Source organism: Romboutsia sp. LXY-2, assembly GCF_056171995.1.
Genome location: NZ_JBKFGI010000007.1, coordinates 1 through 50,021 on the forward strand (window position 1 = coordinate 1; position 50,021 = coordinate 50,021).

Annotated in this window: 45 protein-coding genes, 1 rRNA gene and 1 other RNA gene; 12 read left to right on the forward strand and 35 right to left on the reverse strand. The window is 28.3% G+C overall.

All coding sequences use genetic code 11. From position 1 onward, the window contains the following. A partial coding sequence (locus ACI48P_RS13535; protein ID WP_475216544.1) for a LysR substrate-binding domain-containing protein occupies positions 1-694 on the forward strand: 694 nt, incomplete at its 5' end. 40 nt (positions 695-734) lie between these two features. On the opposite strand, the gene ACI48P_RS13540 is transcribed toward ACI48P_RS13535, so the two are convergent. The 3 genes from ACI48P_RS13540 to pdxR are packed head-to-tail and all read right to left on the reverse strand — an operon-like array spanning position 735 to position 3,829. Beyond that, the gene (locus tag ACI48P_RS13540; protein WP_475216546.1) at positions 735-2,129 is read right to left on the reverse strand and encodes an aminopeptidase; all 1,395 of its coding nucleotides are present in this window, start codon (positions 2,127-2,129) and stop codon (positions 735-737) included. Between the two features lie 42 nt (positions 2,130-2,171). Next, on the reverse strand, positions 2,172-2,381 hold the full coding sequence (locus ACI48P_RS13545; RefSeq protein WP_475216548.1) for a DUF896 domain-containing protein: 210 nt from the start codon (positions 2,379-2,381) through the stop codon (positions 2,172-2,174). 32 nt (positions 2,382-2,413) lie between these two features. Then, positions 2,414-3,829 (reverse strand): MocR-like pyridoxine biosynthesis transcription factor PdxR, encoded by a 1,416-nt coding sequence (gene pdxR, locus ACI48P_RS13550; RefSeq protein ID WP_475216550.1) that lies wholly within the window; start codon positions 3,827-3,829, stop codon positions 2,414-2,416. 107 nt (positions 3,830-3,936) lie between these two features. Here pdxR and ACI48P_RS13555 point away from each other — a divergent pair, with 107 nt between their 5' ends. Genes ACI48P_RS13555 through ACI48P_RS13565 form a run of 3 tightly spaced genes read left to right on the forward strand, consistent with a single transcriptional unit; the run spans position 3,937 to position 6,764 of the window. Then, positions 3,937-4,728, forward strand: a complete 792-nt coding sequence (locus tag ACI48P_RS13555; protein ID WP_475216552.1) for a histidinol-phosphatase HisJ family protein — start codon at positions 3,937-3,939, stop codon at positions 4,726-4,728. A gap of 50 nt (positions 4,729-4,778) precedes the next feature. Continuing rightward, the gene (locus ACI48P_RS13560) at positions 4,779-6,104 is read left to right on the forward strand and encodes a polysaccharide biosynthesis protein (RefSeq protein ID WP_475216554.1); all 1,326 of its coding nucleotides are present in this window, start codon (positions 4,779-4,781) and stop codon (positions 6,102-6,104) included. A 9-nt stretch (positions 6,105-6,113) separates the two neighbouring features. Next, positions 6,114-6,764 carry a hypothetical protein gene (locus ACI48P_RS13565; RefSeq protein WP_475216556.1) on the forward strand — a complete coding sequence of 217 codons (651 nt, stop codon included), beginning with the start codon at positions 6,114-6,116 and terminating at the stop codon, positions 6,762-6,764. A gap of 51 nt (positions 6,765-6,815) precedes the next feature. Here ACI48P_RS13565 and ACI48P_RS13570 read toward each other — a convergent pair whose 3' ends face one another. Then, the gene (locus ACI48P_RS13570; protein ID WP_475216558.1) at positions 6,816-8,060 is read right to left on the reverse strand and encodes an exosporium morphogenetic protein CdeC; all 1,245 of its coding nucleotides are present in this window, start codon (positions 8,058-8,060) and stop codon (positions 6,816-6,818) included. A gap of 181 nt (positions 8,061-8,241) precedes the next feature. On the opposite strand from ACI48P_RS13570, the gene ACI48P_RS13575 reads away from it, so the two are divergent. Next, the gene (locus ACI48P_RS13575; RefSeq protein ID WP_475216560.1) at positions 8,242-9,255 is read left to right on the forward strand and encodes a hypothetical protein; all 1,014 of its coding nucleotides are present in this window, start codon (positions 8,242-8,244) and stop codon (positions 9,253-9,255) included. Positions 9,256-9,298: 43 nt separating this feature from the next. Here ACI48P_RS13575 and ssrS read toward each other — a convergent pair. Together ssrS and ACI48P_RS13585 are read right to left on the reverse strand one after the other, a co-directional pair. Continuing rightward, positions 9,299-9,482, reverse strand: a non-coding RNA gene (gene ssrS / locus ACI48P_RS13580) — 6S RNA. 106 nt (positions 9,483-9,588) lie between these two features. Next, positions 9,589-10,431, reverse strand: coding sequence for a hypothetical protein (locus ACI48P_RS13585; RefSeq protein WP_475216563.1), 843 nt, complete (start codon positions 10,429-10,431; stop codon positions 9,589-9,591). A 208-nt stretch (positions 10,432-10,639) separates the two neighbouring features. On the opposite strand from ACI48P_RS13585, the gene ACI48P_RS13590 reads away from it, so the two are divergent. Then, a complete protein-coding gene (locus ACI48P_RS13590; protein WP_475216565.1) occupies positions 10,640-11,020 on the forward strand; it encodes a hypothetical protein in 381 nt (126 codons plus the stop codon). A gap of 72 nt (positions 11,021-11,092) precedes the next feature. Here the strand turns inward: ACI48P_RS13590 and ACI48P_RS13595 are convergent, their stop codons facing one another. The 12 genes from ACI48P_RS13595 to ACI48P_RS13650 form a co-directional block, all read right to left on the reverse strand. Then, complete coding sequence (locus ACI48P_RS13595; protein ID WP_475216567.1) at positions 11,093-11,737, reverse strand: cyclodeaminase/cyclohydrolase family protein; 645 nt, start codon at positions 11,735-11,737, stop codon at positions 11,093-11,095. A 19-nt stretch (positions 11,738-11,756) separates the two neighbouring features. Next, entirely contained in the window at positions 11,757-13,049 is a 1,293-nt protein-coding gene (gene hutI, locus ACI48P_RS13600; RefSeq protein ID WP_475216569.1) for an imidazolonepropionase, read from the reverse strand. Positions 13,050-13,053: 4 nt separating this feature from the next. After that, entirely contained in the window at positions 13,054-13,947 is an 894-nt protein-coding gene (ftcD, locus tag ACI48P_RS13605; protein WP_475216571.1) for a glutamate formimidoyltransferase, read from the reverse strand. Between the two features lie 35 nt (positions 13,948-13,982). Beyond that, a complete protein-coding gene (locus tag ACI48P_RS13610; protein WP_475216573.1) occupies positions 13,983-16,028 on the reverse strand; it encodes a urocanate hydratase in 2,046 nt (681 codons plus the stop codon). A gap of 19 nt (positions 16,029-16,047) precedes the next feature. After that, entirely contained in the window at positions 16,048-17,616 is a 1,569-nt protein-coding gene (gene hutH, locus ACI48P_RS13615) for a histidine ammonia-lyase (protein WP_475216575.1), read from the reverse strand. A 262-nt stretch (positions 17,617-17,878) separates the two neighbouring features. Continuing rightward, positions 17,879-18,889: a LacI family DNA-binding transcriptional regulator gene (locus ACI48P_RS13620; RefSeq protein WP_475216577.1), complete on the reverse strand. Its 1,011-nt coding sequence runs from the start codon at positions 18,887-18,889 to the stop codon at positions 17,879-17,881. Positions 18,890-19,138: 249 nt separating this feature from the next. Next, positions 19,139-19,339 (reverse strand): hypothetical protein, encoded by a 201-nt coding sequence (locus ACI48P_RS13625; RefSeq protein WP_475216578.1) that lies wholly within the window; start codon positions 19,337-19,339, stop codon positions 19,139-19,141. Positions 19,340-19,380: 41 nt separating this feature from the next. Next, on the reverse strand, positions 19,381-19,560 hold the full coding sequence (locus ACI48P_RS13630) for a hypothetical protein (RefSeq protein WP_475216580.1): 180 nt from the start codon (positions 19,558-19,560) through the stop codon (positions 19,381-19,383). Positions 19,561-19,708: 148 nt separating this feature from the next. Beyond that, positions 19,709-19,927 (reverse strand): hypothetical protein, encoded by a 219-nt coding sequence (locus tag ACI48P_RS13635; RefSeq protein WP_475216582.1) that lies wholly within the window; start codon positions 19,925-19,927, stop codon positions 19,709-19,711. 202 nt (positions 19,928-20,129) lie between these two features. Further along, positions 20,130-20,351 (reverse strand): hypothetical protein, encoded by a 222-nt coding sequence (locus tag ACI48P_RS13640; RefSeq protein WP_475216584.1) that lies wholly within the window; start codon positions 20,349-20,351, stop codon positions 20,130-20,132. Between the two features lie 160 nt (positions 20,352-20,511). Continuing rightward, the gene (locus tag ACI48P_RS13645; RefSeq protein WP_475216586.1) at positions 20,512-20,718 is read right to left on the reverse strand and encodes a hypothetical protein; all 207 of its coding nucleotides are present in this window, start codon (positions 20,716-20,718) and stop codon (positions 20,512-20,514) included. A gap of 63 nt (positions 20,719-20,781) precedes the next feature. Next, positions 20,782-21,195 carry a hypothetical protein gene (locus ACI48P_RS13650; RefSeq protein ID WP_475216588.1) on the reverse strand — a complete coding sequence of 138 codons (414 nt, stop codon included), beginning with the start codon at positions 21,193-21,195 and terminating at the stop codon, positions 20,782-20,784. Positions 21,196-21,347: 152 nt separating this feature from the next. Here ACI48P_RS13650 and acpP point away from each other — a divergent pair, with 152 nt between their 5' ends. Beyond that, complete coding sequence (gene acpP / locus ACI48P_RS13655) at positions 21,348-21,575, forward strand: acyl carrier protein (RefSeq protein WP_475216590.1); 228 nt, start codon at positions 21,348-21,350, stop codon at positions 21,573-21,575. A gap of 32 nt (positions 21,576-21,607) precedes the next feature. Here acpP and ACI48P_RS13660 read toward each other — a convergent pair whose 3' ends face one another. The 3 genes from ACI48P_RS13660 to ACI48P_RS13670 form a co-directional block, all read right to left on the reverse strand. After that, positions 21,608-21,835: a hypothetical protein gene (locus tag ACI48P_RS13660; protein WP_475216592.1), complete on the reverse strand. Its 228-nt coding sequence runs from the start codon at positions 21,833-21,835 to the stop codon at positions 21,608-21,610. Between the two features lie 90 nt (positions 21,836-21,925). After that, on the reverse strand, positions 21,926-22,930 hold the full coding sequence (locus ACI48P_RS13665) for a nucleoid-associated protein (RefSeq protein ID WP_475216593.1): 1,005 nt from the start codon (positions 22,928-22,930) through the stop codon (positions 21,926-21,928). A 29-nt stretch (positions 22,931-22,959) separates the two neighbouring features. After that, positions 22,960-23,862: an RluA family pseudouridine synthase gene (locus ACI48P_RS13670; protein WP_475216595.1), complete on the reverse strand. Its 903-nt coding sequence runs from the start codon at positions 23,860-23,862 to the stop codon at positions 22,960-22,962. 289 nt (positions 23,863-24,151) lie between these two features. Here ACI48P_RS13670 and ACI48P_RS13675 point away from each other — a divergent pair, with 289 nt between their 5' ends. After that, positions 24,152-24,952 (forward strand): NAD(+)/NADH kinase, encoded by an 801-nt coding sequence (locus ACI48P_RS13675; protein ID WP_475216597.1) that lies wholly within the window; start codon positions 24,152-24,154, stop codon positions 24,950-24,952. A gap of 22 nt (positions 24,953-24,974) precedes the next feature. Next, positions 24,975-25,535 carry a phosphodiesterase gene (gene yfcE, locus ACI48P_RS13680; protein ID WP_475216599.1) on the forward strand — a complete coding sequence of 187 codons (561 nt, stop codon included), beginning with the start codon at positions 24,975-24,977 and terminating at the stop codon, positions 25,533-25,535. Between the two features lie 291 nt (positions 25,536-25,826). On the opposite strand, the gene pepT is transcribed toward yfcE, so the two are convergent. The 3 genes from pepT to ACI48P_RS13695 form a co-directional block, all read right to left on the reverse strand. Beyond that, on the reverse strand, positions 25,827-27,053 hold the full coding sequence (gene pepT / locus ACI48P_RS13685) for a peptidase T (protein ID WP_475216601.1): 1,227 nt from the start codon (positions 27,051-27,053) through the stop codon (positions 25,827-25,829). Positions 27,054-27,083: 30 nt separating this feature from the next. Then, entirely contained in the window at positions 27,084-28,136 is a 1,053-nt protein-coding gene (gene ytvI, locus ACI48P_RS13690) for a sporulation integral membrane protein YtvI (protein WP_475216603.1), read from the reverse strand. A 77-nt stretch (positions 28,137-28,213) separates the two neighbouring features. After that, positions 28,214-29,464 carry an HlyC/CorC family transporter gene (locus ACI48P_RS13695; protein WP_475216604.1) on the reverse strand — a complete coding sequence of 417 codons (1,251 nt, stop codon included), beginning with the start codon at positions 29,462-29,464 and terminating at the stop codon, positions 28,214-28,216. A 292-nt stretch (positions 29,465-29,756) separates the two neighbouring features. Between ACI48P_RS13695 and ACI48P_RS13700 the strand changes: the two genes are divergently transcribed. Continuing rightward, on the forward strand, positions 29,757-30,431 hold the full coding sequence (locus ACI48P_RS13700; RefSeq protein WP_475216606.1) for a nitrite/sulfite reductase domain-containing protein: 675 nt from the start codon (positions 29,757-29,759) through the stop codon (positions 30,429-30,431). Between the two features lie 366 nt (positions 30,432-30,797). Here ACI48P_RS13700 and ACI48P_RS13705 read toward each other — a convergent pair whose 3' ends face one another. The 9 genes from ACI48P_RS13705 to ACI48P_RS13745 form a co-directional block, all read right to left on the reverse strand. Then, on the reverse strand, positions 30,798-34,325 hold the full coding sequence (locus tag ACI48P_RS13705; RefSeq protein ID WP_475216607.1) for an SbcC/MukB-like Walker B domain-containing protein: 3,528 nt from the start codon (positions 34,323-34,325) through the stop codon (positions 30,798-30,800). Further along, the gene (locus tag ACI48P_RS13710) at positions 34,312-35,526 is read right to left on the reverse strand and encodes an exonuclease SbcCD subunit D (RefSeq protein ID WP_475216609.1); all 1,215 of its coding nucleotides are present in this window, start codon (positions 35,524-35,526) and stop codon (positions 34,312-34,314) included. The genes ACI48P_RS13705 and ACI48P_RS13710 overlap by 14 nt, the downstream gene beginning before the upstream one ends. A 9-nt stretch (positions 35,527-35,535) precedes the next feature. Continuing rightward, positions 35,536-39,273 carry a helicase-exonuclease AddAB subunit AddA gene (gene addA, locus ACI48P_RS13715; protein WP_475216611.1) on the reverse strand — a complete coding sequence of 1,246 codons (3,738 nt, stop codon included), beginning with the start codon at positions 39,271-39,273 and terminating at the stop codon, positions 35,536-35,538. After that, complete coding sequence (gene addB / locus ACI48P_RS13720; RefSeq protein ID WP_475216613.1) at positions 39,273-42,728, reverse strand: helicase-exonuclease AddAB subunit AddB; 3,456 nt, start codon at positions 42,726-42,728, stop codon at positions 39,273-39,275. Before addB ends, addA begins: the two co-directional genes overlap by 1 nt. Continuing rightward, positions 42,718-43,464, reverse strand: coding sequence for a PD-(D/E)XK nuclease family protein (locus ACI48P_RS13725; RefSeq protein ID WP_475216615.1), 747 nt, complete (start codon positions 43,462-43,464; stop codon positions 42,718-42,720). Before ACI48P_RS13725 ends, addB begins: the two co-directional genes overlap by 11 nt. A gap of 6 nt (positions 43,465-43,470) precedes the next feature. Next, positions 43,471-45,678 carry an ATP-dependent helicase gene (locus tag ACI48P_RS13730; protein WP_475216617.1) on the reverse strand — a complete coding sequence of 736 codons (2,208 nt, stop codon included), beginning with the start codon at positions 45,676-45,678 and terminating at the stop codon, positions 43,471-43,473. Further along, a complete protein-coding gene (locus ACI48P_RS13735; RefSeq protein ID WP_475216619.1) occupies positions 45,671-47,587 on the reverse strand; it encodes a hypothetical protein in 1,917 nt (638 codons plus the stop codon). The genes ACI48P_RS13730 and ACI48P_RS13735 overlap by 8 nt, the downstream gene beginning before the upstream one ends. A 157-nt stretch (positions 47,588-47,744) precedes the next feature. Further along, positions 47,745-47,912: a hypothetical protein gene (locus ACI48P_RS13740; RefSeq protein ID WP_475216620.1), complete on the reverse strand. Its 168-nt coding sequence runs from the start codon at positions 47,910-47,912 to the stop codon at positions 47,745-47,747. A gap of 66 nt (positions 47,913-47,978) precedes the next feature. Further along, on the reverse strand, positions 47,979-48,422 hold the full coding sequence (locus tag ACI48P_RS13745) for a hypothetical protein (RefSeq protein ID WP_475216622.1): 444 nt from the start codon (positions 48,420-48,422) through the stop codon (positions 47,979-47,981). Between the two features lie 90 nt (positions 48,423-48,512). On the opposite strand from ACI48P_RS13745, the gene ACI48P_RS13750 reads away from it, so the two are divergent. Together ACI48P_RS13750 and ACI48P_RS13755 are read left to right on the forward strand one after the other, a co-directional pair. Then, complete coding sequence (locus tag ACI48P_RS13750) at positions 48,513-49,286, forward strand: PIG-L family deacetylase (RefSeq protein ID WP_475216624.1); 774 nt, start codon at positions 48,513-48,515, stop codon at positions 49,284-49,286. A gap of 77 nt (positions 49,287-49,363) precedes the next feature. Next, the gene (locus ACI48P_RS13755) at positions 49,364-49,546 is read left to right on the forward strand and encodes a hypothetical protein (protein WP_475216626.1); all 183 of its coding nucleotides are present in this window, start codon (positions 49,364-49,366) and stop codon (positions 49,544-49,546) included. A 41-nt stretch (positions 49,547-49,587) separates the two neighbouring features. Here the strand turns inward: ACI48P_RS13755 and ACI48P_RS13760 are convergent, their stop codons facing one another. Together ACI48P_RS13760 and rrf are read right to left on the reverse strand one after the other, a co-directional pair. After that, positions 49,588-49,875 (reverse strand): hypothetical protein, encoded by a 288-nt coding sequence (locus ACI48P_RS13760; protein WP_475216627.1) that lies wholly within the window; start codon positions 49,873-49,875, stop codon positions 49,588-49,590. 42 nt (positions 49,876-49,917) lie between these two features. Continuing rightward, positions 49,918-50,021, reverse strand: a 5S ribosomal RNA gene (gene rrf, locus ACI48P_RS13765); the annotation flags it as partial.

Here is a 50,021-nt window from a genome sequence, read left to right on the forward strand (position 1 = left end):
CAACTGTAAGAGAGCCATATATGATATAAAGGAGTACTCGGGCAAAATAGAAGGTATGATAGATATAGCGTGTAGTTCCATACCAGAAACTTATATACTACCAGATTTCATGAAAAACTTTTCTAATGAATATCCTGATGTAAAATTTAGTATTAGTCACTACGATTCACAGTACGCAATTTCAGAAATATTAAACGAAAGAATTAATTTTGGTCTAGTAGGATCTCAGCCTAACAATCCCCAAATTGAGTATATGGATTTAATAAATGATGAACTAGTACTTATAGCACCTATAGACTTACATATTGAAAATACTGATGGGTATATTGATATTAATGAACTTTATAAATTAAACTTTATTATGAGAAAAGAAGGATCTGGTACTAGAACTCTAATAATGAATACGTTAGGAGAAAAGGACTTTTGTACTAATAAATTAAATATTTTATCACATGTTGAATCTAATGAGGCAATAAAAGAAATGGTTCGTTTGGGCTTAGGGGTTTCATTCGTATCTTACGTTTCTATTATTGATTACTTAAATACAAATAAATTAAGATTTTATAGAGTAAAGGATTTAAATTTCGAGAGAAAATTCTATTTCATATATTCTAAGAAAAAAACTTTCAACCCGTTAGAAGATAAGTTTTTATATAGTATATGTGAATATTTTAATCTTGATTTTTGTAAATAAAAAAACATGTCTCTGCTATAGAGACATGTTTTTTTATTTATTATAAGTTTATATTATAAAATGCTTTATAACCTTTATACATTTCATAAATATCAACTTTAGATACTATTTCATGTGGAGCATGCATGTTAAGCACCCCAACACCACAGTCTATTACTTCTGCTCCGTAGTTAGCTAATATATAGGCGATAGTTCCACCTCCACCTTGGTCAACTTTACCAAGTTCTGCTGTTTGCCATACTACATCTGCTTTATTGAATATTCTTCTAACCTCTGCAGTAAACTCTGCATTAGCATCATTACATCCACTTTTACCTCTAGCACCAGTATACTTACTTATAACTACTCCTCTTCCTAGATAAGCAGAGTTTCTCTTTTCATAAGCATCTGGGAAGTTAGGGTCATAACCTGCTGCAACGTCTGCAGATAATACTTTTGAGTTCGCCATAGCTCTTTTAACTTTAAGTTCACAGTAGTTTTCTTGTAGCGCTATTAATTCTGAAACTGTATTTTCAAAGAACTTAGAATGCATACCAGTATTTCCTTGAGAACCTACTTCTTCTTTATCTACACATAGTGCTACACCAGTGTATTCTACAGACTCGCTGTCTAATATAGCTTTTACACCTGCATAAGAGCATACTCTATCATCATGCCCATATGCTAATACCATTGATCTATCAAAACCTAAATCTCTAGCTTTTCCAGCTGGAACTATTTCTATTTCTGCACTTAAAAAATCTTCTTCTATCATATTATATTTTTCATTTAATATTTTTAATATATTAGCTGCTATAGATTCTTTTTCTTCTCCTTCAAGAGGCATATTACCAATTAATAGATTTAAGCCTTCTCCAGTTATTCCATCAGCTAATTTCTTTTGCATTTGATCTCCTGATAAATGTATTAATAAATCTGTTATACAAAATACAGGATCACTTTCATCTTCACCTATACATATATCTACTTTAGTACCATCATTTAATATAACAACTCCATGTAGAGCAAGTGGTAGTGCTGTCCATTGGTATTTTTTTATTCCACCATAGTAGTGAGTCTTAAAAAATCCTAGGTTAGCTTCTTGATATAATGGATTTGCTTTTAAATCTATTCTAGGAACATCTAAATGTCCACCAACTATTCTCATACCTTTTTCTAAAGGTTGATTACCTATTAAAAATAATGCAACTGATTTATCTTTGTTATTTGCATATATTTTATCTCCAGGCTCTATGCTCCCCTTAGATATTGCTTCATCTACAGATATGTAACCTTTTTCTTTAGCAATTCTTATTACTTCTTTTGCAGAAGTTCTTTCTGTCTTACCACTATCTAAGAAGTTCATATACTCTTTAGAGTATTTCATTACTTCTTCAATATTATTGTTATCCCTTTCTACCTTCCATGCATCTCTAAATTCATGTTTTAAATTCATTTTACCCCTCCCAAGATATTACTTTGATTTTATATAAAAATTTTAATTTTTATTATTGTTCATATGTTGCTCATACTCTTCAGGTGAAACAACTTTAACATTATCAAGTCTTGATCTAAAATGCGCTCTAAAATTTTCTAAGTATTCTTTTCTTAATACGTCTCTTTCAGCGATTTCTTCCGCTGTTAATCCTTCATTTTTATTTTTCTTAGCTAATTCATTTATTCTGTCTAATTTCTTTTGGTCAAACATCTTATTCCTCCTAAATGGTATATTACTTTTAATTAATAAAATAATTTATTGCTTTTTATATTTAATACATTTTTGTTATTATTAAGAAATTCGTCTAAATTGTCACTTATTATAGCTATTCCCTTTTCTATATCTTGTATACTTGCCTTAGCTATATTTATTCTAAAAAATCTATCATCTAATATATTTTCAAAAAAATGTGTCCCTGGTAAAACGGATAGTCCTTTATCTAACATAAAGCTTGCAAATTCCTTAGAGCTATAACCTCTAGGAAGTTCTAAAAGGAAATTTATACCTCCATTACCATTTCTAATTTTTAGCTTATCACACAGTTTTTCATTAATCAATGTTTTTGCTAGATTGTACTTTTCAGTATAAATCTTTTCAATATTATCTAAATAATCATTCCAATTAAAATGCTCCATATAGCAATACATTGATTTCTGAATAAGTCCTGGTGTAGAAATATCTGAAGAGTATTTTGCCCAAAGTATTCTTTTTAATAGTTCTTTTGGCATTTCTACCATACCTATTCTAAGACCAGGCATTAATATTTTTGAAAAACTTTTTATGTATATAACTCTATTTTTATTATCATAGCTTCTTAATGCCTTATTATCACTAGAGCTAAATTTAAAATCACTGATAAAATCATCTTCTAGTATATAAAAATCATACTCTTCTGCTAGCTCTATAAGCTTTTTCTTTTTATAGGTTGAATATGATATTCCTGTTGGATTTTGAAAATTTGGCATTGTATATATTATCTTAGGTTTTATTTTTTCTAATTTTAACTTTAAGATACCTATATCTATTCCGTCATCTAACATAGGAATAGGTATTATTTTAGCCCCCCTACTTTTGAAAACCTCAATAGCACCATTATATGTTGGCTCTTCAACAAATACTACATCTGAGTAGTTGATTAGGCCTTTACATACAATATCTATTCCTTGCTGTGCCCCAGAAATAATTTGTATATTATCTTTTAATGTTTCTATGCCTTTTAACCTTAAATAGTCACTTAACTTTTCTCTTAGCTCCTCTAAACCAAGTCCTTCATCATATTCAAATAGAGAGCCTGCATCCTGAGATAATGCCATATTTACTGCACTTTTAAAGTCATCAATAGGGAATATATCAGCACTTGGATTACCACTATCAAAATGTATTAATCCATCTAGTTTATTTATAGGCTTTTCTTTAATTAAACTAGAAGCAAAAGTTCCGCTACCAATTATTTTATATACATATCCTTCATTCTCTAAAAGTTCATAAACTTTAACAATAGTAGTATTATTTACATCTACATACTGAGATAGCTTTCTAATTGGTGGCAATTTTTCATTTTCTTTTATTTTTTTACTTATAATTAGTTCTTTAATATGATTATATATTTGAAGATATTTACTGTAGTTAGGTTTAAATTCAATATAGTATTTTTCCATTTTTTCACCACTTATATTTGTTATTGTATTCTTGATGGTAATATTTTTCTTTGATATTATGTAGTATATATATAATACCAAAATTTTATAAAAAAGGGGACATATTTATGTATTATGACTATCACGTTCATTCCAATTTTTCTACTGACAGTAAATCTTCCATGGAAGATATGATAAAAAATGCAATAGATTTAGGTTTTAAAGAATTATGCTTTACCGATCATGTTGATTATGACGTTTTAGGTGAACCATTTGAACCAAATTATAAAAAATACTTTGATAATATTACTTTCCTTAAAGATAAGTATACAAATAAGATATCAATAAAAAGTGGTATAGAGTTTGGACTTCAAAAACAGATCATTGATAAATGTAGTTATGATGCAAAGTATAATCCATTCGATTTTATTATTTGTTCACTTCATTCAATTAATAAATTAGATTTATATTACAATAGCTTTTTTAAAAACATTACACAAAAAGAAGCTTACGAAGCTTATTATAATGAGCTTTATACCATTGTGAGAAATTATAAAGATTATTCTGTTTTAGGTCATCTTGATTTAATTAAAAGATATGGAGACTATGACAACATACTAGATGACACCTTATTCTCAGGTGTTATAGAACAAATACTTAAACAAGTAATACAAGATGGTAAAGGTATAGAAATTAATACATCTTCCTTTAGATATAACCTCCCTGATTTAACACCATCTAGGTATATACTTAATGTTTATAAAGATTTAGGTGGCGAAATTATAACTACAGGTTCTGATGCCCACATGACTTCGCAGCTTGGGTATAAGTTTAACTACATATATTCAATTCTAAAAGATATAGGATTTAACTATATTACTACTTTCAATAATATGAATCCACAATTTATAAAGATATAATTATTTTTTTACCTCCTCATGAATATATTTAAACATGAGGGGGTGATTTATTGAGGGTTCCTAATCTTGTACTATCAACTATTGTTTTATTTATCTCTAATTTTGTAGTAAGAGTTTTGGGATTTTTATACAAAATCTTTTTATCACGTTCTATAGGTGAGGCTGGCCTAGGAATGTATCATATGGTATTTAATTTTTTAATGATTTGTTTAGCTTTTACTACCACCGGAATTCCAACAGCACTTAGTTGTTTAGTTGCTAAGAGAAAAGCCTTGGATGATAAACATAATACTAATGCGCTTTTTATTTCCACCTTATATGTAGCATTTTTTATAGCTCTAACAATATCTATATTTATATCACTTAATAGTTCATATTTTTCTATATCATTACTTCAAGATCCTAAACTAAGAATATTTATTTTAGCAATTTGCCCTGCAATAGTAATTATTACGATTTCTAATGTTATAAGAGGATATTATTATGGAATAAAAAAAGTGGCAGTTCCGGCTATAGGTCAGATTATAGAGCAATTAAGCAAGATTTTATTTGTCTTCATGCTCGTATTGTATTTTGATAATAAGATGATGAATTGTTATGCCGCTTTACTTGGAATTTCCATTGGAGAAGGAACTAACATACTTTTCATGACTGTTTTTTTATACAAGGATTATACATTGTCAAATAAATACACAATTAACATTAAAGATTTTTATACTTCTAGTGTTGAAACATTAAAAATGTCTGTCCCTATTACTTGTAACCGTATGTCTAGCGTTTTATTGCAATCAATTAGTTCTATGATGGTACCATCTAGATTAATATTGTCTGGATTCTCATATCATCAGGCTTTAAGTGTATACGGAGTCATAAGTGGTATGGTAATGCCATTTATATTACTTCCTTTTACCGTTGGCTCTGCTTTGGTAGTTAATTTGATCCCCAGTATATCTCAAGAAGTTACATTAGGTGAAAATAAAAAAGTATTGATAAAAATCAAATATGCTCTTGCTCTAACTATATTTGTAGGCTTAGCTTCTTCAGTAATTTTTTATTTTTTAGGAAACGATATATGCTCTTTTGTGTTTAATAATGATATAGCTGGTACTTATTTAAAAGCAATGTTCTTGGTTCCTCTATTTATGTCTCTTAATCAAACTTTATCAGCCATACTTCATTCAATTAGAAAAGAATTTATTGCTAGCATTAATACTATATTTTGTATGGTAATTCAATTAATACTTTTATATATTTTATTACCAATACCTAGTCTTAATATTTATGCATACATATATGTATTAACTATAGTGTCTATGATAAATTGTATATTACATACTTTTGTATTAATTAAAACTATTAAGAAGTTTAAGTGTTAGGAGGTAAAGATGAACACTAATAATAAAAACAGAAGTCCATTTTATATTTATACAGATAAAAACTGCTTATACATCAAAAATATTAACTCAAGTACTGAGAAGCTTTATAATAATGTCTTTAAATACAGTGCTAATGTAGATAGTAATAATAGAATTCATATTTGTTGCATAGATACATCTGGTAAATTAATTCATATTACAAGTAATAATAATCATTGGAAGAAGAAAGTCGTACATAAGATATTTAATAACATTAAAAATATTAAAAACATGAGATTGTATATAGTTAACAATTATTTAAATATATTTGTAGTAGAAGAAAATCCTCTAGCTGAGGGTCTTCATAGAGTATCTCATATAAACTTTAGTCCTAAAAATTATAAGGTTTCCAAGTATCAAATAAATAATATTCTTAAAGACAATTCTTCTATTTATAAGCTTACAACTGATAGTCTATCTAACTTTGTTTTTCAATATAAATCCTCTAGCACACTTTCTAGGGATTGTGAAGATAATACTATTATATATAACAATACATCACGAACTTGGTTAACTCCAGGTATTAATCCTAAAACTTGTAATACTCTCAATGACTATTCTAATTCTGATATTAGAGACGATATTTTTGATTACTGTTATAGTATTGTATACAAGATATAAAAATAAAGAGTATCTCATAAGAGATACTCCCTTTTTTATTATCTTGCTTTATTATCTGTGACACCCACAAGAGTTATTTGTAGGTTTTGTCGCATTTGCTCCACAATCGCTAAAGTCGCATACTTTAGAGAAAGTGTCTACTACTCTTGGTTCTATTGCTTGTGGTGCACCAAGAACTACTATTTGTTCTCCAATTAATATACTTACTATTTCTTCTAAACAGCATATTACATCTATTCCATTAGGAATATCTAAATCATAGTGTCTTTCGCCTTCATGACAGCAGCAGCTTAAGAATGATTTTCCTATACAATCTACTGTTAATCCAGTTTGATAGCTTTGTCTTAAATTAAATGGTCTTCCATTTGATGGAACACATATAGGAGCTGATAATGTGTTGAATACAAATCTTACTCTTTCTTCTTTACATTTTTTAGAATCTCTTCTGCTAACTGGGTATGCTAAAGCTACAAACTCTGTACATCCACAGCTACCTCTTAGTTCTAGTACTAGACCTTCAACTTCTACTACTAAACCTCTTTGTTTGTAAGATACAGATGTTCCTTTTCCTTGATTACAGCACTCATTATTCTTTACTCCACAAACTGCATATTCAAAATTAGATTGGCATTCTTTTCCATGTTTATGTTGTAGTGGTACTACTTCATAATCTTCTAAAGTTGTATATCCTGGGTCAATAAAAATGTCATCATAGTTTATACATATTTTTTCTATTGTTACTCCTACTTGTGCTCCTGTTGGAACTGGACCTATTACTTCTACTACTTCTATTTCAAAGTGTACTGGTCCTCCATGTTCATCTGTTCCATCTGTGAATGTTTGGAATCTCATAGTATCAAATACTCTACTTGCTTCTATTGCATATGGTATTGCACAAGCTACGTTAAAGTTTTGAGGAACTATAGGATTACAGCAAGTTGGTCCACATGGATTATCAAAGCAAGTTTTAGCTTCTATATCACATGGTTCACATTCTTTTTTGTGTGAATGGCAATCGCATACACAGTGGCATTCACATTCATTTTTATGTGGTTTGTTACATCCACAATCACAATCATGTTTATGTGGCTTATTACATCCACAATCACAATCATGTTTATGTGGTTTGCTGCATCCACAGTCATCTTCATTTCCACCGATAGGTTTTTTACATGCTCTTGATATTTCACAAGGTATGTTTTCTTCTACATAGTTTTCATAAACTTCTACATCGTTTGTCATTGGGGCTTGTTTTTTATTCATTATTTTTCTTTTATTTTTTTTAAGATCTTGCATTGCTTGTTGTCCTCCCCTTACAAAAATATTATAGGTGTGCTGGCTTTATTAGCCTAATTCATATTATGCATATTTATTAATAATTGTTACTTAACCTAATATATACTTACTAAAAAGTAGAATAAAAATTTTTTTTGTAAATATATATATAGTATGAATATTTTTGTATAGGAGGAAATAAATGAGTTTTATTAATAATTGTTCTACAATAATTAGACGTTCTAATAAAGAGATGTTTTATATACATTATGATAATGGAATTCTATTCGATTACTATAATAATAATGGCGAATTTGTACAATCAAAAAAAATAAAAAATAATAGATTTGTAGATTTTACTAATGCATATTTTACTTTAGACAAATACGATAATGTATATGGTATTTATAATGATAATGGTCTTAAAATGGTTGATATTCCTAAATACTCTAATAATATTAATGAAAGACCTATATTAAACTATGATGTAACTAAATTTAATATATTATTCCCATACATACATACCATAGATGACTCAATTCACATTATTTATCATGTATTTAATAACAATTCTCCTAATAGCTCTGCTCTTTTACATCACTATAGACATAATGGTGTTTGGACTGAGAGTAAAATTGATTTTGTAAATCAGATTATTGCTGATAATTTTTCTGTGATATGGGTTTCAGATTCCCCTATAATTTTTTATTTTAACTTAGTTAATGGATATGAAGAACTATTTTTTTCTAGGTTTAATTCAAGTACTGTTACTTGGTCTAGTCCAGTTCAAATTACAAACTCTAAAAAGAATAAGTTATATTTATCAGTCTTAAAAGACAATATGAATTTTTATCATATTACATTTTGTGAAAATGGTGGAAATGGATATGCTGTTAGATATATTAATGGTTATTTAAGTGAAAATTCTATGGATATAGATACATCAACTTATGTAACAGGTCCTTCTACTTGCATGTATCCTTCATTTATTAAAGAAAAATCTAAGCTTTATATAATGTGGGTTAATTACGGAAAGCTACACACATCATTTTCAAATAATCTCGGAAAGGAATGGAGTGAGCATAATATAGACGATTCTAGTATTGAAGATGATTTTGTAAGATCAAACTTCTATTCAAATTATGACTCTGATAGTGTCTATAATGTTAGTTCTGTTTTTACAACTCGAGATGACATAGGAATTCTTGGTTTTTGATAAATTTATATACGAAAAAAAAGTGTTGCTAATGCAACACTTTTTTTATCCCAAAACACCGGCGGCCCAATAAATTCAGACCCGAGATACTCCCAGGTGGGTGACCTACTAGTAGTCTTTAAAGTCCCATTAATATAACAGGCATGATATTAACTACTAAACATGATCTCCCGTTTAACATTTGTCGGTTGAATTTAAATAGGCACAATCGAATGCTTCAGGATTTATAATACTATTATATAATAAAACTCCAGATTTTAAAAGTGGTTTTATATAGTAATTGTTAAAATATTATGATTTTTTTACTTTTTTTGGTTTCCCATAACTATGTATCTAATTTTCATAGTCATCTTCATCATAATCTTCGTATTCCTCATACTCTTCGTACTCTTCATATTCTTCATATTCATCTTCAAAGTCATCATAGATTGCTTCACTAGATGAATATTTCTTTTTACTTTTACTTCCTACGTAGCTATCGTCCTCTCCCCTTAATAAACTACCTAGTAATTTAAGATTATTTACACTTCCTAGATTATTAATGTTTGCTAATGAGCTTAAACTAAATCCACCTTCACCAAAATCGTCAGGTAAAAATAATTCTGCGAATAAATCTATTTTTTTCTTCATATCTATAGCTTTTTCAATAGATTCTTTTCTCTTTTCTGGAAATACTTCAAGTATTTCTTTTATCATCATATTTTTCTTATCATCATCATCCATGCTTCTAAAGAAATTAGTTTCCATCTCATCATCATTCTCATCTATTCCACTTAGCTTTTTTATTCCTCTTACTAAATCCAGCATACTTTCCAATTTAACTAATATTTTTCTTTCTTCTCTGGTCATATATTTCTTTGTTCTTGTTATTATTTCCATACCACGTTCTAAATCTTCATCGCTTAAATCCATTAATTTTAAGCCCTGATTAATATCATTCATATCAAAATTGAATAAATTATCACTGTCCCCCTTTTTACGTTTTACTTTTCTAATTTTTTTTCCATCACTAGATTTTTTAATTCTTTCTCTTGAGGATTTACGCTCTCGGTCTAGATTATTATGTGAAGAGTTATCAACTGACTTGTTTGTTTTAGTTTTTGTTTTATTATCAAATAAAGATATATTTCCATTACTTAATGCTATTATTCCGAGTATTAGCAATAAATTATTCAATCCAGTCACCCCTTAATCTATACTACTCCCTAATATATAAACTATGTTTTCTTAAATGTTAATGTTACTTTTTTTTGTAGTTTTTGCATATACATAATTTATAGGAGAATTTATTATAATCTCATGTATTATTCACCAATGTAATATTATTCCTATATATAAATAATATGTGAATAATCCAATATATATTATTGAAAGGGGCATATTTATGAAAAAAGTAGATACTGATGCATTAGAAAAGTTTGCAAAACAAAAAAACATTGATAAGGATAAAATAGAAAAAATTGCAGACAGCTACAAAGGCAAATCACAAAATGAACTTATGGAGGAGCTTGTTAAGATAGGAAAAACTTTAGAGGGTAAAGAAGAAGTTGTATCAAAGTTTAAAACATTCTTAGATGAAGATCAACGTAAAAAATTAGATACTATAATGAATAAAATATCAGAATCTGAAATACAAGATAAAATTGAATCTAAAAAATCAAAATCTAAAAGCTCTAAATTACAAGAAAAATCCACAGATACTTCTACTGGCAAAAAGAAAGTTAAAAAAGTAAAGAAAGTAAAAAAATCTAGTACTAACGAATAAGGATTTAAAAAGCTTCATATAAAAAAGTGTAATCTCTTAAGAGATTACACTTTTTATTATATAACGGTAATTTTAGTTTTCTAATTTATAATGTATATTATTTATTAAATTGTCTTTTATGCATTTTCCCTTTTCTAACATATCCTTGCACTTTGTGCTGTACATATCATGCAATTCTTTATTCTCTAAGCCATTTAAATTTACCTTTACGTTTAGTATAGCTCCTTCTAATCCTGCATACATCATCAGCGTACCAACACCTATATCAGTAATCGCATTTTGATTTCCATGTTGAATTAAATAATCAACTATTTCTAAAGCTTCAAGGGATAATCTTGCAGTTTTAAAAGGAACATCTATTGAGAATATTGTAGCATCCTCCATAGCTCTTTTTCTTGCTTCGATTTCTTCTTCTGTGTCTTTAGGCATCTTTATAGCTTTCATAAATTCTTTGAATGATTCTGTATCTTCATCTATCAGCTCAACTAATTCATGCCTTAAATCACCTAATTTATTAAACCTTTCTACAAACTCTAGTCTAATCTCTTCATCTAATGCTTCGTATTTTTTCTTTCCAAAGCTTAAATGAGCCATCATTCTAGCTAATCCTACCCCTACATCACTTGCAAGTGCAGCTACTGATCCTCCTCCAGGTGCTGGAGAATTAGAATCTACCTCACTTGAAAAATCTACTAGAGTCATTTCTACTAATTTCATGCTTTATCCCCCTAACTTATTAGCAATTTATTGTCTCTACATTATGTTCATATGAAACACGTTTATTATTAACTACTAATGTCCCATTTTTATAAACTCTATCAACATGATTTATTCCAAAATGATACATTAAGTACTCTACATTTGGCGCATCAAATATTACTAAATCTGCTTTTTTGCCTATTTCTATAGAACCTACTTCATTTTGTCTATCTACAGCATATGCAGCATTTATTGTAACTGCATTTAATACTTCATTAGGAGTCATTTTAAGACCTAAGCATCCAAGCTGCATTGCAAACTGAAGATTTTCACTTGGGCAACTGCCTGGATTATAATCGCTAGATATGGATACTGCTGCTCCCATATCTATCATTTTTCTTGCATTTGCATAGGATTTATTTAAGTTAAAAGATGTTCCTGGAAGAATATTTGCAACAACATTGTTATATGCCATTTCTTTAATACCCTCTTCACTAGCCGCCATTAAATGGTCGGCTGAAACACAACCTACTCTTGCTGCTAATTCAGCGCCTCCTAATGATACTATTTCATCTGCATGTATTTTTAGCTTATATCCTAATTTTTTAGCCTCAGTTAGTATATATTCACTTTCTTCAATATTAAACACTGCATCTTCACAAAATACATCACAAAACTCAGAAAGTCCTAATGCTTTTACTTTAGGAAGCATCTCTTTTACTATTAATTCTATATATTCTTTACTATTTTCTTTATATTCTTTTGGAACTGCATGTGCACCTAAAAATGTATGTACCAAGTCTATTGGATGGCTTTCATCTAATTTTTTAGCTACTTCTAACTGCTTAATTTCTGTTTCTAATTCTAATCCATAACCACTTTTAGCCTCAACAGTAGTAACTCCAAATTCAAGCATTCTATCTAGGCTTTTTTTAGCTTTATCATATAGTTCTATAAATGATGCTTCTTTTGTTGATTTTACAGTACTTAATATTCCTCCGCCCTGCTTTAATATATCTAGATATGGAACTCCAGATAACTTCATTGAAAACTCATTTTCTCTAGATCCACCGTGAACAAGATGTGTATGTCCATCAATAAGACCTGGTGTAACTAGAAGTCCATTCGCATCTTGAATTTCTGTATTTGCTTGTATAATCTCTTTATAATCTTCTCCAGTTCCTATTTGAACAAATTTACCATCACTAATAGCAACATAAGCATCTTCTATTATTTCTAATTCATTCATAGCTTCCTTTACTTTAGGTGAGTAGCTATTTTTACAAGTTACCAACTTTCCAATATTTTTAATTACTAAGTCTATATTCATGTTATTACTCCATTAAACTAGTTTCTAATACTTTATTTAAATCAAAGTTTTCTAAACCTAAATAGTAACTTGCTGCATCTATTAAAGCTTCCATAGGACAAAGACCTACTACCTCACTTCCCATTACATTAACACCATATCTTCTTGCTTCCATCTTTACTGCTTCATAGGCTCTATAAATGCTAGTTTTTGTGTAGTCAGTTAAATTCATAGTAACTTGAGTCATATTTCTTTCAGGTATTTCTACTGGCCCCGCTTTAATATATCTATATCCTCCATTAGAGTGTCTTATAGTTTTTGCAATATTAGATGCTATTTGAATATTTGTAGTATCAAGATTTATATTATAAGCTATAAGTGGTCTTCTAGCTCCTATCGCTATTGCCCCTGCTGTTGGATGCTTTTTAGCTTCTCCAAAATCAGGTGCCCAGTTTGGATCATCAAATTTAGCATCTAAACCTTCATACTCACCTTTTCTAACTGTCGCTAGGTTTTCTCTTTCCGGCTTTGTAGCTGCACTTTCATATAAGAATACAGGTATGTTATATTTTTCAGAAACTTCTTTGCCTAACTCTTTAGATAAATTTACCGCTTCTTCCATAGTCATATCTTTTATAGGAATAAAAGGACATACGTCTGTTGCACCAAATCTAGAATGCTGACCTTCATGAGCATTCATATCTATTAAAGATGCTGCTACACCTATACTTTCAAGCACTGCTTCTTTTACTTTCTGAGGTTCCCCTATTACTGTAACAACTAATCTGTTGTAGTTCTTATCAGGTTCATAGTTTAATAATTTTACACCTTCTTTTCCTCTTAATGGATTAACTATTTTTTCTATTTTCTCTAAATCTCTTCCTTCACTAAAGTTAGGAACACATTGTACTATAGCCATAATAAAATCCCCTTTTCTGCATTAGAATATTGTTATTATAAATTTTTATTAACTAAACTATCTATTAAATCTTCATCTACTATGTATGGAAGTGTTATGTGGTCTTTTCCTTCACACATCTTGTTATATTCCATTACTGTAGTTATAGAGTTATCATTTCTAGCCCATGCACGTCTCGCAACTCCATTCATAACATCCCAAGGCATAGAAGTTCTTAATATATCATCAACTCTTTGAGAACCATCAAGAACCATCCCAAATCCACCATTTATAGATTTTCCTATTCCTACTCCTCCACCATTATGAAGAGCCACTAAACTCATACCTCTTGCACAGTTTCCTGCAAAACAGTGAGTTGCCATATCAGCCATTATATTACTTCCGTCTTTAATATTTGATGTTTCTCTAAATGGTGAATCGGTACCTGATACGTCATGATGGTCTCTACCTAACATTACTGGTCCTATTTCACCTTTTCTTACCATATCATTAAATTTAAGAGCTATATTCGTCCTACCCATAGCATCTTGATACAATATTCTTGCCTGAGTTCCTACTACAAGCCCATTTTTCTTTGCATCTCTTATCCAAGCCCAGTTATCTCTGTCTTGGTATCTTCTTTCAGGATCTATACAATCCATAGCCGCTTTATCAGTTTTTATTAAATCTTCTTCTTTGCCACTTAAGCAAACCCATCTAAATGGACCATATCCATAATCAAATAATTGTGGTCCTAATATATCTTCTACATAAGATGGGAATATAAATCCATCCTTTTCATCTACACCATTTTTTGATATTTCTTGGCATCCTGCATCATAAACAGCTTTCATAAAACTGTTACCATAATCGAAGAAATAAACACCTTTAGCATGTAATTTTTGAATAACTTCAAAGTGCTTAACTAATGTTTTATCTACTAATCTAATAAATTCTTCTTTATCCTCAGCAAGTAATCTTGTTCTCTCTTCAAAAGTTATCCCTTGTGGGCAATATCCACCATCATACACTGCATGGCAAGAAGTTTGATCTGAAAGTAAATCAATATGTACACTATTCTCAAGTGCATATTCTAGTAAGTCAACTATATTACCATGATATGCTATAGCACAAGGTTCTTCTTTTTCCATATATTCATATGCCATATCAAAAGCTTCTTTACATGTGTTTGCTACCTTACTTACCCATCCTTGTGTGTATCTTGTTTCTATTCTTGAATAATCAACTTCAGCAATTATTCCTACTCCACCAGCTATTTCAACAGCTTTTCCTTGAGCACCACTCATTCCTCCTAAACCAGAAGTAACGAATAACTTTCCTCTTAAATCAGAATTACTATCTACTCCTAATACAAGTCTTCCTGCATTTAGTATAGTTGAATATGTTCCATGAACTATCCCTTGAGGTCCAATGTACATCCAACCACCAGCTGTCATTTGACCGTAATTTGATACTCCTATTGCCGCTGCTCTTTTCCACTCTTCTTGATTATCAAACATACCTATCATTAAACCATTAGTAAGTATTACTCTTGGAGCATCTGGCTTTGATTTAAATATTCCAACAGGATGTCCTGACTGTAATACTAAAGTTTGATCTTGAGTTAGCACTTTTAAATACTTCATAACTAATTGATATTGCATCCAGTTTTGGAATACTTGTCCTGTTTCACCGTAAGTTACAAGTTCATATGGATATAACGCTATGTCAAAGTCTAAGTTATTATCTATCATAACTTGGAAAGCTTTTCCCTCTATACAATTTCCATTATAAGTATCTATAGATTTTCCATTTAAATTTCCTTCTGGTCTAAATCTATATCCATATATTCTTCCCATAGTCATTAATTCATTGAAAAATTCTGGTGCTAATTCTTCATGATATTCTTCTGGTATATATCTTAAAGCATTTTTTAATGCTAGTTTTATATCTGATTGCGATAATTTTGCTTCTCTTTTTGGAGCCCTTCTTATTCCTTCTATGAATTTAGGAATTTCCTTTGGTATTACATCTAATTTTATACTCATAGAGTTTTGTATATCTTCATTTGAAAATTGCAGTACCTTCTCAATGCTACTCATATTATCTCCTCCACAATTATTAAGCTAAACTTTCAGATAATAAATCTTCATCTATTAAAATCTCACTGCCTATTGCTTTTTCAACAGCATTAACTAATAAATTTTTCTTTATTATATCTTCACAAATATTTATTTCTCTGTACATTACTCTGTCTTTATCTATAAATGGAGTGTGCTCTCTTACTATTTGGTATGCTGCTTCACTACCTACACCTAGCTTCTTTTTACCTCTTAAATCTATAGCTTGTGCTGCTCCTAAGATTTCCATAGCAACAACTTTTCTAGCATTTTCCATTATTTCTTTTGCTTTTCTAGCAGCTATTGTACCCATCGATACATGATCTTCTTGGTTTGCTGATGATGGTATTGAATCTACACTTGCTGGATGTGCTAATACTTTATTTTCTGAAACTAACGATGCTGCACTATACTGCACTATCATAAATCCTGAGTTTAATCCACCTTTATTTACTAAGAATGCTGGAAGTCCATGACTAAGGGCTGGATTTACTAATTTTTCTAATCTTCTTTCTGATATATTTGCTATTTCAGATAATGCAATTCCTAAAAAGTCAAAAGCTAAAGCCATTGGTTGACCGTGGAAATTACCACCTGATATTACGTCTTCTTGTTCTGGGAAAATAATTGGATTGTCTGTAACTGAGTTGATTTCTATATTGATTTTATTTTTTACATATTCTATTGCATCTTTACTTGCACCATGTATTTGAGGAGTGCATCTTAGCGAGTAAGCATCTTGCACTCTAAGATCACCTTGCTTTGTTGTCATTTCACTATCTTTAACTAACTCTAATAAGTTTTTAGCTGTATTTATTTGACCTTTATGAGGTCTAACATTATGGACTCTTTCATCCATTGCACATGTTATTCCATTTAAAGATTCCATTGTAAGAGCATATGCTATGTCTGCTGTTTTTAAAAGGTTTATAGAATCATATAAAGTATGTACACCTACTGAAGTCATAGCTTGTGTACCATTTATTAATGCTAATCCTTCTTTTGATGAAAGATACTCTAAAACTTCAATTCCTGCTCTATCCATTGCTTCTTTAGAGCTTAATAACTCTCCTTTGTATATAGCTTCTCCTTCTCCTATCATGGTTAATACCATATGTGATAATGGTGCTAAGTCCCCTGACGCACCTAATGATCCTTTTTCTGGTATTATAGGATGAACTCCTTTATTAAGCATATCCACCAAAGTTTGAAGAGTTTTTGTTCTTACACCAGAGAATCCCTTAGATAAATTATTTATTCTAAGTAACATTATTCCTCTAACAATATCTTCACTAAGAGGGTTCCCTACTCCACATGCATGACTTATGATTAGGTTCTTTTGTAATTTTCTAGAATCTTCTCTTGATATCGCTACATCTGAGAACTTTCCAAAACCTGTAGTTATACCATAAGAGATTCTCTCCTCATCTACTAGTTTATCTACTAGCGCTCTAGCTTTTGCTACTCTTTCTAAACTTTCCTTAGTTAATTCTACCTTAAAATTTTCTCTAGTAACCTTTACAATGTCATCAATTGTTAAACTGTTACCATCGATTAATATTTTTTCCATAGCCCATCCCCCTTATTTTCTTTAAATTTTCACAAATATAAGTCTAAATAAACTGACAGCACTTAAATAATAACAACATTTTAAATATTTCTACATATACTTCTGTAATCCTCCCCTTAATGATTTTTATTTGTTATATTAATATTTATTTTTTGGATACAGTATATAGATTATTTATATTTACATTTATAAATTTTAAATTTTTCATACAAAAAGCGTATTGTCAATTAAGACAATACGCCATCTATAAAAAGTGTTATTTTTATCTTTCTATAACACTTTCTCTTTCAATTATTCTGTATGGTAATTCCATCTTTTTCTCTTCTAAAGGCTCTTTATTAATAAGCTTTATTACCATTCTCATTGCAACTGCACCCATATCATATAATGGTTGATATACAGTAGTTAACTTAGGTCTATACATTTTTGCTATCTTGACATCATTAAATCCTGCAACAGATACGTCCTCAGGCACTTTGTATCCTGCATCACAAATAGCATTTATAGCTCCTATAGCAGCTTCATCACCTGTTACAAAAGCAGCTTCTGGTACTATACCTTCATCTAATAACTCTTTCATACTACTATATCCTGCTTCATATGTAGTACCGCCATGTTTAACTAACGATTTATCTAATTCTATGCTATTTTCTTTTAGTGCTTTTTCGTATCCAGAAAGTCTTTCCATTTCTAGTACTGTATCATCTTCACTAGTCATAACAAATGCTATTTTTTTATGACCCTTATCTATAAGATATTTTGTCATATCGTATGTAGCTTCTACATTACTTGTACTAACTGTATGTATATCATAGTTTCTAGCTGTTTTACTTATATATGTTGCTGGTATTCCACAGTTTTGTATATAGTTTATATGATCTTCTTCTACTATCCAAGATATCATAACTATACCTTCAACTTGTTTCGCTCTTAATAAGTTTATGCTTTTTAATTCTTGTTCTTTATCAGAGTAAGTATTTGCTAAAAGTATATCATAATCATACATTTTAGCTACTTCCTCTATTCCATTTAATATTTCATTTACGAAAGAATCTGATAGTTCTGGTACTATTACACCAATTAGTTGGCTTTTCTTTGTTACTAAGCTTCTCGCTAATGGATTCGGTACATATCCAGTCTCCTTAATAACATCTAAAACTTTTTGCTTTACCTCATCCGTTACTGGCTTTGAATCATTTATAACTCTTGAAACTGTCGATATTGAAACTCCTGCACGTTTTGCAACGTCTTTAATAGTTATATTACTTTTCATGTCAAAGTCCCTCCTTCAAGTTAATTTATCTATAGTCGTACTAATTCGTAATTAAATTTATATTTTACCATAAAATCAAAATAATATAAACATAATAATTGTTAATAATCAAATTTTTATTTTTTATTATTTTCCCAATATTCTAATTATGTATATTTTACATAATTATTATACCCATCTCTATATTTAATAAAATAAAAAGTGTTGGTATTAAATACCAACACTCTTTTTTACTATGCTATGGATTTTCTAGCAACCACAGCCGCAGTCTTCTCCGAAGAATCCTCCACATGAACATGTTATTAATAATAATATTAAGAACGGTATCCATGCCATTATATCTATATCTACCCAAGTTTCACCAAATGCTAGGAATAAGAAGAATAGTACTATTATCCACCATGCTCCTCCTCCAAAACAACCATCTTCTCCAAAGAATCTACTTAACATAATAATTTCCTCCCAATAATAAAAAATTTAGCAGTTTAAAATTAGTCTATGCATGCTCCACAACTGCAAAGTATTAATAATACTATTAAGAAAGGTATCCATGCCATTATGTCTATATCACACCAACTGTCACCAAATGCTAGGAATAAGAAGAATAGTACTATTATCCACCATGCTCCTCCTCCAAAGAATCCTTCTCCACCAAATAGTCTATCTAACATTGCTTGCAACCTCCTGTTGATATTTAATTTATTGAGCTTTCGCTCTTAACATATACTATGCAAGAAATATACTTTGTGATAATAAATTTTAAATTTTATTTTTAGATATACAATAGAAAAAGTGCCAATTAGCACTTTTTCTTTTTAACTAGCAATCAAAATCATTGTCTAAGCATCCACAGTCCGCTTCCCCGAAGCCTTGACCACATGAACAAACAATTAATAATAAAATTAAAAATGGTATCCAGTCAGTTATACAAATTTCACTCCAGCACTCTTGGAAAGCAAGGAACAAGAAGAATAATACAATTATCCACCATCCACTTCCACCAACATTATCAAATATTCTTGTAAGCTTACTACTCATATAAAATCCCCCTATGAAAAAATTATATTTTATGTATGAACTAAGAAGTCTCTTTATATCCACCCTTTCATTACCATAGTATGCAAAAATAAAAAAAGTGTTATTCTTTTTTTAATATCTATAAAAAATTCGCTTTGGTCGTGTCGCCAACAACTTCGTCCGTTGCGTAAAAAAAGAGGCTCTTTTTTGAGCCCCCCTTATATTAACAGCATCCACATCCATCAAAGTCAAAGCTAGTTAATAATAATACTAGTAATACTACCCATATTAAAATATTATCTTGGCAGAATATCCATTCTATAAGATCGTCTCCTAATAGTAATATTGCTCCTATTATTAAAATTATTATTAATCCGCCTCCTCCAAAGATGCCATTACAACCGCATCCACCAAAAAGACGAGAAAGTTTTTGTTCATTTGACATAATGTTGCCCCCTTATTATTATTTATAGGTTGTATTTAATACCTATCTAATAAATAATATGTAGAATTTGTCAAATTGTTACATCATGTCTAAGTTTTAGCTTGTACAATTTTATAAAACAAAAAAGAAATCTAATAGATTTCTTTTAAAATACAAATATTTAATTGCAACAGCCATCATCAAAGTTAAATAATAATAATATTATTAAAATTATCCATATCCACACACTTTCATCTTCTAAGAAATTATCCAAAATATCTGTACATAAAAGCAAAAAAACTATTACTATTATTATTAATAGTCCTCCACCAAAAAGGCCATCTTCGCCTCCAAACAATCGGGATAGAGTATCTTCTAATTTTGACATGACCTTCCCCCCTTAAAACATTAAAGTGATAAATTACACCTTTAACTAAATATATGTATTATTTTACGAATTCGTTACTTCCTTAATACTTTTATTAACCAATTTATCTAATTCCTTTTCTCCTAATGAGTTATACTTATTAACCTCTTCTAAATACTCTTCTTTATTCTTCCACTCTGTTATACTGTATATTAAACTTTCTATTGACTTTATTTTGTACTCTTTGTAGTCAGAAACTAGAATTGATGTTTTTGAATTTTCCATACCTCTCTTTAAAGTCATTAATCTAGATATGTACTCGTCTTTCTTTTCCTCTACATAATCTTCTTTTTTCACTACATCTTCTAGAATCATATTAGACTCTATAACATAGTACTTCATCTTTTGCATATCTAACGTTATAGAATTGTAGTATAAGTTAACTAATATAACTAGAAAAATACATATAGATGATACTAGTAATCCTATCTGCTTCATAACATTTCCTCCTTAGTTATTGTATATATTAAATTTATATTCATTTTTAATAAATTTATTACTTTTTATTAATTTCTGTATTGAAAAATTTTCAATATTATATTAAACTACAATTAAAATTATGAAACTGTTTTTTAGGAGGATCAAAAACAATGTTTGAAAAAGTAAGAATGATAATAGCAGAACAATTAGGAATAGATAACTTAGGTGATATAACTTTAGAAACTTCTTTAGCTGAAGATTTAGAAGCAGATTCTTTAGATGCAGTTGAAGTTATAATGGCTTTAGAAGATGAGTTTTCTATAGAAATACCAGATGAAGAAGCTGAAAATTTCAAATCAGTAAAAGATATTGTAAAATTCATAGAAGAAAATAAATAAAAAAAACCGAGTTAAAAACTCGGTTTTTTTATTTAACAACAACAATCATTGTCATAATCACAATTATTATTATTTAGTAAAAATACTACAAATATTATTAGCACAATCCATATTAAAGAATCATTTTGTTCAAAGAAACATTCAAATCCACCGTTTCCAAGTAATAGAAATGCTAATAATCCCACAATAATTAATATCATAATGGTATTATTATCTTCACCACAATTAAAACCTCTAAGAAGATTTTTTATAGTATCCATAACTATTCCCCCTTTATTATGTACCATAAATATAGACCTATCCTCTATTAAGTATATGAACAAAGGTATTAACAATTGCATGTCTACTATTTATTTTTCTTCGTAGAACATTATGTTCTTAATTGTAATATCTATAGAACCATCTTCATTTTGTCTTATACTGTACTTCATTGGATCTTCAAAATCTGATAAATTACCTTTTATATCAAATCCATTATCCGTTCTAATACTTCTCTTTTTAAGCTTTTTCTCCACCCATTTTTTATCTATACTAAATCCTTCGTCTAAGCCCTTATCTTCCATATGCTCTTTAAAGCTATCTTTAAGATAATCATCAGATATAGAATTTTCTATAAAATCATTAAGATCAACTTCATGTTTCTCTTTTAATGTATAGTTTAGTATACTTCTAACATCTTCAGCTTGCTTTATATCATTGCTTAAAGCATTTGTTATCCAGTTTTCTGCAGAGTTCTTGAATACTTTTGTTTTGTACTTATCATCATCTATTTTTTGGGCATTTAAGAATTCAGAAATAAACTTAGACTCACTTTCTTCTTTTTCTGCATCCTTGTCTAACAGTCTTAAGTGATATTCATCATTAATCCCACTAGCTCCTATAATAGCACATTGCTTTTGTCTTTGAGTTTCTGGTATACCTATTTCATTTGGAACCATTTGTATATTAAATTTATCATCTACAAACTCTATAGAATGAGTATATAGCTTTTTATAATCTAACTTTAATATAGCCACGTTTTTTTCATCTTTAACTGTGTATAAACAAATAGCTAAATCACAAGATTCTAGCTCTGCATTTATTTTCATAACTTCAAATAAATATGCAGCTATTTCCTTAGAGTTTGCTAAAAAAGTATTTTCATCATATATAATTTGTTCACAACAATTTTTTATAACATTGTCATTATAATCCTTAAAAACACCTTTTCTTAAATCATCATCTTTAACAACTCTTTTTATAACTTTTTGGAAAAACTTATCTACTTCCTGATTTACTTTACCTTCAAAGTCATTTAGTATTGGCATGTCACTATTTTTATCTAACACGTGAACAATAAACTTATGTATAATCATACTTTCACCTCTGTAATATTTTATAATTTCTATCTTAATTTATTAATTAATTCTTCTATATCTTTTGGTAAGCTCGCTTTAAATTCTAATTTTTCTTTTGTTCTAGGTTGTTCAAAAACTAAACTGTATGCATGAAGAGCTTGTCTATTTATCAAGTTTATGTCTTCATATCCATATAGCTCATCACCTATAATACCATGACCAATATACTCCATATGAACTCTTATTTGATGAGTTCTACCTGTTTCAAGTTTTACCTCTAATACAGTTGCATCTTTTAGTCGTTCAAGGACTTTATAGTGAGTTACCGATGCTTGCCCCTTTTCATCTACTATTCTTTTTATACTATCTTCTGTTGGTCTGTGTATAGGCTGATCTATTGTTCCTTCATCATTTTCTAATATTCCTTTTACAACAGTTATATACTTTTTTTCCACCTTATCTTCACTCATAGCTAATGATAACGTATGATGTGCATAAGCATTTTTAGCAACTATCACTAGTCCTGACGTATTCATATCTAGTCTATTTACAAATCTAATTTTTACCTTTTCATTTTTATTAACTATATAGTTAGTAACCCCATTAGCAATAGTATTATCGTAGTGGCTTTTTGTTGGATGCACTACCATAAATGGAGGCTTATTTACCATTATGATATCAAAATCGTCATATATAATATCTAAACCTAAATCCTGAGGTTCAAAATTAGCCATTTCTTCTTCAATTTTCACTTCTATTAAATCACCTTTGGATACTTTAACACTTGGCTTTTTAAATTCACCATTAACTAATACACTTTTCTCTCTCTTCATTTTTGATAATGATCTTACTGAGAAATTTAATTTATCTAACAATACTTCTTTTAAAGTTAAATCTTCTTCACTGGTATATGATATTAGGTTGTATTGTTGTCCTTCTTTTTTAAACAAGATTGCACCTACTTTCTTCATTTGTAACATTATATATTTTACACTATTTTTCAATAATAGATAAGTAAAAGTTAATATATATAAGCACCTTATTATTTAATTTTTATTAAATTTAAAATCAATAAACATATTATTTATTAAGTTTTTTACCTAATTAGCTTTTTTTAATTCTTTTTTATTGCTATTATTAAATGATGTTAGACATTAATTATTAGAAATTTTTAGTTATAATATTATCAATAGTTTTAATGTATTTATGATATAATACAAAGTATAAAGAGGTGGGAAAATGCAAAGAATGATTACTATAAATTGTAATAAATTAGACAAATCAATAGAGACTAAAAAGTTGTTAACCAGGAAACTTATAGATGCTGGATTTGATGTTTGCGATGAAGTTCATCCTAATACTGAATTAATCATATCCATAGGTGGAGATGGTTCCTTTTTAAAAACAGTTCATGATTTTGAATTCCCAGAAGTACCAGTTTTCGGTATAAACACAGGGCATCTTGGTTTTTTCCCAGATATCTGTCCTGATTACATAGATGACTTCATTAAGGCTTATTTAGATAAGGATTACATAGTACAAGATATATCTATTCTTCAAGCTAGTATATGTACTAAAAAAAGTTGTTCAGACGTATTTGCAATAAACGAAGTCGTTATTAAAGGAGATAAATCTAGAACTATACATATTAATTTAAAAGTTAATGATAAACACATACAAAACTTTAGTGGGGATGGAATGATAATATCTACACCAACAGGTTCTACAGCTTACAATTATGCTGCTGGTGGTAGTATAGTAGATCCTAGCCTAGATCTTATGCAACTAACACCATTATCACCAATCAATACAAATGCATATAGATGTTTTACATCTAGCATAATATTTTCTAAAGATTCTAATATAAAAATTTCACCAGAGTATAGATTTGAAAATTCTATACTTATTGTTATAGACGGTGTTGAACATAGATTTAGTGAAATTGATAATATACAAATTTCAATATCTGACGTAAAAATTCAACTACTTCGAATGGCTAACTATGAGTTTTGGAGTAGAGTTTCTGAAAAGTTTTTATAACATACAACTAGGAGGATTTAATATGAAAATAGGAGTAATGAGTGATACTCATGGAAGTTTAGTTTATTTTGAAAAAGCAATAGAAGCATTAAGTGACTGTGATTTCATTTTACATGGAGGAGATGTTTTATACCATGGACCTAGAAATCCACTACCAGAAGGATATAATCCAAAGGATTTAGCAACAAGAATAAATGAAATAGGAAATATATTAATAACTAAAGGTAACTGCGATTCTGATGTAGACCAAATGGTAATAAATCATCCAATCCAAACACCTTTTGTAGTAAGTCAATTTGGTAAACTTAGAGTATTACTTACTCATGGATACACAGAATCTAAAGAAGAAGTAATAAAAAAAGCAAAAGCTATGGAAGCAAGTGTACTAATATTTGGACATACTCACGTTAAAGAACTTTACTTAGATGAAAATTTAGTAGTACTAAATCCAGGAAGTACTTCACTTCCTAAAGACGGTAGCCACTCAGTAGCTACAATAGAAATAATGGGTGAAGACCACCATGAATTAGATTTAGACATAAATTTAATAGATATAAACACAAATGAAATAATAGAACTGTAAACATATTAAAAGCAAACTATCTATATAGGTAGTTTGTTTTTTTATATGTTTATAATTTATTTAATGATATTTCATATCAATCTTTTTATATTAATCTTTTCATCTTTTCATCTTTTTATACTTCTCTCCACTATTTGAGAAATAAAAAAATTTTGAGAGTGCTTTAGCGTAGGGTTATATATAATAGTTCAAATGCCATTTGCAGGCGCGCACCTTGCCTGCATGGCATAGAACTATTATATGTAACCCGGAGCGCCAATCACTCTCAAAATTTTCAATTCACAAAAAAACTTATCCTCTTGATGCGTATTTCTTGATTATACTAACTATTAATTCACTACACTTCTCCATAGCTACAACTGGTATACACTCATTTTTAGAATGGAAGTTAAGCCCACCTGTAAATATATTAGGGCATGGTAGACCCATGAAAGATAATCTTGCTCCATCAGTACCACCTCTTATAGGTATTATTAATGGCTCAATCTCTAATTCTCTCATAGCTTCTTCAGCTATATCTACTACAAACTTAACTGGTTCAACTTTTTCCTTCATATTAAAGTATTGATCTTTTAAGTCTAGTGTAACTCTTCCATCATACTTTTCATTAACTTTAGCTATAGTTGATTTCATGAATTCTTTTCTTTCCTCAAACTTAGCTTTATCATGATCTCTTATTATATATACCATTGTTGCATTTTCAACATTTCCATTTAAATCATTTAGGTGGTAGAAACCTTCATAGTTTTCAGTCGTTTCAGGTCTTTCATTAGCTGGGAATAACTCAGATATTTCAGCTGCTATATGTAGTGCGTTAACTAACTTATTCTTAGCACTACCTGGATGTACATTTCTTCCTTGTATAGATATTGTAGCCGCTGCTGCATTAAAGTTTTCATATTGAAGTTCACCCATTATACCGCCATCTATAGTATAAGCATACTTAGCACCAAATTTATTCACATCAAATAAATTAGCTCCTCTACCTACTTCTTCATCTGGTGTAAATCCTATTTTCACATCACCATGCTTAATGTCAGGATTATTTATTAAATACTCTACTGCAGTAACTATTTCTGCTATACCAGCTTTATCGTCAGCCCCAAGTAAAGTTGTTCCGTCAGTAACTATTAAATCTTCACCTGCAAACTTAGTAAGTTCAGGATAGTCTTTGACACAAGTTTTTATATTTAACTCTTCATTAAGTACTATATCTTTACCATCATAATTTTCTATTATTCTAGGCTTAACATTTTTACCTGTAACATCTGGTGCTGTATCTAGGTGTGATATAAAACCTATTGTATCTACACCACTTGTATTCGCTTTTAAAGTTGCCATAACGTAGCTATTTTCATCAACATTTACATCTTCTAGACCAAGCCCTTTTAGTTCTTCAACTAAATAGTTTGCAAATACTCTTTCCCCTTCAAATGATGGACAATTTGCATTTTTAGGGTCTGCAGTTGTGTCAAAAGTAACATATTTTAAAAATCTTTCTAAAACCTTTTCTCTCATACTTATACCTCTTTTCTCTTGTTTATCATTTTAAAGTATTTCAACTTTATTTAATATTTGATGCATAGCAACTAGTCCTAAACAAAATATTATTCCCAATAATCCTGCAATTTGTATACCTATAAAAATTGCAGCTACTGATGCAAGTGGATTTATACCTATATTCACAGAAACAAGCTTTGGCTCTAATATTTGTCTAATTAATGATAGTGTTATAAATATAATTGTAATAGCAATACATACAAAGTAATTCTCTGCTAGAAAATAATATATTATTACAGGTATAAATATAACTACAATACCTAAAAATGGAACTAAATCTAGTAACCCTCCAATAACTCCTAGTACAAAACCATATGGAATACCTAGTAAACTAAAACTTGCCCATATAACTAAAAAAGTTAATGTAATAAGTATTGTGTATGCCTTTATGTAACCAATAATAGATAATATTATTTCTCTTTTAATATTTTTCACTTTCTTTTTCGAAGAATCTGTAAATATATTGTAAAAACCATTTTCCATCCTATCTATATCTTTTGCTATAAAGTATGTTGATATAAACAAAGTTATGGTAAATAATACAATATATGGAATAGATGTAGCTAAGTTAATTATACTTGCTAAAAGCCCTTTAGCCAAGTCCATCATTTGAAGACTATACTTATTAATAAGTTCTTCTATATTATAATTTGCAAATTCCTGAAATTGAGAAATATATATATTGGCTTTATTCACTAAATCGATTATATAATTATTTATTTCACCGTGGTTTAATGAAAAATTATTTACAAACTCCACCAAGCTTCTGCTTGCTGATAATATAAATATAGTACCTAGTGAAATTACTAAAGCTACTCCAATAAAACTTAACACTATAGTTGACAGCCCCTTATTTATATTGAGTTTATCTTTTAGTTTTTGAGATATTGGATTAATAAATATTGCTATTAAACCTCCAATAATAAATGGTGCTATATAAGGAAATGTCTTACAAACTAATATAAAACCCAATGTATATATAATAAAAAATATTATATTATTTTTTGCCTTTACTTTAAATTCTCTATCTAAAACAGCCATATCATCATCCCTTTCAAGTTACTATTTTAATTATCTCCATATTTATATAAATAAAACACTGCCAAGGCAGTGTTATATTATGTGAAAATTCTTATCTTCATTATTCTATTTTTATCTAAGCTTTCTATACATAACTTTATATTCTCTACTTCGATAACCTCATTTTCTTCTGGTAATCTTCTTAGATGTCCTATAATAAAGCCACCTATAGAGTCAAATTCTTCAGATTCTAGCTTTATTCCTATTAATTCATTTACGTCACTAATTTTTGTACTTCCTTCTACTACATATTCATCTTCTTTTATAACTTGTATTTCATCATCTTCTTCATCGTATTCATCTTCTATGTCTCCAACAATAACTTCTACTAAGTCTTCAATAGTGATTAAACCTGCTGTACCACCATATTCATCTACAACTATGGCCATTTGACTTTTTTCTTTTTTCATTTCTTCAAGAAGTTGAGTTATTTTCTTAAATTCATATGTGAAGAAAGGCTCTCTTATATAATTTTCAATATTAAATTCATCAATTTCATCATCAGTTAAAAATATTACATCTTTTATGTTTAGGATACCAATTATATCATCTATCGATTCCTTATATACAGGTAATCTACTTAATTTTTCATTTTTAAACATCTCAATAATTTCATCATAACTATCTTCAGAGTCTATAGCTACCATATCTAGTCTTTGAATCATAGCTTCTTTTGCTTGCATGTCTCCAAATTGGAATACATTATTAATTATTTGTCTTTCCTCGATTTCCAGTACTCCTTCTTCATGACTTACATTTACCATAGTTTTTAACTCTTCTTCTGTAATATATGGCTGAGCACCTTTATCTTTTATACCAAGTAATTTAAATATTACTCCCGTTATTATGTTAAATACCCACACTATTGGTGTTAGTATAAATATTACTAACTTTATCGGTTTTGCTACAAAAAGAGCAACTTTTTCTGAGTTATTTGCTGCTATAGTTTTCGGTGTTATTTCTCCAAATATTAATACCAATATTGTCATCATTGCTGTAGCAACAGGAACTCCATCTGGTCCCATTAAATTTATAAACAATGATGTAGAAATAGCAGTTGCTGCAATGTTTACAACGTTGTTACCAACTAATATTGATCCTAATAATCTATTTGGGTCTTCAATTAAATTACTTACTAACTTAGCTCCTTTAACTCCTTCTTCTTTCATGTGTCTCATTCTTATTTTACTTAATGACATTAATGATGTCTCAGATGCTGAGAAAAATCCAGATCCTATAAGTAAAACTCCTAAAATTACTATTTGAATCAAACTTTCGGGCGATTCCAACCTTTACCACTCTCCTATTTACTGTTTTTTATGTCATTATAGATTATATCATAATTATTAATTTTTTGGAAATAATACCACTTGGTTTTAGTTAAGGTTAACGATATTATTCCCTCTTAAATGCCTTTAATATTTATTACTTCTTTTACAAATAAACTTTCTATAATCTCTACAAATATATTTATCTTATATAACTACTTATATGTACATTAATTTAAAAGTATTATCAAATTATAAAATTTTGCAATATTCATATAATATAACTAAAATCTTAATTATTAAGGAGAATTAAATGAAAGACTTATTAGAAAAAGGCGCTGTCCTTCAACGCGACAAAGAAACTTATGCTATAGCACCACATTTACCTGCAGGTTTAGTATCATCTGACCAATTAAGAAAATTGGCAGATGTCGCAGATAAATATAAAGTTGATGCTATAAAAATAACTGCAGCTCAACGTATAGCTCTGGTTGGATTAAAGGAGGAGCAAATAGATAGTGCTTGGGATGACTTAGGTATGAACCCAGGTGCTGCTATAGGCTTATGTGTTAGAAGTGTAAAAACATGCCCTGGAACTACATTTTGTAAAAGAGGTTTTAGAGACTCAGTATCTTTTGGGTTAAAGCTTGACGATAGATATCATGGTATGAATCTACCAAATAAATTAAAAATAGGTGTAAGTGGGTGTCCAAATAGCTGTTCAGACAATCATACTCGTGATATTGGTCTTATGGGTACTCCTAAAGGCTGGACAGTATTTGTAGGTGGGAAAGGAGGTACCATTCCAAGACTAGGTGATAGACTTGCAATGAACATACCTGATGAAAAAGTTCTAGATTTAGTTGATGAGGTAATAAATATTTATAATAAAAATGCTACAGGAAAAGAGCGTCTCGGTGCTTATTTAGATAGAGTAGGTTTTGATACCTTTAAATCTATGATTAATTTAGACAAATATTTACAGTAAATAACATCTTATAACTTTTTTTCAAAATTTTTTTATTAATTTGTGTCACTTTTTATTGTATTTGCATAGTATATAGTGTAAGAGGAACTTAACCAACTTCTCTTACAAAATCGAATAATATGAATATCAAAACTCCTGTTAATATTCTAATAAAATGAGCGGATATTAATAATAATTTCTTTCCCCCCTAAATATTTTAAGCCACCTTCACCCCCCCTTGTGTAAGGTGGCTCTTTTTTATATCTGCCAGTATAAAAAATTATATAATGCAGATAATTATAAATGAGAGCGGAAAATTTATATATCTCTCCCCCTAATAAGTATATATATGGCGTCTACAATCTCCCCCTTGTAGACGCCACTTTTTTAACTATATTCTATTTTTACCTTTGAACCACTGCCAGCTTCACTAGGCATAACAACTAGTTTTACTGGTACTCTGTTTTTAAGCTCCTCAACATGACTGATTATACCAACACTTAACTTATCATTATGTAGCCTTTCTAAAGACTGCATAACTATTTCTAGTAAGTCACTGTCTAGGGAACCAAAACCTTCATCTAAGAAGAAGAACTCTAAAGGAGCACTTCCTTTTAGTTGTATTTGTGAAGACAGTGCAAGAGCCAATGAAAGAGATGTTAAGAATGTTTCTCCTCCTGATAAAGTATCTACACTTCTTCTTAATCCTCCATTAAAGTTATCTCTCATAACAAAGTTTAATGTTGAATCAATTTCTAGAGCATATCGCCCTTTCGTAATTACTTCTAGTCTTTTAGAAGCTTCTAAAGCTATATATTTTAATTGATTAGTAGCAACATATTCAACAAACCTATTACCTTGTACAATTTTATCTAGGTCTTCTAGTAAGTCTACTTTATGTTGAACTGACTTAAGCTCTTTATTTAATTCCTTAACCTTTTCTAAAGACTCTTTAAGATTATTAATAGTATTTTGTTTTGCTCCAATTTCTTTACCTATATTGCCTACTTCTACCTTAAGGTTATATATGTTATTTTTTAACTCTTCAAATTCTTCTTTTTTAACTCTTCTTCCACATAATTTTTCTGTTAGTTCTTTTATTTTAAATGTTATAATTTTTTGTTCTTCTTCATACTCAGCTATTTCTTCTCCTAGCCTTCTCTTATAATCTGGATCTAATAATGAACGCTTAACTGAATATATTCCATCAAACTTACTTTCTCTAAGTAGCTGTTCTAAAGTCTCTGATTGTAGCTTGTATTGCTCTTTAGCAATTTTTAATCTACCTTCTACGTTATTTTTCTCTGCTACAAATTTATCATATTCTATTCTTTGCTCTTCTAACTTCTTCTTAACTGTTTCTTCATGGTTAATAATTTTATTAATCTCAGCTTCTAAGTTATTTAGTAAATTTTGTGCTAATTCACCTTTTGTTATAGCTATAACATCGTTATATTTTTCATCTCTTGCTTTACGTTTTTCAGCATATACTTCTCTAGCACTAATTAACTCTAAGTCTATTTGATGCAGTTTAGTTTGATCATTTCTTATGCTTTTTTCTATTTCGTCTTTTTCTTTACTTGCATTAGAGTATTGCTTGTTAAGTTCTTCTATAAGTTTTTCATTTTTATTTATTTCAGCAACTTTACCTTCTAGATCAGCTACCTTTGTTATACTTTTTAATCCAATATATTGTTCTTTCACCTCATTGTATTTTGAGCTTATATTATCAATACTTTCTTTGAGTTCAGTTATTGATTTTTTATAACTGTTTATGCTTTCTTGTATTTTAACTTCATTTTTTTCTACTCTATTTTTTTCTTCTTTATACTTAATAATTTTATCTTCTGTTTCTAATTTTTCTTTTTCCCATCTTTGCAGACTACTCTTTAGAACTTCTAGCTTTCTTTGCTCTTCTTCATATTTTTTTCCTAAATCAGAAGATTTTATTTCACCTAACTTGTGCTTTAATTCTTCCATTTCTTTGGTTTTAAGTTTTTCTGTAGATACAATTTCACTATTTCTAGAATTCAGTATTTCTATTTTGTGTTTAATATCTTGTTCTTCTTTTTGAAGTTTTTCTAATTTTGATTTAGCAAATTCTATTCTATCATCGGTTTTATCTACATCTATTTCTTCATGGTGTCTTGATCCACATACAGGGCAAGGCATATTTTCCTTTAATTCTTTTCTAAGCTCTGAAGCTAAATTTAAATATTTTAGTTTATCTATTTCTTTTTCTAAATCTAAAATATTTTTATTAATGCTTTCTAATTTATCATTGTTAGATATTAGCTCTCTATCTGTGTTGTGTTTTTGTTCTAGAATAGTATTTAACTCGTTTTGAACATTTTCTTTTTTTGTTTCATTTTCTTTCGTTATCTCAGTTCTTGATTTTAATTCTATTAATTGCTCTGTTTTTATTAAAATATCATCATTCTTACCAGGACATTTTTTTAATAATAAATCAAGATGATTATTTTCTTCCTCTAACTTTTTACTAATAACATCATTATCTCTTTGTATATATTTAGATTTTAAATTTATATCTTCATATTCTTTAGATAATAAATCTAATTTGCCTGTATTTGTCTTTTTCTCTTCACTAAGCTTGTTATATTGTTTTTCGTAATCATAAGCTAGGAATATTTTATGTTTTAAATCTGCACTTATTATTAACTTTTCTGTTTTATTTTCAATTTCTTTTACATTTCTAGCTAATATTTCTCTTTTAGATTCATTATCTTTCAAAACTACAGCTAATATTTCTTTATCTTTATTAAGGCTAGTACCTTTCTCTTTTAACTCTTTAAGTTCTTTATTTAAGCTTATTAATTCTATTTCTAAATTTTTTGCTCTTTCTAGTCTACTTTTTTCCTCACTTAATTTAGGTAACTTTTCATTTCTAATGTTATAAGCTTCTTCAGATTTTAATTTTGTTATTGCAAGTTCTTGTCCTAGAATATTTAACTTCTTATCTAGATTAACTATTTTCATATTACCATCAGCAATATCTTTTTCTAAACTTTGTACTGATGATATATATGGATGAATTTTATCTGCATTTAGTGCATTTTCTAATTGCTTAGTCTTATCATGCATATCATTTCTTTTTAAATCTAGTTCTTTTTTTCTAGCTTCGTTTTTTTCTAGTTTTGTTTGCTCTTCGAATATAGCTTTATTTTCTTCGTGTCTTTTTTGTTCACGATCTAATTCTTCTGTTTTTTCTTTTTCATTTATTTTAAGAATTTCTAATTCTTTTAATGTGTTATCATGTAATTCAACACTGATTCCTTCATACTGACTTAACTTAGAATTAATATCTCTTAAACTTTGTATTTGTACATTTTTTCTTCTTCTAACCTTATCTATAAGCCCTCTTCCATACTTTTCTAAGTTAAAGATTCTCTCAAGCATATCTCTACGCTCTGATCCAGTTAGCTTTAAGAAGTCGTTAAACTTACCTTGAGGTAATACTACTGATCTTGTGAAATCATTAGCTGTAAGTCCAACTACTTGAGCAACTTTATCATTAACATCTCCTACCTTATCAGCAAGTACTACTGTACTTCCATCATTATGTACTTCTACTAATCTTGCATGAGAAGTTTTGGTACCTGTTTTACTTCTAACGATGGTCCTATCTACTATATATCTTCTTTTTGAGTTTTTATTTCCTATTTCAAACTCATAATTAATTATTGCTTTGTCACATGCACTATTTATATATTCTTTAGTATTTCTAGCTATATTTCCATACATTGCAATAGTTATGGCGTCTAATATTGTAGATTTACCACTACCTGTATTCCCAAATATACCAAATAATCCTCTTTCAGTCAGTTTTTCAAAGTCTACTACCTGTTTATCTGTATAGCTATTTAGTCCAGTTAATTCTAATTTAATTGGCCTCATCTGCTGTATCACCTTCTTCGCTTATAATATCTAGGAATAAATCCATCAGTTCTCCTTTTGGCTCTATACCTCTACTAAATGAATAAAATTCACTAAACAATTCTGCCATTGATTTTTCTTTTATATCTATGTTCTCTTGCTCATACTGGCTAGTTATAATCGGTCTTATTTCTATTATATCTTTTAAAGTTTCCTTCATTTTTTTTATATCCGATTGAGAAATTACTTCATCAGTCTTTATTTCAAAGTATGACCATAAGTCACGCTCTTTATTTTCTTCACATATTTGAAGAGCTTCTTCTATTCCATTACACTTAAATACTTCTATTGGCTTATAGTTTTTAAAATATATTTCTTCTATTTTAGGCTTTTTATTTGCTTCAATATCAACTATATAAGCTCCTTTTGTATATGCTCTTTCATCTTTACTATATTGAAGAGGTGAACCAGAGTAATATGCATTTAAACGAGCAGATGCCTTTTGTGGCTTATGTAAATGACCTAGAGCTATGTATTGAGCTTTCGATGGTAAATCTTTCTTTTCTACTAATAAGCTACCACCTAGTTGTATCGGTCTCTCTGAATCAGTTCCTTCTCCTCCAACCACAAAAATATGCGATACTGCTATATTTATAGTATTATCCTCAAAGTTTTCTTCTAAGTTTCTAAATATATCTCCTATTTTCTCTGAGTAAGTTACTTGTCTTTCTTCATCACTACCAGTATCACCTATAACTTCATTTAATCTTTTTTCACTAGGATAAGGTAGAGTTATTATTACTGCTTCTTCATCTTTAACTTTTACTTTTACACAACCTTCTTTTGCTTCTAATATTTCAAATCCATCATAGCTTGCTACTTGCGTTGCGCTTAATGGGTTTCCAAGTATTATTATTCCTTGTTCATGAGCAAGTGGTGTTGCAGCTCCTAATCTTTCCGGATTATCGTGGTTTCCAGAGATTATTAAAACACATCTTTTTCCATTATTAGAAAGCTTAGAAACTGTTTTATAAAACAGTTTCTCTGCTTGAGCTGGAGGATTAGATGTGTCGTATATATCTCCAGCTATAACTACCATATCTATGTTGTTTTCATTTACAATATCTATAAAATCTTCACAGAATTTTTCTTGTTCCTCTAGTCTCGATTTACCTTCTAAGTTTTTCCCTAGATGCCAATCTGATGTATGAATAAACCTCATATTGCCCTCCTAAATCAATATACCTTCATCTATTCCAAATAGGTATATATACTTTTCTTTTACTTCTTTTCCCGTAAGCTTTTCTAATGCCTCTGCATAAAGTGATAACTGCTTCTCGTATTTTAAAACTATTTGATTTTTATTTTCTTCATTTACAAAATCAGTTTTATAATCCACTAATACTATTTTACCATTTTCTTCGAAATAAGTATCTATAATACCTCTAAGCATTAAACTGCTATCATCTAGAATATCCTCATTTATATAAACATCTTTCATTTTTATATCAGAATATATTGCTTGTTCTCTTTTTATAAAGTCTGCTTTTAACATTCTTTTTCCTATATCTGATTTAAAGAATTTATAAATTTTAAATGGATTGATTACTGATGCTTGCTTTTCAGTTATTATATTTTTAGAAACAAAATTATCTATTTGAGATTTTATTTCATCAATATTATTAATTTTATCTAAGTCTATTATTTCCATTATTAAATGGACAATTGTTCCTCTTTCAGCTCCAGTTATTTTTTCAGTTTCTTCACTTTTTTGAAGGAACATAGGCTTCTTTAAATTTGAACTATTATTAAATATCTCACTACTATAATCTTCTTCATAATTATTTTGTATTTTCTTTATTTCTGTTACAGAAATACTTGCTGGCTTAGTAACACTAGTTTCAAATGGATAATTATAATTGAGCTTATCTTTTATAACTTCATAATATTCACTATTGCTAACTTCTAAATCTATATTGTCTAAAATATCTTCAATAGTTTGATTTTCTTCATCTTCTTTTTGCTCTAATATTACATCATCTTTATACCAAAGCTTTGCATTCCATTTCGACCTATGATTTTCTATGTGTGAATTGCTAACTTCAACATGTACACTTTCTCTAACATTTTCTAAATCTTTATGTTTTAATACTGATGGCATAATCCAGTCTAAGAAGTTTTTGCCTTTTAAAACTTCATATTGAGATACCTTACCAGAACCATCAATATTACTTGTCCATTTATTTATGCTAGTAGGTATATCTTTTGTAGATCCTGTTATTATTAATTTTTCTTTAGGTCTAGTAAATGCAACATATAAAACCCTCATTTCCTCAGATAGATTTTCTATATTTATCCTTGTTTTTAATGCTTCTTTTGCAATACTCGGATAAGATATTCTTCTCTCAAAATCTACTAGCTGAGGTCCATATCCTAGCTTATGATGATATAATATATTTTTCTTAAAGTCTTGAGTATTGAAATTTTTACCCATTCCCGAACAAATTACAACAGGGAACTCAAGACCTTTACTTTTGTGAATACTCATTATTCTAACTACATTGGCATTTTCACCTAAAGTTTTAGCACTACCCATATCAGTATTTGATTTTTTTAATTTTGTTATAAAGTTTATAAAGTTAAATATTCCTTTAAAGCTTGTCTCCTCAAACTGTTTTGCTCTTTCAAATAATATTTTTAAGTTGGCTTGTCTTTGACTTCCTCCAGGTAATGCCCCTACATATGCATAATATCCTGTTTTAGTGTATAGGTACCATAAAAACTCATCAGTACTCATATATAAAGATTTTTCCTTAAAATCCTTCAACTTGTTTAAGAAGTCAATACATTTGCTTCCTCTTTTATCCTCAAAATCAGCAAAGTTTTCTACAGCTTCATAAAACCCTTTATCCTTTTCTTCTATTCTAATATCAATTAAGTCCTCTGGAGTAAATCCAAACATAGGAGACTTTAATACTGCTAATAGTGGTATATCTTGCATAGGGTTATCTATTACTTGAAGAAGTGATAATATAGTCTTTATTTCTAATGTATCGAAATATCCTACTCCAATATCCGCGTAAGTAGGTATATCCATATTCATTAGCTCATCTGCAAAAACAGGAGCCCACATAGAAGTTGCTCTAAGTAATATAACTATATCCTTAAATTCTACAGGTCTATATTCATCATTTTTCTTATCATATACTTTGAATATTTTTCCGTCTTCTTTTGGACTCATCAATTCTCTAATTACTTTACCTACCATTCTTGCTTCTAGCTGTACGTTGTCTATTTCTTCCTCTTCTTCCTTTTGGTTATCCGTATTTTCTCCATCTTCATTAGGCTTAATACTTTTTTGAATAATATGTATATCAGTAGGTCCTCCTACTATAGTATTTTCTTCTTCATTATCTTTAAAGCTTGCACCAAGATTTAGTCTTTCTTTTTGTGTATATTCTATTTCACCTATATTTTCACTCATTATATTTTCAAAAATATAGTTTGCACAGTCAACGACTTCTTCTCTACTCCTGAAGTTTTTGTATAGCATTATTTTTCTATTTAAACTTCCTTTATTTACTCCATATTCGTTATATTTTTGAAGGAAAATTTCTGGCTTTGCTTGTCTAAATCTATAAATACTTTGCTTAACATCTCCAACCATAAATCTATTAGGAGTCTCTATTTTTGCAATAGTGCTTAGAAGTACTTCCTGAACTAAGTTACTATCTTGATATTCATCTATAAATATTTCATAAAACTTATTTCTATAGCCTAGTGCAATATCTGATGGTACAGTATTTCCTTCTTCATCTTTTGATGTAAGTATTTTAAGAGCAAAATGTTCAATATCATTAAAGTCTATTATTCCTTTTTCTCTCTTTTTATTGTCATAGCTTTTTTCAAATTTAATTACTGTTTCAGAAATAGATTTTACTATTGGATATAAATATAGTATTTCATCTTTAATATACTCTGTCTTTTTATAAAAAGTTGATCCAATTATTCCTTCTAAAGATTTTTTCATCTTATCTCTTATAGACTTTGCTTTATCTTTCGCTTCTTTTATATATGAAGGAGCGTCTTTAGGTATTCTTTTCACACCTTTAACATAATTTTCAAATTCCATAGTAGACATCTGTAAATAAGCATCTTCCCATGATGTATTTACTGCATCTAATATTTTCGTTACTTTGTTATACTCAATTTTTAATTTTGCTGTAAATGTTTCAAGTTCCTCTATTCCTTCAACTTCTTCTAAAGCTTTATTCATACTGTTTACTATTCCGTTCATTTCTATCTTTACAGTATCAAGTATAGCCTTAGCCCAAATAGATTTTGAGAAATCAAAATCTTCATCTATATCAAATAGTTCAACACTTTCATTTAACCAATCTTTTGGATATGGTGATGCCATAGCAAAGGTAAATATACTAAGTATTATATTTTGAAGCTCACTATCGCCTCTTTTTTCAGCATAACTTTCTACTAAATCTAAAAAGCCAGGATCTTTAGCCTCGTATAACTCTTCAAAAACCTCTTCTATAGCTTCTTGCTTTAATAAAGAACACTCAGTTTGATCCCCTATTCTAAAGTTTGGATCTAAGTTTATTTTATGGAAGTTTGATTTAATTACTTCCAAACAAAATGAATGTATCGTAGTAATACTTGCTTTATTTAATAATATAAGTTGATTTTGAAGATGCTTACTTTCTGGGTTCTTATCTAAGGCCTTTCCTATTGCATCTCCTATTCTTTCTCTCATTTCTGAAGCCGCTGCATTTGTAAATGTAACTACTAATAATTTATCAATATCAATTGGATTTTCTTTATCTGTAATCATCTGTATAATACGCTCAACAAGTACAGCTGTCTTTCCAGAACCTGCAGCTGCTGCTACAAGTAAATTACAGTTTCTACTATCAATAACTGCTTGTTGTTCATCTGTCCATTTAGGAGAACTCATTACTCAACATCTCCTTTCATACTTTTTATTATTTCATCATTATCTTTATTATTTAAAATTTTATATTTGTTATCTTTTAAAGTTGTATCAAACTGACATATTACCGAATATGAGCAGAAATCGCAAGACGTTGCGTTTTTATTTTTGTATGGTGCTATCATAATATTCCCAGAAATCATATCCTGACAAATCTCTTTTATTGTTTTCTTAACATGCTTTCTTAATACTTCAAACTCTTCATATGTTACACCACTAGTATTTCTTCCTATACCACCATCTTTAGTCAAGTTAGCCGGTATTACTAATGAAGAACTTCTTTCACCATTTTCAAGAGACTTATCCATTTCTTTAATAATATGAGAGTCTTTTATAACTAAACCTTTCATTCTAAGGTCTTTTAATATTGCTTCTCTAACTTCTTCATCATTTTTATCTTCATTAAACTTAGCTATAGGGTCATCTATTCTACAGTAAAGTATTGCTGCAGGATTTAAATTATACTTATCGTCTTTTGAACTTTCTAATATTGCATCTAGATATACCATTAGCTGAAGTTGAAGACCATAGTAAATATCAGTTAAACTTATAGATCTATTTCCAGATTTATAGTCAATGATTCTTATGTATTTGTCTTCACCTTCTTCAAACTCATCTACTCTATCTATTTGACCAATTAAATTTATTTCTTCGCCATTATTTAATACTATTTTAATAGGCGGATATTTTCCTTTTATACCAAACTCTACTTCATAATCACTTGGCTCAAATGATCCTTGTTTAATTTGCTCACTTATAATATTTATTGCTGCAATAAGCATCTTTTTTAGTCTATAAGCAAGGTATTTATATCTTTCTGAGCTTTCTAATATGTATCCTGGTATTTTAGAAACTATATCATCAACTATTCTAGATACTTTCGTACTTATGTAATTTATGTCTACATCTCTCCATGTTAACTTATCTCTTGATAATTCCTTAGAAAATGTATCTAATATATTATGTATAAACGTTCCTAAATCTGGTGCCGTAAAAGAGTACTCTTTTCTTTCTTTTGCCTTTAATCCATATTGAACAAAATATGCAAACGGACATTGAGCGTATTTCTCTAATCTTGATACACTTAATAAATTATTTGCATATAGACTTTTTATCTTCTCTTCCTCTACCTTACTTACTTGATTAGTAAAGTTTAGTCCATCTATAACCTTCCTCACGATATACTTATACTCATCATCACTTAAATAGTATCTATATACATCTAGCCAAATATCATCTATTTCTTTTTTGTCATCAAATCCTTTTATTTCATTTATAAGTTCATTAAAAGTAGGTGCTTTTACTGTAATCTTATTTAATATTTCATCACTAGTCTTAGCATCTTTTTCTACTAAATAACTTTTATTATCAATGTTTGAGAATATCTTTTTAAGTCTTGATACAATTACTGATGGTCTTAGAGTTTTACCTTCGTGGTCTGATATAGGATAAGTTACTATTAAATTTTCACATGTAGAAGTAAGTGCTTTATATATTAAAAACTGTTCTTCAAAGGTTTTTGTCTTGCTATCAATATCTACTTCTATACCTTTTTCTCCTAAGTTATTTCTATCATTGTCACTTAGTAAGCTATTATCTTTAGCTATTAATGGGAATATTCCATCTGTAGTCCCTATTAAATAAAGGTATTTAGTATTAGGATTTTTCATTCTATCTACACTACTAACTAATACCTGATCTATACTTGGAGGAACTAAACCAAGCTCATATTCATCAAACCCTAGGCTTATTATTCTTATAAATTTATCTAATGAAACTTCTTCCTCTCCCATTATTTCAACCATTTGATCAAATATATCTACTACTATATTCCATACTTGAGAGTATTGATTAGCAATATCTAACTCACCTTTATCTTTAAAGTTTATTATTAGCTCTTCAATAGTATTTGGCATATCAATATCTATTAAAAACTCATACACATATGTGCAAATATCTTTAACTTTATTTTTACCTTTAAGGTTGTTTTGTAATTTTATAATAGGCTCTAGTAAATTATTTTTTATTTCATTCACTTTATCAATTATCTCTCTATCATAATCAGTTTCGTCAATATTGATATTATGATTTAATCTATAATTCCATTTTTCTTCAAACCATCTTTTGCCTTTTATTCCGTTTGCAAGTACATAGTTTTCTAGTAAGCTTATATCTTCACTACTAATTCCTATAAGTCCACTTTTTAAATATCTAAACATAGTTTCGTAGCTATATCTTCTATTTCTCATTTCAAGTGCTGATATTATAAGAACAATAATTGGATTACTTTTAGCTTCTCTCTTTTTATCAATAAAGTTTGGTATTTTATATTCATTAAATATTGAATTAACTAAAAAGTCGTATCTATTTAAATCTCTAGTAGCAATAGTTATATCCTTATACCTTACATTTTTATCTCTTACTAGATGTACTATTTCTTTGGCTATTTCTTCAACTTCATTATATAAATTATTGAATTCTTTTATTTTAATATTATTAGTAGGCTCATCATAAACTTTATATGGATAAGCATTATAATATTTTTCTAAATGTTGTAGCTCTTTATTACCTTCAAATCTTTTTATGTTTCCATTATTTAAGTTAATATGTGGTTCTATTTTTATATTATCTTCACTACATAACTTTACTAGCTTCTCATATGTAAATTTAGTTCTAGAAAATGCATCCGTCTTGTAGTAAGATAAATTATTAATATTATCTACAGTAAGACTTATTAATACTTCCTTAGATTTTTTAAGTATACTTTTTAAAACTTTATACTGATTAGGTGTAAAACCAGTAAATTCATCAATATAAACGTGGGCACCTTCAAAATAATCACATATTTCCAGTTTGTCAGATAAAGCATTTAACATATCCTGAGAATCTACATAGTTTTCATGTAGTATCATTTCAAATTCTCTATATATTTTACTTATGTCTTTTAACTTTAATCTTAAGGTTTCATTGTCTAAGTCTCCACAAATATTATCTAACATATCAGCACTAATGTTATATTGCTTAAATTCTCCTATCATATCAGATATAGAGCTTACAAATCCTGACTGAGAAGATGACTTTGAAAATATTTCTAGCTCTTTACTAACACTTTCTATAGCCTTGTAAGTCATCATTGCTTTTCCACTAGAATTAATATTTACATCTGTCAAACCACCAACATGAGAAAAGACTATATTACTCATAGTCTTAAAACTTAATACTCTTGTTCTTAAATATTTATCTTTTACGTCTCCTAAGAATAACTTACTTACCCGTTTTTCCATCTCAAAGGTATATTGTTCAGGAACTAATATTATTACAGGGGTAGTATCATTATCCAAAACCCTTTGCTTTATTTGTTCTAATATATAGGTAGATTTACCGCTACCGCCTCTACCTAGCACAAACCTAAGTCCCATATATGTCATCCTCCAAAATACTATAATCTACACTTTTATTATTGCATAATTTATTAAATTCACAATATTGACAGTGTTTCTTATTTTTATGTTCTTCATAATCATCTTCTTGCATCATATTAAGATAATTAATTATTTTGTTTTTATTATTAATATGTTTATCATCACTATACACAATAGTTATTGCCTCATTATCAAATTCCGGCTGATAATATTTCATTTTAATATTTTCAGTATCTATATTTCTATTTTCAAGCTTAGGTATTACTTCCTTTGCTAAAAACATATATAATATTGTTTGCATTCTATTTTCAACATTTTTGTAGTCAATTTTTCTACTTTCAGTTTTCCAGTCATATATTTCTATACTGTCATTTCCAAGTACTAACAAATCATATTTTGCTTGTATCTTATATCCATTAATATTAAGCCTTAATTCATATTCTGGTAAATATATATATTCATTTTTTATAGGAACCAATTTTTTTATTTTCTCTATCCATTTACTAAACTTCTCGGATTCTATATGCCCTATTGGTATATTATTAAAATATCTTTCACACAATAAATGAAAATCTCTCCCCAATCTTAAACTTTCATAATAATCTCTACTTTCAACATCATCATATTTCCAGTTTATCTTATCAATATATTTAAACTTAAATTTTAAAGGACATGATTTATATGTGTTTATTGAATTTTGACTATAACAGAAATATTTTAGTTTCTCATTCAATTAATATCACTTCTTTCTTTTGTTTGCAATATGAGCATTAAGCTCTTTTAAATAAATACTTGGCTTTTGTTCTTTATTTTTTTTTCCAATATCTTGTTGATCTTTGTATGCACTTCCTGATAATATAAGCATCTCTTTAGCCCTTGTTATTCCTACATATAATAATCTAATTTTTTCATTTATTAATTCAATCTTTGTGTTATATGAAAAGTTAGTATTTACTTTTCCAGTCAATAATTCTTCAATTTCTGATTTTATTACAGCTGTTGGATTTTTATATGCATCCTTTAAATACCATTTATCACATTGGAATTTTTGATTTACGTTATCTGGGAAGTTATACTCTACAAGACCTAGTAAAAAAACACAATCCCACTCTAGTCCTTTAGACTTATGATAGTTGCATATAGTAACACTTCCTGGTTTAGGTTCATACCCGTTTATCTCATAAACAACATCAATAATGTGATTAAAAACTTTATTTTTATTATCCATTAATATTTTGTAAACATCATCTAAAGTTATATTAATGTTTTCTGAACATAAGTATTTTATGTAGAATGATAAATAGTCTACGATTGCCTTATCTTCTTTAGAAATATTGATTTTTTCTCCTATAAATAATATTAATAAATCTAATCTTACTATTGAGTATTCTAGTATTTCTCTAAGTGCATTTTTTCCACTTATAAATCCTTTAAAAATATCACTTTCTTTATCAATTATTAAAGAGTCTGTTTTATTACCATATATTATTTCTTCAGTGTCATAGTTTTTAAGCAATTGTAAAAAATCAATTTTACCCAGCTCATTTTCACTATGTATGAATACCTTGTCTAGTACATTTATTAGTTTATTATTATCTTCCATATTTAATAAAAAGTCTATTACATATGAAATATTAATTAATACTTTCCTTTTATTAAGAGAATTAGGTCCTAATTCTTCAAATTCTATATTATTTTCCATAAGTAATTTAGCTACTTGTGTAATTTGTTCATTATAAGGAACTAAAATACCAATACTCTTATCAGGATATTTTTTATTTATTCCTTTAGTGTATCTAACTGTATTATCTAGTTCTTGATCCCAAGTCTCATACCATTTTATATTTATATTGTAGGAATCAGGGTTAGGATTTTCTTTATATCCCATACCTGTAGGAACAGTTTTTATCTCCATATCTTCTAAAGCAGTCCTACACTCATTTTGTCTAAAATCATATGTAACATATTTAACTAACTTATTAGCTAGTTCTAATATATCCTTAGAACTCCTATTAGACATGTCCATTCTGTGACAATGATCAGCTTCTTCTATAAATTCTTTAAAAAACTTTGGATCTGAAGATGAAAATGTTCCTGTTATACTTTGATTTATATCCCCAACTCTTACTAAGTTGTTATTTTCATTACTTATTATTTTTATTATCTTACCTTGTATTTCATTGCTGTCTTGACACTCATCCTCAAAAATATATTTATATCTATTTTGAAGCTTAGCTCTTAAATTTTCATCCATGCTTAAAGCTCTATAAGCTAAAATTAATATATCATCATAATCTAATAACCCTTGTTGCTTTAGGCTTTTATCGTATTGTCTATAAATTGGTAAAATAATATTTAATATTCCATTATGTCCATTCTTTATGATACTATCTTCTAAATCATCTGGTGATATTTCCTTGTATTTTAGTTCACTTACAGAACTTCCAATAAGATCATAAAATCCTCTTTCCCATTGTTCTAGAGCAATGTCTCTCCATCTTTCATCTTTTTGTTCTTTTAAGAAATTAGCAAAAATTCTTTCTCCACCACTACTTCTAAATCTATTAATACACTCATTTAGAATAATTGTTTTTTGTAAATCATCAGCAATGCTAAATTCCTCATTTAACATTACTAGTTCAGGCTTTTCTTTTATTATCTTTACAGCTAAACTATGTATTGTCATTACTTCATAAGAATTATTTTCTTGAATATCACTTTCTTCAAGAATTTTTTTAATTCTACCTTTAAAGTTGCTAACTGCACTATTCATATATGTAAGAACTAATATTTTTCCACCTTTATGTTTTTTCTCCATTAATAGCTTTGCTACAAGATTAGTAACTATAAAAGTCTTACCTGCTCCAGGTACTGCTGGAACTGCCATAGTCCCTCTCTCATAGTTAATTATAGGTATTTGATCTTCTCTATAGCTTATATTATTCATAATTGTCCCCCTTATCTAAAATCTTTAATAAGAGACTATATAATATACTTTCTTGAATATATCCATTAACTGTATATTCACTTTTATATGCATATACCTTTTTACAATCACATAAAAGGCTATATATCATATTATATAGATAATATTTTTTATAACTTTCTTCCATAATGTCACTATAAACTCTTTTTTCTTCAAATGTCTTTCTTAAAACTACAATATTACTTAGCTCTTTTTCAATTTTCATGTTCCACGAGTTACTTCCTATATCTACCCATAATTGTATAGGTCTATTTATATTATTAGATATATAAGTATAAGGTGTTGTTATCATAACTTTGCTACACTCTTTAAATTCTTCCATGTCAACAGAAGTATAATAATCATTTATTGATGTCTTAAGAGCAGTAATAAATATTTGCTCTTTACTTTTGTCTTTATCTAAGCATAAAAGCTCAACATTTTGAACAAAGACACTACTTTCATTTATTATCTGTTTACATACATGTACATTTTCTCTACCATATTTTAAGTTAAGCATTTTATCTAAGTAAAACTTAATTAAAAACTCATCAATTTTAATATCACTTTCTTTTTTGCTAACTATATAATTTCTAAGCTCACAGAACTCTGAGTTACTATCTTTATCTCTATAGACTTTAAATGCCTTTATTCTATTTACTTCTAATACTATTTCTATAAAACTTATAAATTCTTCTTCTCTAATTAGTTCTTCTAATCCATAAAATATACAACTTGCAACAACTAAAGCATTTCCATAAGGATAATCAACTAACTTTTTATCTTTTTTAGTATTTATCACTTCTATTCCCTCAGATGATAATATATTTTTCACTTGATAATCTAATATTGTATTATTTATAGGAGATATTATTACTAAATCCTTTGGGCTTGTACCTGATTTTATAAGTTCTAGTACTTTTTCACAAACTTCTTTTACCATTTCACTGTATAATTGACTAGATTGATTTAAACTTATATTTGCTGGCAAGCTATATATATCGCTAAGTTCTACATTTTCAATACAACCATTAATACACGTGCATTTAACATTATTTTCTAATTCACAACTATTTATTATTTTTTCTTTTATGTAATCTATGTCAACATTATTAAATGAAGCATAGTCCCTGGTACTATTTAAATAAATATAGGACTCTTTTGATATACTAGAAATAATATCAACAAAATCTACCTCAGCACAGCTACATAATTCTAGGCTCTCTACTATTAAATAATCAACTTCTTTTTTAAGATTACTAACATATGTTTCATCATTTATTAAATAATTTTGGTATAAATATACACTTAAAGAGTTGTCAATCATTGAATTTGATAATAAAGTTTCAATATAATAACTTATAATTTCATCCATTTGGCTATATGAAAATCTCATTAAGTTATCTTTATTTTTTTTAGACAAGTATATTTTTTCACCAATAGCTTTAAAGTCTATTAAACTTAAAGCTGCTTTATTAATATTTGTATTAATACTCTGAGCGATATTTTTATTTGTAGCAATAATATCATCAAAGTATCCTAATAATCTTCTACTGCTATCTACTTTTTCACCTATTATATATTCACTTAAGCTATTATTAATAAATTTAGGAGTTATAGACTGACTTCCTATTTTATTACATTTATTAACTACTAATGGCCAATATCTAACTAATTCTCTTTTTATAAATCCTAAATATGTACTAATATTTAATTCTTCACTATATTGCAGATCTATATTTCTTTCATACTTTAATTTTGAACTGTTGTTAGGCACTAGTAGTAGTATTTTCTTTGACTTATTATTAGCATTACTCAATAACTCTTTATATCTATTTAATACCTTACCTATTTTTAAATTATTGTCATTTTCTTTATATAAATATTTCATATAATCACCTTTTTCTCTACATCTTATAATCAAATGTATGTACTAATTATAACATATAATATTGTAAAAATTTGCTTCTCTAATATTATCATTTCTAAAGTAATACTCTATTTAAATAATATCTAGATGAAAAAAATGCAGCCATAAGGCTGCTTATTTATCTAATCTTTATTAATGCTATATCATCATTATTAACTTCTAAATCACTAATTATAAAATCATCCATTAAAATATTTTCAAACTTATATCTATTATTTTCTACAATGAAGTTTTCACATGTAAATGCAAATGGATTATCATTATTACCTATGTTCATATATTTCATTAGTACCTCATACATAACATCACCATGCCCTATTTTATTTTTGTCATATTATAATTATTGAGTTTACTAAGATAATTTATTCATTATTTTTTTACTAATTGAACCCATTATAACAAATAATATATTTAAAACCATTATAATAAACTGATAAGCAAAAGTTATTTTTGTTGCAAATACATTTATTAAGGAAATAGTTGGAGAAAAATAAGGCATAATCATCCATATTGCTGTATTAGGGCTATTTAATACAAACTTCGTATATATTGCAAAAAAACCTAAAAATAATCCTATACTACATCCTATAGTTCCAACAATTATCGATTCCTTAATACTCAAGTTATTAAAGTAACCTGTATAAAAGTTTATACCAAAATAAAACAAACAAAATATTAATCCTATAGTTATGGTAATTGTATTTTTAGGGAAAATGTTGAAGTAGATACATGAAATTAAGCATATAATAAGAATGTTGAAAAATAATCTTTCACTAGCATCAAATATTTTTTGCATATACTCACCCCAAATTACTTTTAATATATTATATAAAAATAAAAAGTAAAGGTTCACAAGAATTATTTATACGAAAGGATATATAAGCATATGAAGCGTTCATATAAACTAATTATGTTAAGCTTAATTATTCTAATAAGCTTTTTTATTTTATCTAATCTTAATAATAAAAATACAAAGCCAATTATTAATGAAGAAGATAAAAGTTTATGGATTTATAACAGAAATTTTAATGATAATGTAGTTTTTTATCCTCAACATCAAGATGATGAGGTTCTTTGGGCTGGTAGTTGTATTATTAGAGCTATTGAGAAATGTGGCCCTGATAATGTATATGTCGTGCTTGTTTCAGATGGTACTGGAGTAAATATATTTAAAAATATTAAATATAAGAATTTAACTAGAAAGGAAAAAGAAGAGCTTCGTAACAATGAGTTTAAGGAAGCATTAAAATTTCTTGGTATAAAAGATAATAATATTATCATATTATCAGAACTAGATAATGAGTCTGTCAACCATTTTGATCTTATGAAGGAACTAGCTTTATATTATGAAGACAAATTAGTCAATGTTACTCACGTCGCTCACTCCTATAAATATGATGATCATCCTATGCATAAGAAAAATGGCAAGGTGATAAAAAATCTTTATGATGAAAATAAGATTAATGATGTAATGTACTTTATTAAACCTAAGTATAAAAACAAAATTGATAATAGTCTAAAAGTATTATACACAGCACAAACATTACAGGAATACGATAAAAATATAGATGGTATTGGCTACGAATCTGCACATAGCTATTTTGATAGATTAATGAACGACCCTAATCTACCTTCTATATTGCATCTACCCTTAAAATAAATATAGTATAAATAACCATAATAATTTAACTTTTTTCGGTGAAAATATATAAGAATATTATTTAAGAGGTGAATTATATGAAAAATAAAAATAAATGTGAATCTAATAATCAATGGTGTGGTTCTAATATTTCTTTAACTAGTAAAGCTGGTTCAAAGCAAAAGGATGAAACTAATAATCAATGGACTTCTACACTAAAAAAATCTCCTGAAGTTTATTCAGAAAATTGTCATCCTGAAAAACACAAGAATAATAAATAATTTATTATTTAAAAGCTCTGAGTATATAATATATTCAGAGCTTAAAATAACTCATTCCATCTAACATAAATTTTGCTTATTTTTCTATAATTTAATTCTATATCATTTTGTTTAAACAAAGTAATTTTATTCTTTATTCTATAATAGACTTCAAATATTGCATACTCTTCCTCTTTGTACTTTTCTTTTTCTCCAATAAACTTAACTTTTATCTTTCTATTCTTTTCTAATTTTTTTATTTCCTTATATAAATGTGAATATTTATCTTTATTTAAAATTTCTATTATTTCCTTAGATAATTTTATATCTTCTGTATTTAATTTGTCCATAATAATCATCCTCAATTATAATTTTTTATATAAAAAAAGATTACGTGGCTACGTCCTACTCTCCCAGGAGGTTGCCCCCCAAGTACCATCGGCGCTAAAGAGCTTAACTTCTGTGTTCGGAATGGGAACAGGTGTATCCTCTTTGC

What these genes read in the sequence shown, in the direction of transcription:
- ACI48P_RS13635 (WP_475216582.1), bottom strand. Translation starts at nt 19,927, where the DNA reads ATGAGTAGTAAGCTTACAAGAATATTTGATAATGTTGGTGGAAGTGGA.
- ACI48P_RS13645 (WP_475216586.1), bottom strand. Translation starts at nt 20,718, where the DNA reads ATGTCAAAATTAGAAGATACTCTATCCCGATTGTTTGGAGGCGAAGAT.
- ACI48P_RS13755 (WP_475216626.1), top strand. Translation starts at nt 49,364, where the DNA reads ATGAAAAATAAAAATAAATGTGAATCTAATAATCAATGGTGTGGTTCT.
- ACI48P_RS13630 (WP_475216580.1), bottom strand. Translation starts at nt 19,560, where the DNA reads ATGTTAGATAGACTATTTGGTGGAGAAGGATTCTTTGGAGGAGGAGCA.
- ACI48P_RS13745 (WP_475216622.1), bottom strand. Translation starts at nt 48,422, where the DNA reads ATGCAAAAAATATTTGATGCTAGTGAAAGATTATTTTTCAACATTCTT.
- ACI48P_RS13640 (WP_475216584.1), bottom strand. Translation starts at nt 20,351, where the DNA reads ATGTCAAATGAACAAAAACTTTCTCGTCTTTTTGGTGGATGCGGTTGT.
- ACI48P_RS13750 (WP_475216624.1), top strand. Translation starts at nt 48,513, where the DNA reads ATGAAGCGTTCATATAAACTAATTATGTTAAGCTTAATTATTCTAATA.
- ACI48P_RS13610 (WP_475216573.1), bottom strand. Translation starts at nt 16,028, where the DNA reads ATGAGTAGCATTGAGAAGGTACTGCAATTTTCAAATGAAGATATACAA.
- ftcD (WP_475216571.1), bottom strand. Translation starts at nt 13,947, where the DNA reads ATGGCTATAGTACAATGTGTTCCTAACTTTAGTGAAGGAAGAGATTTA.
- addB (WP_475216613.1), bottom strand. Translation starts at nt 42,728, where the DNA reads ATGGGACTTAGGTTTGTGCTAGGTAGAGGCGGTAGCGGTAAATCTACC.
- ACI48P_RS13665 (WP_475216593.1), bottom strand. Translation starts at nt 22,930, where the DNA reads ATGATTATACATAAGTTTATTGTTCACGTGTTAGATAAAAATAGTGAC.
- ACI48P_RS13575 (WP_475216560.1), top strand. Translation starts at nt 8,242, where the DNA reads ATGAGTTTTATTAATAATTGTTCTACAATAATTAGACGTTCTAATAAA.
- ACI48P_RS13730 (WP_475216617.1), bottom strand. Translation starts at nt 45,678, where the DNA reads ATGAATAATATAAGCTATAGAGAAGATCAAATACCTATAATTAACTAT.
- ACI48P_RS13565 (WP_475216556.1), top strand. Translation starts at nt 6,114, where the DNA reads ATGAACACTAATAATAAAAACAGAAGTCCATTTTATATTTATACAGAT.
- ACI48P_RS13740 (WP_475216620.1), bottom strand. Translation starts at nt 47,912, where the DNA reads ATGAAATATATGAACATAGGTAATAATGATAATCCATTTGCATTTACA.
- ACI48P_RS13570 (WP_475216558.1), bottom strand. Translation starts at nt 8,060, where the DNA reads ATGCAAGATCTTAAAAAAAATAAAAGAAAAATAATGAATAAAAAACAA.
- yfcE (WP_475216599.1), top strand. Translation starts at nt 24,975, where the DNA reads ATGAAAATAGGAGTAATGAGTGATACTCATGGAAGTTTAGTTTATTTT.
- ACI48P_RS13660 (WP_475216592.1), bottom strand. Translation starts at nt 21,835, where the DNA reads ATGGATACTATAAAAAATCTTCTTAGAGGTTTTAATTGTGGTGAAGAT.
- hutH (WP_475216575.1), bottom strand. Translation starts at nt 17,616, where the DNA reads ATGGAAAAAATATTAATCGATGGTAACAGTTTAACAATTGATGACATT.
- ACI48P_RS13590 (WP_475216565.1), top strand. Translation starts at nt 10,640, where the DNA reads ATGAAAAAAGTAGATACTGATGCATTAGAAAAGTTTGCAAAACAAAAA.
- ACI48P_RS13705 (WP_475216607.1), bottom strand. Translation starts at nt 34,325, where the DNA reads ATGAGGCCAATTAAATTAGAATTAACTGGACTAAATAGCTATACAGAT.
- pepT (WP_475216601.1), bottom strand. Translation starts at nt 27,053, where the DNA reads ATGAGAGAAAAGGTTTTAGAAAGATTTTTAAAATATGTTACTTTTGAC.
- ACI48P_RS13675 (WP_475216597.1), top strand. Translation starts at nt 24,152, where the DNA reads ATGCAAAGAATGATTACTATAAATTGTAATAAATTAGACAAATCAATA.
- addA (WP_475216611.1), bottom strand. Translation starts at nt 39,273, where the DNA reads ATGAGTTCTCCTAAATGGACAGATGAACAACAAGCAGTTATTGATAGT.
- hutI (WP_475216569.1), bottom strand. Translation starts at nt 13,049, where the DNA reads ATGAATATAGACTTAGTAATTAAAAATATTGGAAAGTTGGTAACTTGT.
- ACI48P_RS13710 (WP_475216609.1), bottom strand. Translation starts at nt 35,526, where the DNA reads ATGAGGTTTATTCATACATCAGATTGGCATCTAGGGAAAAACTTAGAA.
- ACI48P_RS13650 (WP_475216588.1), bottom strand. Translation starts at nt 21,195, where the DNA reads ATGAAGCAGATAGGATTACTAGTATCATCTATATGTATTTTTCTAGTT.
- ACI48P_RS13595 (WP_475216567.1), bottom strand. Translation starts at nt 11,737, where the DNA reads ATGAAATTAGTAGAAATGACTCTAGTAGATTTTTCAAGTGAGGTAGAT.
- ytvI (WP_475216603.1), bottom strand. Translation starts at nt 28,136, where the DNA reads ATGGCTGTTTTAGATAGAGAATTTAAAGTAAAGGCAAAAAATAATATA.
- acpP (WP_475216590.1), top strand. Translation starts at nt 21,348, where the DNA reads ATGTTTGAAAAAGTAAGAATGATAATAGCAGAACAATTAGGAATAGAT.
- ACI48P_RS13700 (WP_475216606.1), top strand. Translation starts at nt 29,757, where the DNA reads ATGAAAGACTTATTAGAAAAAGGCGCTGTCCTTCAACGCGACAAAGAA.
- ACI48P_RS13555 (WP_475216552.1), top strand. Translation starts at nt 3,937, where the DNA reads ATGTATTATGACTATCACGTTCATTCCAATTTTTCTACTGACAGTAAA.
- ACI48P_RS13625 (WP_475216578.1), bottom strand. Translation starts at nt 19,339, where the DNA reads ATGTTAAGTAGATTCTTTGGAGAAGATGGTTGTTTTGGAGGAGGAGCA.
- ACI48P_RS13735 (WP_475216619.1), bottom strand. Translation starts at nt 47,587, where the DNA reads ATGAAATATTTATATAAAGAAAATGACAATAATTTAAAAATAGGTAAG.
- ACI48P_RS13540 (WP_475216546.1), bottom strand. Translation starts at nt 2,129, where the DNA reads ATGAATTTAAAACATGAATTTAGAGATGCATGGAAGGTAGAAAGGGAT.
- ACI48P_RS13620 (WP_475216577.1), bottom strand. Translation starts at nt 18,889, where the DNA reads ATGAAAAGTAATATAACTATTAAAGACGTTGCAAAACGTGCAGGAGTT.
- ACI48P_RS13545 (WP_475216548.1), bottom strand. Translation starts at nt 2,381, where the DNA reads ATGTTTGACCAAAAGAAATTAGACAGAATAAATGAATTAGCTAAGAAA.
- pdxR (WP_475216550.1), bottom strand. Translation starts at nt 3,829, where the DNA reads ATGGAAAAATACTATATTGAATTTAAACCTAACTACAGTAAATATCTT.
- ACI48P_RS13760 (WP_475216627.1), bottom strand. Translation starts at nt 49,875, where the DNA reads ATGGACAAATTAAATACAGAAGATATAAAATTATCTAAGGAAATAATA.